Source organism: Streptomyces sp. NPDC029836 (assembly GCF_055574495.1).
On the sequence record NZ_JBVHZI010000009.1, the window covers coordinates 232,208 to 285,619 of the forward strand.

The following is a 53,412-nucleotide window of genomic DNA, read 5'->3' on the forward strand; positions in this document are numbered from 1 at the left end:
GCGTCCTGGCCCGCTGCTTGCAGGGCGGCGCCACCACCGAGCGAATGACCGGTCACCGCGGCCCGATCGACGTCCAGCCGTCCGGTCAGGGGGCCCGCGATCTCACCCCGGTCCACACGTCCCAGCTGGGTGAGGACGAAACTGAGGTCGGCGGCCCGAACTGCCGTCGTCGCGACGGCCCTTCTGTTGTCCTCGTCGTCGTCGCCGGTGGCGGAGATCCTGGTACGGATCGTGCGGCCGTCGGCGAGGACGACGGCAGCGGAGTCGTACGGGTGGTCGAGGGCGACGACCGCATAGCCGTGGCCGGCCAGTTCCTCCGCCCATGCGGTGTTCTGGGTCCGCACTCCGCCAAGACCCGGTGAGAACAGCACGACCGGGAACCGTTCGCCCCCATCGGCCGGCGGGGCGTTGAAGACCGCGTGGGAATGGGCGCGCGGCACACCGTCGAGGAGGAAACCCGGGAGCCCGACGTAGTCCGCGAGGGCGTCCGAAACGGTACGCGCCTCCTGCTGCGTGCGGCCGAGGTAGGGGGCCCGCCGCGCGCCTGCGGGACTCTTCGCGGCGGGGTACCAGAGCTGAACCACCACCGTGCGCCGGTCGTCGGGTTCGGCAGTGGCGGCCTCGGCTCGGTTCGGGTCGGTCCACTGCATCACGCGGGTGCCGACGGCGAACCGGCCCGTCGGCTCGGGGAACACGGGTACGGGGCAAGCCCAAGCGGCCAGCGGGCCCGCCCCGATCAGGCCTGTGCAGAACGCCGTTCCGGGCAACGCCAACCACCAGCGGGCCCGCCGCACCGGCCGCCCGGGACGGCGTCGCACCACAGGAGGCACGGCGAACGCCGCGGCGAGGACGGCCCCCGCCAACACCGGCAACATCTGCCAGCGGAGGCCCACCACGCCCAACACGCCTACGGACAGCACGAAACCCGTGCCTGCCGCGATGGCGACGGGGCGACGCGTGGCGGGGGCGAGCCAACGCACCGCCACCAGCGCGACGGCGCTGAGCGAGGCCAGGATTTCCAGGGGGGACATGTGCAGTCCCGTGATGAGTTCGGTCACCCGGCCATCCTGGCCACGGAGTTGGTGCGAACGCATCGGTCCCGGGTCGTCGTCGCGTACCACCGAAGTCGCAGTCCGGGCCGTCCCCTGTGCGACCGAAGTCGCAAGGTGGTAGACGGTCAAGCCCTGGGTCGTGCGCTACGCCCTCGCCCCCACGGTCCTTGTCAGCGGCCGGGAGCGCGCGCTGCGGGGGCCGTCGTGTTCGTGTCGCCGGATCGGCCCTGCGCGGCCAGGACCTGGCCGAAGGCATCGGGCTCCATGAAGTGCAGCGGGTCGTTCGGGGAGTGCTTCCGCTGCCCTTCGGGGACCGGGGCTCCGTCGGCCTGAGCGGGAGTCGCGCCCACGAGGGCGGCGACGGTGAGGGCGGTGAGTGCGAGGAGTTGCTTCATGACGTGGTCAACGCGCCGGGGCGCCGATCGACACTGTCCGCGGATTGCGGCCCCGCCCATCTCCTCGACGGCATCGGCTCCGCGCGTACTCGGCGGCATGTTCTGGCCCGTCTCCCCGGCCCGGTCCGTCTATCTCCGCCGCCCGCCGGGTAGCCACCAGGGCGCGGCCGGCCCCACCACGTCGCGCCTCATCCACCGCAGGGAGATGCCATGACCTTGTCCGACCGCTACCGCACCGCCTGGGACGGCTTCTGGGAGCAGAGTTCCGGCGAGCCGGGCGAAGCCTTCTGGGACGCGGATCCGGCCCTGACGGCGCGGCGCGACCTCGACCACCTCGCCCCGTACGCCGACCACTCGCTCCCGATCGCGGACCTCGGGTGCGGCAACGGCACCCAGACCCGTTTCCTCGCCACCCGCTTCGCCCGCGCCGTCGGCGTCGACCTGTCCGCCGCCGCCGTCGCCCACGCCCGCCGCGCCGACCCGGACGGTTCCGCCGCGTACGAACAGCTCGACCTCGCCGACGCGGCCCAGGCCGACGCCCTGTACGGACGCCTCGGCGATACGAACGTCTACATGCGGGCGGTCCTGCACCAGAGCGACCCCGAGGACCGCCCCGCGGTGACCGCCGCGGTCGCGCGGCTGGTCGGCGCGCACGGCCGCGCCCTCGTCCTGGAGCCGACCGGCGAAGCCAAACAAGTGATCGCCGCCATCGCCGAGCAGCCCGGCGGGCCCTCCCCCAAACTGCGCCGCGTCAAGGAGCACGACCTGCGGCCCGGCGAGGTCGCCGAGGGTGAGGTCGCCGCCCTGCTGCGCGCGGCCGGTCTCACCGTCCTCGACGAAGGCACGACGGCCCTGGCCATGAGCGAGACCCGCCCCGACGGATCCCCGGTGGAACTACCGGCCCGCTGGTTCGTCGCCGGCCGCCCCTGACGGGACGCCCTCCGGTGGCCGTGCCCGGTACGTCCGGCACCTTGGCGCGGCCACCGGTCGTATCCGGCGCCGCCCGGCGGGTGGTCGCGCGCGCCGAGGCGTTAGACGCCGGCTCAGCCGCCCTGGCCCGCGGGCGCCGCGGCCAATTCGGCCCTCCGCGTGGCGCGCAGGCACGCACTCCTCGACGGCTGCCTGCACGGCGTACCGGCCGCCCGCGCGGAGGAACGGCCGGTACGGAACGGTGCGATGGTGACGGGCAGGCGTGATGTCGCGGGGGCAAAGCGGCGTCGGGGCTCCCGTACGGCTCAGCCGAGGACCGCGGTCACTTCCCGGCGGGTCGCCTCCGACAGGAGCGGGGTCCAGCGCGTGAAGAGGGCGAGCAGGTCCGCCCCGTTCCGCTCACGGAAGGACGCGTTCACCTTGGCCAGGTCCAGTTCGTTGGCCACCGTGAGCTCGGCGAAGTCGCGGCGCCGCTGCAGGGACGGGGTGAACTCGTCACCGGTGAAACGGTCCCTGAACCTCACCGACGCCTCGTCGAGAGCGGCGAGGGTGGGGTAGGAGGCCTTGCGGTCACAGCTGGCGTAGAAGTAGACGAGCTCTTCCGCCTCCGTACCGATCGCCTCGGCGAGACGGGCGCGCTCGGAGAGTTCCAGGAGGGCCAGGGGCAGCCCGTCCGTGCCGTAGAAGGCGTGGCAGAGGGCCGCGGTCCGCAGTACGGGGCGTCCGCCCCACGCGGCGAGCAGCGCCTCGACGCGCAGCAGGTGGGTCAGGAGCGTGCCGCCGGAGTGCTTGGTGGTCTCGGCTCCCAACTCCTTGAGCAGGGCTATCGCCGGCGAGTCGGTGGGCGTGTCGTCGCTGTGCATCATGGTCCCATCATGGCGAGCCCGCGCACGTACGCCGGGACCGGCATGCGGACGCCGGGCCCCTTTTCGCCCGGCCGGGGTGACGATCAACGGGCGAACTCGCACGGGCCGGGCAGCGTGACCGTCACGGGCCCGTGCTCGAAGGTGTCCATCACCAGCCACTCGTCCAGCTCGGGGTCGTAGAGGTTCTGGACACCGAACTGCAGCACCTGCCAGAAGGTGCCCCGGTTGTGCTCGTCGACGTGGATGTCGCCCAGTGCGAGCGGCAGGCGCGGGTAATTGACGGGGGGCAGTTGCGGGAGGACCACGCCCACCCGCCAGTGGTTGACGTGCCGTTGGGGGGTGCGCCGCAGGGTCTCCCGGCCGACGAAACGGGAGTTCTCGAATCCCCGGTTCAGGTCCTCCAGGTCGGAGTGCGGGATACGGGAGCAGGCGTGTTCGTTCAGGCCGGGCCATGTGCAGGTCAGCGTGTGGAGCGATTCCGAAACCGAGGGCCTGCTCACCCTGGAGCCGAACGGCCGACCCGCGGCAGGGACACGTCGGAGGTCCCTGTTCACGTGCCATCACGGCATCCTGATGTAATAATCACTGCACCTGTTCATCTATTACCATCTCGGGGGAACCTTGCCTTTCGCTCATCCGATCGAGGCCGCACGAGCATGGGTCCATGGTTGGACCGCTTCGCGCGGCGCGGCCGAACCCGTGTCCCATGCCTGGGGTTACACCGTCGACGTCGGCCTCACCGGGCACGTCATGCGCCATGTCCTGCACTCCGCGGACGAGGCGACCGTCCGCGGCCTCACCGAGCACGCCACCGTGCCGGGCATCTGGTTGAAGGCCCTCGTTCCGCCGGACACCCTCGAATCCTGGCTCGCCCCCGGCTGGCACCTCGCCGGCGGCCTCGGCTACCTGATGGCCGCCCCGTTCACCGGCCCCCACACCCGGTCCCCGGATGGACCGCCCGCCGGGTACCGGCTGACGACCTGGACCCGTGACGGCGTGACCCGCGTTCTGGTGCGCACCGCCGAGGGCGCTTTCGCCGCGCGCGGTCAGGTCGCCGTCACCGCTCTCGGCGCCGTCGTCGACCAGGTGGAAACCGATCCGGCCCACCAACGCCGCGGCCTGGGTCGCCTGGTGATGCGCGAACTCACCGCGACGGCCGCCGAGCAGGGCGCCACCGCCGGTGTGTTGGGCGCGACTCCGGACGGCCGAGCCCTCTACGAGACGATGGGCTGGCGTTCACTGGCCCCGCTGACCGGCGCCGTACGGGATCCGGGCCGGTCGGCGGATGCGACCGTCGGGGCGCCGGGTGGTCACGAGGCCGCGCCCGTGGAAGGGACCGCGCTCCGCCTCCGGCCGGTGCGGTGAGGGTCTGCGTGCCGACGACGGACAGCAGTCGCAGCCGCTCGTGGCTCTCGGTGCCGGGGACGGACCCGGGCGGCCCTCCGGCCGAACAGGAGCTCTACGGTCGGCTGCGCAGCGTCGACGAGGCGCGGCGCATGTGGCGGATCTCGGCGGAACTGACCGGAGTTGGCATCCCGGAGTAGCGGCGGGCCGGGTCCAGAACGGTGGCGCGTGGCCATCCGACGGGCAGGGCCTCGGGCCACGCCCGTCGGTACGGTCACGGCACGGCGGGGGTGTTACCTGCCGGTCGTACCGGGGCTCCCGCCAAGGGATTGCTGGTGGAGGTCCGAGTAGGTGGGGGTGTCCTTGATCAGGTCGTCGCAGAAGGCGGCGACGTCACGGCCGATGAGTTCCAGGACTCCCTTGCCGGCGACGACGCCCTCTTCGAAGAACTCGACGATCCCGGGCAGCAAGGGCCCGTCGGCCAGGTCGACCGGCCCGACCTTGAACAGGTACCGCTGCAGTTCCTTGTACACGATCCGGTAGTCCGGCGGGAGCGCCCTGACCCGTGCCGTGTGCGCCCGCCACTGCTTCTTGCCCTCGATGATGTCCTGGATGCTCACGTCAGCCTCCCAGCCGGCTCAGTTTCCGCGCGACGTTCCGGTTCAACTGCTCCCGCCACCGGTCGCGATGGGTGCGGGCCCCCTCACCTCCGGCCAGCGCCGCGCAGAAGCCCCGGACATCGTCGCCGAGCACCTCCTGCACGTTCTGCCCGTCCGCCGCCGTTTCCTCCAGCAGCCCCAGGGCCGCGTCGAGGATCGGCATCAGGTTGCGGCCGGTGAAGTCCGCGTGGGGCAACAGGTGGACCTTGATCTGCTCCCATGCGGCCCGGTGATCGTCCGGCAGGGTCTGCGCCCGGGCTTCGAGCGCCTTCCATTCCCTGCTGAGATCGCTCCCCGTGATGGTCTCCCAGAAGTTCATCTCCCGCCCTCCTTCAGCTTGTTGATGCGTGATGAGACGTACTGCCACTTCGCCCAGAACCTCGCGAGTTCCTCGCGTCCGGCCTCGTTGAGCGCGTAGAACTTGCGCGGCGGACCCACCCCGGACGGCCGCCTCGCCACCTGGACCAGCCCGTTCTTCTCGAGCCGCAGCAGGATCGTGTACACCGTCCCCTCGACGACGTCGGCGAAGCCGAGCTCGTTCAGCCGGCGGGTGATGGCATATCCGTAGGTTTCCTCGCCGCCGATGATCTCCAGCACGCACCCTTCGAGCGTGCCCTTCAACATCTCCGTCAGGTCGTCCATCGCGGTCCCTCCTCAACCCCCTTAGTACTCCGTGCCACCGAGTACCACTACACGGTATCACCGAGTAGTGGAGTGCGGCAGTACCTCCGGCCGACGGAAACCGGGTCCGCTTGGCAGGGGGCATCGGGGGTAGGCGGAACTGACGTCAATCACGAGAGCCGGCGTCCGCGCCGGCGCGATCGATCGGGGTGAGCCATGGTGGGCTTCACACGTACGGCGGTTCCCGCTCTGTTGTCCGTGGTCGTCGGGGCCACGGTCGTGTGCGCCGGCCCGGCCGCCGCGGCCGGGCAGCCGGCACGCGCGAGCACGTGCGCCGCCGGGGACCTGGACCTGTCCGTCGGAGCACCGGATGCCGGCGCGGGCCAGTTGTACGTACCGCTCGGCTTCACCAACATCGGCGACCGCTCGTGCACCCTGCTCGGATACCCCGGGGTGAGCGTCCTGGGCGCCGACCGGCAGCGGATCGGCGACCCCGCCGACCGCGAAGGCGCGACGCCCGGGCCCGTCACCCTGGCTCCCGGTGGCAGGGCGACGGCCGTCCTGCACACCACGAACGGGCCCATCGGCGGCCCGTGTCTGCCCAAGGGCACGTTCCTGAAGGTCTATCCGCCCGCCTCGAAGGACGCGGTCCTCGTCAAGGCCGCCTTCCAGATCTGCTCGGGCCGCTTCACGGTGGGCCCGCTCACGGCCTGAGCCCCAACTCCGCGACCAGCACGGGGACAGCACTCGCTCACCTCGAACCGGGCCGTCACCCACGTCGGGTCACCTACGTCGGGCGACGGCCCGGAGCGCGCCCCGCCACCGGTACGCGCCGGAGAGGAAGCCCGCCCACCGCATCCGGCCGAAACCGACCCGTCACTGAACCGGCTGTTGACCGTGTCGGCCGCCGTCGCTGCCTTGCTGCCGGCTGAGCGCAACACCCCGGGCGCGCCCGCGGCCCCGTTCGGATGAACCGTCCGGGGCCCCTCGCGCCGGATCGGGCGCTGCGCGGCGGGGTCCGGCAGCGGCTCCGGAGGGGGGCCTCTCGCCTAGCGGAACCGGATCGGGAAGGATGGGGCGGTTGACGCGATCGAGGCCGCGACGCGAAGGAACGCGCCGCGCCGGCTCGTGAGCGCCTCCCGGCCCGCGCCTGCGGGCGTACTTGCTGAGCCCCGTCGGTCGGGGCCGGACCGGACGAGTGGGTGAGCATGGAACGGACGCTGTTTCGCAGCGGGAGCCTGGAGCAGACGGAGGCTTTCCTGTCGTCCTCGTACACGCCCATGACGATCGGCGGCGTCCCCGAGCGCAGCGGTGCGCGCATCGAGCGGCGTGCCGCCGGCGGGCTGCACGTGGACCGTCTCGCCTTCGACTTCACGATGTCGTACGACGCCGGGCCGCTCGAGAGGCTCTGCCTGATCACGGTCGACCGCGGGGTGCACACGAGCGGGGGTGACGTCTGCGGACCGGGCGGAACGTTTCTCGTCGCCCTACCGGGCCGCTCCTATGCCGGGGAGGTCCGCGCCGCCCACTACACGATCACGATGTTCGACGCCGGCCTGCTGGACCGGACCGCCGAGGGCGGGGAGGAGGTCCGGCTCACCGGGCAGACACCGCTCGGCGAGGCGGCGAACCGGATGCTCTGCCGGACCGTCGCGCACGTCCGCGACACGATCCTTCAGCCGGGTTTCGCCGACGAGCCCCTCCTCACCGGCGCGGCGGCCCGTCTCCTGGCGGCCACCACCCTCAGCTGCCTGCCGCACACCCGCACCGGCGCCCTGCCCGACCGGGTCGACTCGCGCGACGGCACCAGCGACACCCTGCGCCGAGCCGTCGTGTTCATCGAGGAGAACGCCCACCGTGACATCGGGCTCGCCGAGATCGCGGCGTCGGTCCCGGTCACCCCGCGCGCCGTGCAGTACGCCTTCTCCCGGCACGCCGCGACCACCCCGCTGGGGTACCTGCGCCGGGTACGACTCGCCCGCGCCCACGAGGAGTTGACCGCCGCGGAACCCCGGCGGACCACCGTGACGGCCGTCGCCCTTCGATGGGGCTTCGCCCACCAGGGACGCTTCGCGGCGGCGTACCGAGAGGCGTACGGCACCGCCCCCGGTACGACCCTGCACGGGTGAGGGCCCGGTGACGCGCCCCGCCCGGTGAAGCGCCCCTCGACCCTCACGCCCCGTGCGGCGCGCCGGACCGGCGGGAGGGGGCGTGGCGGTGTTCGACCGGGACAGTGCCGAAGACGCTGTGGGTGCCGGTCAGGGTCAGCAGGACCCGCAGGGGGCGACTGGCCTCGGTCACCGTCAGGGCGATGCCGCGGTCCTTCGCGTCCAGTCGCGTGAGCAGGAGTTCGTTGAGGCACGCCGAGGAGCAGAACGTCAGCCCCGCGCAGTCGACTTCGACACGGTACGGCGCCGGCTCGGCCGCGAGCGCTTCGCGGAGCACCGCACGCAGGACCGGGCAGGTGTCGTTGTCCACCTCACCGGCCACCTCCACCCTCAGCACGCCCGGCTCGACCTCCGTCAGGCTCGCCCTCAGTGGTGTCTCCTGCACAACCCGTCCTCCGTCCGCGAGGCGGCGGCGTCCACCTCCCTTCGACCATGCACCATGTACCGGGCGCTCAGCAGCCCGCAGAACGAAACACCTCGCCGCGGACGTCCACGAAGCGAACCCTCCCCCCACGCGGTACGCCGGCTCGGACCGTTGGGAGGGCGGGCGACCCGCGTCCGCCGCTCGGGCGGGCCGGCGCGCCCCTCCCGGCCGACGGATCAGGGGCGGCCCAACAGCCCCACGCCCGCGGCCGTGTCCGCACGGGCGGTGAAGAAGTCGGTGAACGCGGCGACGAACTCCGCCTCGCTGATCCGACCGTCTCCGTCGACGTCCAACTGGCGGAAGGCATCGTTCAGTTCGGCGGGGTGCACGCGCGGCCCGCCGAACAGGACGCGGTATTCGTCGGCGCACAGGTACCCGCTCCCGTCGGTGTCGACGGCGCGGAAAAGAGCCCGCACGGCCGGTCCGAGTCCGTGGTCGAGGTAGCCCGCGTCACCATCGACACCCGCGAGCATCGCGCTCACGAACTCGGCGCAGTCCACCGCGCCGTCCCCGTCCGCGTCCATGCCCGCGCGCAGGTGCTGCCACCACGTCTCGAAGGCGGCGTAGAGCACGTCCTCCCGTTCCACGGGCAGCTCCAGCTGCCAGCACACGTTGTGGACCATCGCCTGGAGGTCCGCGCTGTCCACCCGCCCGTCACCGGTCTGGTCGAGCACCTGGTGGAAGAACGCCGCCAGGCGTGCCGGGCGGGAGTCGACGGTCCGGGGTCGGGGCAGGGGCGTGACGGTCGTGGTGCGCCGGGGCGCGGCCGGCGCGGCGTCGCCGTGCCCGCGGTAGCGCAGCCGGTCCGGCAGGCGGGTCATCACCTGCCGCATGCCGCGGTGAACCGTCCAGGAGAGGGCGGCGGCCGTACGGGTGCGGGGCGTGGCGAACCGCTCGTGCCAGGCGGGCGGCAGGTCGGCGATGGTCAGAGTGGTCAGTACGTTCGCGGCGACGGCGCGCAGCAGCGGCCAGGCGGGTCGCAGTCGGCCGAGGCGGCGGGGGGCGGGGGCCTCGCGCAACATGTCGAAGAGCAGGTACCGGACTTGGTCGCCGCATTCCAGGGTCTCGCGGACGGTCCGGTCGACGTACGCGGCCACGTCGGCGGCCGTCGCGGGGAGCGCGTCGTCGGGAACGCCGAGGTCTGTGCAGACTTCCTTGAACTCCGCGTACAGGACGTCGAGTTCACCGGCTGTCAGGGGGTCGCCGGACAGCTCACGCATGGCCGTCATGGCCTCGTACAGGGTCACCATCACCCAGGCGCGGACCGCCGGGTCCTCGGCCTCGTAGGGGCGGCCGGTGTCGTCGGTGCCACGGATGCGGCGGTGCGCGCGCTCCAGCCGGGCCGCCTCCCGCGCTCGTTCCTCGGAGGTGGCGAAGAACAGTCGGCTCCCGCTCTCCATGGTGTGTTCGATCCGCCGCCAGGGGTGGGCCCGGTACGTGGAGTAGCGGGCGGTACCGGCGGCGACGGCGGGATGTGCGGTCTGCAGGACGAGGAGCCGCCATGCCACCAAACCGATGCGCCACTCGCCGAGGGTCAGGCGCAGCAGGCCGGCGGCGGAGGGTGCAGGGGTGTGCGTCACGCGGTGCTCCTTGGGGTGGTGGCCGACAGGAGCACAACGCCGTGCTGGTGGAGGAGGTTTCGGTGATGCGGAGGAGGCTTCGGTGGCGCGGGGGGACTTCGGGAGCGCCGCCCGCCCGGAACCGTCCGTCGCGGGTCAGGCGGCGGCCTGCAGGCGGCTCCGTTCCCTCGCGGTCAGACCGCCCCAGACCCCGTAGCGCTCCTGAGCGGACAGGGCATGGCGCAGGCAGGCCTGGGCGACGGGGCAGCCGGCGCATATCCGCTTGGCCCGCTCGTCACGTTCCTGGCGTTGTTCGAGCGGCTCCTGCGTCGGGCCGAAGAACTGCTCGGACGCCGTTTCCCGGCATGCCGCGTCCGCTTGCCAGGCCCAGTGCTGGAGCAGGGGAAGGGGCAGGCGGGAGGTGTTCGGCATCGGGTGCTCCTTCGGTGTCGGTGTCCTGCGGTCCGTCTGTTCCCGTTCGTACGGATCAAACCTCTCCCGACCGCCTCCACCGATTCACCCGGTTGCCGCCTGGTCCACGGGGATCAGCTGCCCGTCCACGGGCAGACGGGCAGGGCAACGACCCCCCCCCTGCCGAGAAGGATGCTGTGGAGCCCGTTCTCCCCTCCGGCGCCGCACGCTGCGACGCCCGCTGGTCCACCCGCGCCCACCAGTACCTGCCCCACACCCGCACGCCGCGCACCGTCCCGGTGACGTTCCACTACCGGCGGACCGACCCGCTGGCCGTGGAGGCCGTCTTCCGCTGCCCGTCCCACGGCGACGACGTCGTGTGGACCCTCGGACGTGACCTGCTGTCCTGCGGCATCTCCAGCCTCACCGGCACCGGCGATGTCGTCCTGTGGCCGGGCCGCGGCCGCAGCCGGGTGTGGCTCCGACTCGGACCCGACACCGGGCACGCGCTCCTCAGCATCAGCCGCCCGGAGTTGGCGGCGTGGCTCCGCACCACCTACGCCCTCGTCCCGCCCGGCACGGAGGAGGAGCACCTCGACTGGACCCCCATCCATCGACTGCTGAGCAGTCCTCGGCCTCCGCATCGCACCTGATCCCCCGCCCGCTCCCGCCCCCGCACCGGCCGACGTGGGTGTCCTGCCGGTCGGGCGGCCCGCCGAAAGGCGGTCCCCGGCTCAGGTCGGCCTGCGTGCCAGGGCGGACCGGACGGTGTGTCGCCGAGGTTCTCGCACCCGAAGCCGTAGAAGTGCCGGTTGCCGTCCGTGGTCGCCTCGGCGACCGTAGTGGTGCACCATCACGCCGTCCGCCGGACCCCAAAGGCCCTTGTGGTTGCGGTTGTGGGTGCGCCGGCCGGGACACTCGACGATCCTCACGCCCTCGTTCGTGAGCGCGGCCGGGAAGGCGTCGGGGCTGAGCGGTGCGGCCAAGGTGACCCTCCTGCGCCGGTTGGTCCGCGCGTCGGGCCGACGGCTCCGGCACCGTCGCCCGGAGCGGGTGGGCGCGAAGGCGGCCGGCCCGTCCTCACCGAGCCGGACGGGCGTACGGCCGTACGGTCGTCCTGACCGTCCCGGAACCGGGTACCGCGCCCCGGCGGCCCGAGCACACGGCAGACCGGTTCTTGAGGGAACGCGTACGTGAGGTGCCGCTCGACCGGGGCAACGGACCGAGCCGGTACCGGCCCCGCCGGGCGTCGGGTTGTCCGGGGGAAGCGGTTCCCACCACTCCCCCGGCACCCGTCTTCCGGTGTTCGAGGCGACCGGATCGCCGCGAGCACGCCTTCGCCTTCTTCCAGGCCCACTTCCGTGCCGTACACCCCCGTGGTTCGGCACTGCGCGATTGCTCGTGCCGTGGGTGTCCGGAATGCGGGTCGGGCTGTGCTCGCCTCGGCAACGCTACGCATACGGGGAATGCCGCGCCATTGCACGGATGCACCAACCGAGCGGTATGACCTGTGGGTTCTGCACCACGGTTCGCAGGCACACCCCCGAGGTGCACATTGTGCAGCTCCGATCCTGCGGAGCTGCACATCGGACTTTGCCGCGAGCGGCGAAAGGATTCACCTCTCGCTTTTTTCGGCCAACGGGCCTAATTTAAGGTTCACCCAATCAGGCAGGACGAAAATGATGACCACCCTCGAAATTCAGCCAATTATTACGGCCTGATTTCGGCCACATCGAAGCGCGGCCCACGCCGGTTTCACCCGGTCCATGACACCGCACCCCACCTGCGGTTTCATCAGGTTCCGACCCCGGCCGCGCCCCCGGAATCACAGCAATGACGACCACCCAAGCCGCTCCCGTCGGGCTCGATCCACCGACCGTTCGGGTCACCTCAACGCATCGAGCCGATCTTCGCGATCCTGCCGGCCGAAAACAAAAGTCGCGGAGCCGCTCACACGGCAGCCCATGCGAATCGTCCGGACGATTCGGGCAACGATTTCCCGTATCGGATGTCCATCGGACCAGGAAGCCCGCTGGCGTCAATCGAATTTCGTTCAGCCCGCGAAACGGCCCGCCGAACCGCGGCCCGGACGCGCCCTGTTCCCCCACCGGCAACGCAGGCCGCGCGACCCGCGCCCGGTATCGCGGCTACCGACGACCCGGTGCCCGCGTGGCTCTCGGGTCAGGCCGCCGCGCACAGTTCGCGGGTGGAGTCCGGAAGGTGGGGCACACCCGTCATGAGGTGCAGTGCGAACAGCAGGTCGCGCATGCCGCTCAGTGAGGACAGGTCGCGGGACAAGTGACCTTCCAGCGCCCTGATGTGCGAGCGGACGGTGGCCTCCGACAGGCCCAGTTCGCGCGCGGTCGACTCCAAGTGCGCGTCGAACGTGAGCCAGGCCGTGGCCGTGGTGAGGAGGTCGCGTCTGTCCGCGCAGGCGGGCCGGAGCAGCATTTCGGCCCAGGCGCGGGTCTGCGGGCCTTCGAGCAGACCCCGGAGCGTGGGCTCCCCGGCCGCGAGGCACCCGTCGGGCGGCTCGGGCAGTTCCCGCTGCGTGACGATTTCCAGGGCCAGGCCCACGGTGACCCGGTCCGTCAGGGCCCCGAAGTCCTTGTTGAGGAGTTCGGCGGCGCGCGCCACCCGCCGGGTCACGGTGTTGCGGTGCAGATCCAGGCGGCGCGCGGCCACCGTGTAGGGGTAGGCCAGGGCCGTGGGGAGCGTCCCGCGGAGCAGCTCCCACTGGCTGTCGATCCGCATGAGCGGGTCGAGCAGTCGGCGGGCCCACACCTGGGCTTCGTGCGCCGGAAGCAGGCTGACCAGGTCGGTGTCCTGGGCGGAGAGGGCCACGGAGTCGGGCTGGTGGACGGCGAACCGTTGGGCGGTGGTCGCTTCGTGGAGGGCGCGGGCGAGGAGGGACAGGGAGTACACCCCGCTGCCGCCGAGCGAAGCCTCCGCGCCGAGCACGGACACGAGTCGGGTCAGTTCGACGGCCACCTTCTCGTCCGCCTCGTCGGCCCGGACCGGGTGGATCACCAGGATCCGGTCGGGCCGGCGGCCGTCGGCGACGACCAGGGCTCGGCCGGCCGTGACGGCCTCGCAGCGGCGCACGGCGGCGTCCCGACGGGTGGGCGAGGTCTCCACGACGAAGACGCGGGCGGTCTCGGGGTCGAGCAACCCGGGCGCGAGGTTCCTCATGACCCGGCGCGCCTTGGACACCTCTCCGTCCAGCAGGAGTTCCACCGCGGCCGCGCGCGCGGCCCGGACGGCGTCGGAGGCCGCCCGGTACTCGCGGCGCGCCTGGTCCACCAGCCCCAGGAGCTTGGCGGCCTGGCGCAGCAGCTCCAGATCGGCGTCTTCGAACTGCGTACGCCGGGCCACGGCGAGGACCGTGTCCGCCGCGGAGGACGGGCCGAGCGAGATGAGCCGGGTGTGCGGTCCCGACCGGGACTCGGATGTGTTGGCCGCGACGGATTGGCGGATGATCGCCTGCGCGAGTTCCTCGGCCGCCGTGGCCGGCGAGGCGACGAGAACGCGGTCGGGTTCGCTGACCATCACCTGGACGTCGAGAGCGCGGGCGAGCCAGTCGGCGATGCGCTGCATGGCCCGCGGGTCGGCGAGCCGCGCCGGCAGTTCCTGTACGAGCGAGGCGAGTTGGGCGGCCCGATGCTCGGCGGACACGATCCGGGACTGCTGGATGGCTTCGTGCACTCCCTGCCACCGCTCCACCGGCGCGGCGGTGACCAGGAGGGGCGTGCCCAGCCGATCCGCCAGGTCCACGAGGGACTGGGGGTACGGCTGGCGGGATCCGGGAGCGGCGCCGACGACCAGGCCGACGCTGCCGTCTCGGCTCATGCGCCGGAGCAGTACCTCCAGCACGCCGGTGATGCGACCGCGCAGCCGGAAGGGGACCGCGTCGGCGATCAGTACGAGGAAGCCGTCGGGCAGCGTGGCGGGCACGCCTTCTTCCAGGAGCGTCTCCGGGGTCACGGAGAGGACGCCCGTCACCTCGACCGCCCGCGCGGGAGCGGAGCACTGGCCGAAGAAGGTGAGTTCGAGCTCGGGGTTTCGGGTGGGCAGCGTGCCCAGAGTTGGCATCGAGCACTCCTCGAAGCTGTCCGGAAGGTGTCGCGTGGGTGCCCTGTGCCGCCCGGGGAACTGCGTGGGCACCTCGGTCACGACCTCATTCCCGCTCTCCCGCGCGCGCCGCGCGCCCACCTGGGTGCGGCAGGACGGACGACTCGAAACGCACCGCGTGCGACAGGCGTTCGGGCATCCTGGGAAGCGGACGTACGGTCACGGTCGGAGGGGCCGAACGGGGCGGGACGTGCGGGTTCCGGCGATCGCGGGACCCAGCGTCGAGGACGGGGGCGGAGCCGTTGTCGTGTCGCCGGGTGCGACCGGGCGAGGAAAGCAGGTGCCGCGCGGTCCGTTCCGACGCCCGGTCACTGTCCTTGTATCCCAACTCCGGACTCAACTGTCCCCCTGTATGGTGCGGCGCCACGTGCGTGGGCACGAGCCGCACGGCGTGCGGCCGACGTGCGGCCGCTCCCTCCTCCGCCCCGTGTCCGACCTGCGGGGACGTCTCGAACAAGCGGGCGTCCCGGCGGTTCGACGTCCCCTTGCCCGCAGGCCCGACAACTTGCGCACACGCCGGTGCGCAAGGTTGCGTTGCCTATCGGGATACTGCCTTCCGCACCCAAGCGTGTCAACTAAAGTACACAGACCTGGGCCCAGACAGAGCGAGAGACCGGTAAGTGGTTGTGTGCATCCATCAGCAGGGCGTCCTTCGGGCCGTGAGCGGCACCTCCTGCCTGAGGTGAGCGACGACCGTCCGTCGATCGCGGGCAAACTCAAGGACCTCATGGCGGGACGGCGGGGTCGCAGTCACACGTCCCGGTCGCTCTCCGAGTCCGTCGAAGCCCTGCCCGACGGTCATCCGTCCCTGTCGCACGCCGCCATCGCCAAGATCGCCAACGGTTCGCAGAGCAACCCGACCGTCGGCACGCTGCTGGCCCTGTGCGAAGCTCTGGGCGTCCCACCCGCCCATCTCCTCCCGCACGAGCCCTACGACGACCTTGAGGCGCTGGAGGCGTTCGAGAACCCGCTCGCGCGACACGTCCTGGCCCTGCTGAACGGTCTCCCCGAGAGCGAACTGGCGGGAGTCATCAAAGATTTGGAACGGCGAAGGGCCCACGTCGGCCTGGAACCGGTTCCGCCCCGTGCGGCCGTCATGCCGCCGAGCAAGCGCCGACGACGGCGGAAACCGGACGATGCCGCGCGCTACGCGGCTGAATCACTGGAAGGGCTGTAGTAGTGGACGGCATAGTCTTCGGGACGTGCACACTGGCCGGCTTGTTGGTCACCGTGCTCTGCACCCGCAGGGCCCTGGGCAATCCCCGGGTCTCCACATGGGCCATCGCCATCGCCTTCGGCGTGTGCACGCTGGGCGTCCTGTTCGCCGTCCCCGTCGTGGCCCGAGCGGCGGAGGACCTCACCGGCGTCGTCAACATCGGCAAGCTCATCGCGCACGTCTGCGCGATCCTGTGGTGCGCGGCGCTGCAGATCACCATGGTGGATCTGGCCTATCGCCCCGAATACGTGAAGTCCGCCATCTTCCACCGGGGGTTCGCCGCGACGGTCGAACTCGCGATCATGGTGCCGCTCTTCCTGGCGACGAACGCGCCCGACATCGCGTTCACGACCGCCCACGCCGACAATCCCAAGATCGCCGCGTACCTCCTGCTCTACCTCTCCTACGTCATGGTCACCTGCGGGGAGTTGGCGTTCATGTGCGGCAGGACGGCGCGCCGCAACTGGGGCATCCGGCCCTGGAGCGGCGCCGGGTTCTCCCTGTCAGCGATGGCGGCCGTCTTCGGGCTGGCCTACGCCCTGACCAAGGGGAGCTACATCATCTTCCACACCCTCGACAGGCCGTGGTCGCTGAAGACCGAGGAGTTCATCAGCCCGACCCTGAGCGGCCTCGCGGTGATCTTCCTGTTCGCCGGCCTGACGCTCCCCATGGTGGGCACCTTCCGGCAGCGACTGCGTCAGAAGAGGGCCCTGGCCACGCCTTGAGGGCCGTCCCTCGCGGATCCCGCCTCCCGAAGCCCCCGGCGCGAGCCCCGGCGCCTCAGGGTGATGCGCTCACCGCCTCGTAGCGGACCCTCAGCTCCTTCAGGCCGCGGGAGCGCAGCGACCGGCGCCACTGGGGGGCCGGGTCCAGCAACTCCAGGGTGGGGTAACGCTCCAGGAGGGCGACGAGGGCGATCTCCACCTCGGCGCGGGCCAGGGGGCCGCCGAGGCAGTAGTGGATGCCGTGGCCGAGTGCCAGGTGGCCGGCGGTGTCACGGTCGAGGTCCAGGGCGTCGGGCTGCGGGAAGCGGGCGGGGTCCCGGTTGGCCGCCGCCAGGGAGACGAGCACCGTCTCCCCCGCCGCCACCGCCACCCCGGCGATGGTCATGTCCTCGGTCGCGAACCTACGGATCGCGAGCAGGGCGGGGCCCTCCAGCCGGGCGAACTCGGCCACGGCGGCCGGGAGTCGGGAGGGATCCTGGCGGAGCAGGGCCAGCTGGTCCGGATGCCGCAGCAGGGTGTGGATCGCGTTGCCGATCAGCTGGGCCGTGTTCTCGTAGCCGGCGAACAGGACGAGGAACGCCACCGACATCAGCTCGTCCTCGCTGAGCCGGTCGCCGTCGGCGTCCCGAACCGCGATCAGGTCGGACAGCAGGTCGTCGCCCGGCCGGCCGCGCTTGTGCTCCATGAGCCCGGTGAGGAAGCCGAGCATCGCCACGAGCGCTTCCTTCATCGCCTGCGGCCGAGCCGGGTCCGGCGCCACCAGCGCTTCCGTCCAGCCGCGGAAGTCCACCCGCCGGTCCTCGGGGATCCCCAGCAGGTCGCAGATCACGATGATCGGCAGCGAGAAGGCGTAGGCGCCCAGCAGGTCGGCGCCACCGGCCGGCCCGAGCCGGTCCAGGAGCCGGTCGGCGGTCTCGCGGATCGGCGCGCGCAGTTGGTCCACCCGCCGCGGGGTGAAGGCGCGACCCACCAGGCCACGGATGCGGGTGTGATCGGGCGCGTCCATGTTGAGGAGGTTGGCGTCCAACGCGGGCGGGAGGGCGAAGCCCCGGTAGGTCCCCTCCGCGGCGTTGGCCTTGTCCAGGGACAGCCGCGGGTCGGCGAGCGCCTCGCGGACATCGTCGTAGCGCGTGACGAGCCACGCGGGCGTCCCGTCGGTACCCGTGATGCGGCACACCGGCGCGGTGTCCCGGAGCCTGTCGTAGACGGAGTACGGGTGCTCGATCAGTTCGGCCTGAAGATCCATGGGCCCACCCTAGAACGTGAGCGCGTCACTCCCGGGGCCGGGCCCGCACGATCCGGGAGGTACCAACCCCGTAGCCTTGTCAGTCCGGTTGTCTGGGGCGAGGGGAGAATCCTGTGGGGGTTCGGGGCGGGGCGTGGCCGGCGGTGGAAGGGCGTGCGGACATCCTGAGGATCAGCGCGAGTGACGCTCAGGACAGGCTGGACGGCTGTGGCGCGTACGGCGCGCTCAAGATACGGCCGAACCTCAAGGCCGCCGCCTGGGCGCGCCGTTTCGACAACAGTCAGCCGTTCCTCCTCGGAATGATCCGCGAGATCTGCACCCGGCTCCACTCGAACCCCCGGGTCGACACCTGGGAGGGGTTGGATCATGAGATCGACGCGGAATTGAAGGCCTACGCCCTCCACCCCGGCTCCCGCGCCTACGCGCGCCACGCCATCGAGAATTACCTGGACGCGCACGAAGTCGGCGGGGCCGACATCGATCCCCTCACCTTTCGCCTCTTCGACCCACAGGTGGCTGTCGGCCCCGGCCGCACCCTGACCGTCTGGAGCCCCGTCTACGAAAGCGGGACGGGAATCAGGGAGGTGCGGCGGCTGAGGTTCGGCGGCGTACGCCCACCGGGGGAAACCCCGGACCGGTGGACGGCCGTCGCTGCCCGCGTCGCAGCGCTCACCAGCCCTGTCGGGGACATCGGCCGCATACGGGTGACCGAAATCGGCCTGGGCGACGGGTCGTTCCAGGTGCTCTTCGACGGAACGCCCGAGTCGACACTGCCCCTGTACGAGGGGATCGCCCTCGCGTCGCTCCGAACCATCGACACCGCCCGCACCATGACGCCCGGGTACTCGTGCCAGGACTGCAAAATAGCGGGGTGCTGCGGAGCGATCGAGGAGTTCGACGGGTTCCTCGGGCAGGAATCCCCTGGTGAGGGCACCAGATCGGTCAGTGCGCGGGACATCGAGGCGTACGGAACCTGCGCCGCCCGGTGGCATTTGGACATGGCGTGCCACCTCCCGAAGGAACGCTTCACCGGGGCCGGGTCCCGCCGCGGGAGCCTGATCCACCACTGGATCGCCACCGCGCACGTCCGGTCGCGACGGTGCGTCCCCTCCGACGTGGGGGATTTCAGTGATCCCAACACCTTCACGTCGACCCTCACCGCGGACGAATACGCGGAAGTGAGTCCCTATCTCCGGCAACACCTCGCGACCTGTCCGCTCGGGGAGGGCATCCGGCTCATCGCGACCGAATCCCCGCTCTACGGATACGACAGGTCCGCCGATGTCGTCATCGCGAGCGAGCCCGACGCCCTGTACACGGATGCCGACGGCTGCTTCGTCATCAGGGAAACGAAGACGACGAACCAACGGTTGCCCCGGGACGACAGGGAGGCTTTCGAGCGCTTCCTCGCGGTTCCGTGGCTCCTCAATCTGCTGGGGACCGGCTACCGGGGCCCCCACCGGGCCGAGTCCGCCCGCCTCGAACTGGAAGTGCTGTCCCGGGACGAAAGCCGCCTCTTCACCTGGCATTTGCGCGACGGCGCGGCTCTGAGCGCGGCACGGGCCGCCGTCCACCTGCGCTCCGCCGCCTGGCACCGCGACACCACGTGGGCGGCCTCTCCGGGCGAACAGTGCGCTTGGTGCCCGGTCCGCAGGTGGTGCCCTGAGGCGCGAGCCGGTGCGGACGAGGACTGACCCCGCTCATCGGGCTCGGTGCGCAGGTCACGGAAGAACAGCCGTGCCCCCAGGCCGGTGACCAGCGCCATCAGGGCGATGACCCATCACTTGTCGAACCGGCGTCCTTGTGACCTGAGATCCGTTTCCCGATCCGTCACCACGGCCCCTCCCCCCGCGGAGCGCGCCGTTCGCACTCACGACGGCCGGGTACCCGCCAGGGCCGGGCTGACGCGGGTCAGGGGCGCGCGGCGCTCTCGGACGGGTGGAGCCGGGTGGCGAAGACGATGATGTCGTCCTCGGGTTCGACACCGAAGGTCTCCACCAACAGGGTGCACAGCGCTTCGGGTTCCTCCGGTCCGGCCGCGGCGGTGTCGGCCAGGAGGTCCAACCGGTCGTGCAGGTCGCTGTCGCGGGTTTCGATGAGCCCGTCGGTGACCATCAGCAGCCGACCCCCGGGCCCGACCGGGTGGCTGGTCGCCTCGGGGTGCGGCAGGCCCAGGCCGAGCAGCGGTCCGTGCTCGGTGAGGTAGCGCGGCGCGGCTCCCGGGTTGAGGAGCAGGGGTGGGAGATGGCCCGCGTTGGCGACCTGGATGCGCCGATTGCCCGGCTCCACCAGCACGATGCACACCGTGGCGGTCCAGCCGCGGTGGTGCAGGCCCAGGAGGTGGTCCAGGTGGTGGAGCAGGAGGTGCGGGGGGTGGCCCTGGGCGGCGTAGGCACGCAGCGCGTGACGTATTCCGCCCATGACCATGGCGGCTTGCAGGGAGTGGCCGACCACGTCGCCGACCGCGAGCAGCAGGCCGTGGGGGGTGGTGACGGCTTCGTAGAAGTCGCCGCCGATCTCGGTCATCGAGGTGGCCGGCAGGTAGCGCACCGCGAGTTCCGTGTTCGGGGAGGACGGCAGGTCGGCGGGCAGGAAGGTGCGCTGCAGGGCCAGGGCCAGCTCGTGTTCCTGGTCGAAGCGCTCCACGACGTCCTTGTGCTCGACGGTGAGGTCCGCGTACAGGGCCATGACACCGGCGTTGGTCTCCACCAGTTCCTCGTTGAGCCGCTCCAGCTCGTCCCGTTGGGCGTGGGCCTCGTGCAGGGCGGCCAGCAGGTCCCGGGTCTGTGCCTGCAGGTCGTCGATCGCGCTGGCCGGAGTGTCGGCCTCCACCATGGCCAGGACGCGGCGGACGTCCAGGTCCCGGGCGGCGAGTTCGGGAATGGGGCAGCTGATCTCGATCCGGCCGACCCGGGAGCCGACCGGCAGTGCGCCGGCGCGGTCCGGGACGGCGAGGGAGGGATCGTAGCGGGTCTGGGGCAGCAGTCGGGTGACGGCGGTCAGGGATTCGGTGCTGGGGGCGCGGTCGTCCGTCCATCGCATCACGGTGTGCAGCGTGGGCGGATGCTGTTGGACGGTGAACACGGTCGTCATCGTGTTGGGGCGCAGCAGGTCGCGTCCCAGTTCGCTCAGTGCGGTCGCGAGGCGGACCTGGTCCCGGTTGTCGAGTCCGACCGCGTCGGCGATGGTCTTGGCGTGGCGGCGCAGGGCGAAGACGTCGCGTTCGGTGGCGATCGGGGCGAGCAGAACGGTGGCGCGGTCGCTGTCGCGTGGACGGATGACGGTCCGCTTCACCTGGTGACCTTGGCGATCACCGCGCTGGCGTCGTCGCGGCGGGTGCCGGCCAAGCGCAGCAGGGCAGCGGCGATGAGGGCGGGCGGATGGTGCAGGAAGCCGGCGAGGTCCTCGGATTTCCAGCGCTCGCTGAGACCGTCGGAGTGCATCACCAGGACGCCGTGGCCGGGCAGATGGTGTTCGTAGGTGCGCAGTTGGTGCATCTGATGGCCGACGATGCCGGGGTGGGACAGCAGGTTGGACCGGCTGTCCGCGGTGACCAGGGCGGCGGTGATGTTTCCCGTGCCGCAGAAGAGGACGCGGCCGTCCGGCTCCAGGCGGGCGACGGCCACCGCGGCGCCGCGGGTGCCGCGCAGGGCGCGGTGGATCTGTTCCATCGCCTGTTCCGGGGTGCGGGCCGTGCCGGTGCGGAAGGCCTGGACGGCTGCCTTGGCGGCGAGGGAGGCCATCGGGCCGTGTCCCAGGCCGTCGCAGGACATCACCAGGGTTCCCCGTCCGGGTCCCGGTGCGGCTGCCCGTACCGGGACGGAGCGTGAGGTACGGGCGGTGACGGCCAACGGGGGGATGCGGGGCGGGAGCCCGGGTGTCGTCGGGGCCCGTCGCAGGGGTGGCCGGGTGGCGGTCAGGGCCGACCAGTCCAGGGAGGACTCTTCGGGTCGGGGCCGGCGGTCGGTCCGTTCGTCGTGGTGTTGCGTGACGTGCTCTGCGATATCGGGGCGCCCGGCCCAGGCGTCGCCGCAGACCTGTTCCCCGCCGATCGGCCGGGTGATGCCGCCCACGGTCGGCTCCCCCGTCACCGTGTGGTGCGGGGGGCGGGGCCAGAAGCGGGCCACCTGGACGGTGCCGAGTCCGCGCCGGGAGTGGATGTGGAAGGCGTCGGCCAGCCGCTGGACCGCTCCGAGGCCGATGCCGAGGGTGCCCGCCGTCGACATCCCGTCGCGCAGGGCCGCCGGTACGTCGGTGATCCCGGGGCCGCCGTCCACGACCACGACTTCGACTCCGGCCACGTGCGCGGTGCGCAGCACCCGTAGCAGCAGAGACCCTTCGACGGCGTGTTTGGTGATGTTGGTGGCCAACTCGGCGACGGCGAGCACCAGTTCGGCGGTGCGGTGCTCGGTGAGCCCGATGCGTCGCCCCAGAGCGGCGGCGGCGCCGCGAGCGGCTTCGGGCTCGTCCCGGAACCAGGCGACGTCCTCACAGTCCGTCAGGTGAAGTGTCACCGGGCCCACTTGGTGACCGTGATGGTGGTGCCGTGTCCCGGGGTGGTGTCCAGGACGAAGTCGTCGACGAGGCGTTTGGAGCCGGAGAGGCCGAGGCCCATGCCGCTGCCGGAGGTCCAGCCGTCGGTCAGCGCCAGGTCGATGTCGGGGATGCCGGGACCCTGGTCGGCGAAGACCAGGCGTACTCCCCGACGGCCGTGTTGCTCGATGAGGGAGGCGGTCATGGTTCCGCCACCGCCGTGGATCAGGGTGTTGCGGGCCAGTTCACTGGCCGCGGTGATCAGCTTGGTCTGCTCCACGAGGGAGAGCCTGCACGCCTGGGCCAGGGCGCGAACCGTCTGGCGTGCGTGCACGACTCCCGCGTTGGCGGTGATCTCCAGCAACTCCGGGCCGCTTTGGCCAGGAGCGTTCACCGGCCGGCCGCGGCATCCGGCGCGCTGACCTCGTCACCGGCTCCCGCTGGAGCGTCGTAGCCGGCTTCGGCGTGTGCCTGGGCGCGGGCACGCTCCAGTACGCGCAGCCCCTTGTCGAGGGTCAGCGCTGTTCGTACTCCGCCCAGCGACAGGCCGAGCTCGACCAGGGTGATGGCCACGGCGGGCCGCATGCCGACGACGACGGTCTGCGCGTCCAGCATCCGGGAGATCGAGGCGATCGTGGCGAGCATGCGACCCACGAAGGAATCGACGATCTCCACGGCGGTGATGTCGATGATCACACCGTGGGCCCCGGAGTCCACCACCTTGGCGGCCAGGTCGTCCTGGAGCAGCATGACGGCCTGGTCGTCCAGATCCGTCTGGATCGAGACCAGCAGGACCTGCCCGATCTGCAGTACGGGTACCTGCTCGCTCACCGGTTGCCCGCCTGCGGCACCGTACGGGAGAAGGTGACGCCGGAGCGGCGCAGGGCGTGGCGCAGGGCGTCGGCGAGGGTCGCCTTGGTGACGATGTCACCGAAGTCGATCCCGAGCGCGACGATGGTCTGGGCGATCTGGGGGCGGATGCCGGAGATGGTGCATTCGGCGCCCATCAGACGGGCGGCCACGACGGTCTTGAGCAGGTGCTGGGCGACCTCGGTGTCGACCGCGGGAACGCCGGTGATGTCGATGATGGCCTGCTCGGAGCCGGTGTCGATCAGCGCCTGCAGCATCTTCTCCATGACGACCATCGTGCGCGCCGAGTCCAGGGTGCCGACCAGCGGCACCCCGATCACGCCGTCCCACAGCTTGACCACCGGGGTCGACAGCTCCAGGAGTTGCTCGGCCTGTGCGGAGATCAGGGCCTCGCGGGTGCGGGTGAACACCTCGATGGTGAACAGGCCCAGCGCGTCCAGCAGGGTCGCGAACTTCAGGTAGGCCTGGACGTCCTCCACGTCGCCGGACAGCGACGGCTCCAGGACCTCCTTGAGCGCGTACACGCTGAGCGCGGTTTCGGTGGGGGTGAAGCCCTGCTGGGCCCGGCTGCGCGAAAGCTCCGTCAGGAGTGCCCGCACCTCGCCGAACTCGTCGCCGTGCGCGTCGAGGCTGTCCCGCCCGAGGGCCGCCACCAGCGTGTCGTACAGCTCCTGCAGTTCACGCTGGACCTCCGCACGGCTCACCCTGCCGCCGAGGGAACCGGCGACCGTGTCCGCCCAGGCCGAAGCGAGGTCTTCACCCCGTACGGAAAGCAGGCCTACCAAACGCTTTGCAACGTCCCCACCAGCCACAACGCACATCCCTCATCACGGAAGCCCTGCGGCCTCTCCGTGGAAACCTTAGGCCATTGGGCCGAACCCCCGAGCGCCGCACGGAAATGCCGGGGCCACCGCCGATGCCGGAGCGGAGCGGCGTGCGCCCGCCTCGGCGGCCGGGTGTCGGACGTGCCCCGACCCCCGGGGGGCGGCGCCCCGTCCGGCGCGGTGCGCGGGGCGGCGTACCGGGGGTCACGGACGGCGACGGCACGTCCGATGCCCCGCGCTGCTCGGTGGCGTGCCCTCCCCGTGGCCGTACGAGGCGGGGGTGTGCGAGGATCGCGGGGTCGATTCGGCACGGGACAGATACGGAGACATGGGACGGTCACGAGGGAACGATGAGTCGGGTGCGCCGTCGGGCCGCCCTGAAACCACCCCTATGAACCCGCGTACCTCGCTTCCCGCCACGGCTGCCGACGCCCGCGACCAGGTCTCGGACCTGCTGCTGCACTCCGGACTCCGCTGCGATCCGGGTGCCGTGACGGACGCCTTGATGGTCACCACCGAACTCGTCACCAATGCCATCCGGCACGGCGGCGGTCTCGCCGGCTTCCACGCCGAGGTCCGGGACGGCGTCCTGCGGGTGTCCGTGGCCGACCACCGTCGCGAGGCACCCGTGACGCAGACCAGTCCGCCCGCCGGAATCCGGATCGGCGGCTACGGCTGGCCGCTGGTCCAGAGCATCGTCGATGAGCTGGCCGTGATTCCGCACGCCGACGGCAAGCGGATCACCGCGCACCTGAAGCTCGGCTGAGCCGCGGGCCCCGCCCCGGCCGCGGCTCTTCATCGGGTGACCGCCCGCGTGTCCGTCCGGATCGGGTGGGCGCGCGTCAGGGGCGCGGGAGGCGCGTGACGGTGTCGAGGTAGAAGGCGTCGATGCTCTGGACGGCCCGCTCGAACTCGTCCAGGTTGACCGGCTTGGTCACGTACGCGTTGGCGTGGCTGCTGTAGGCCCCGCTCACGTCTTCCGGAGCGGCGGAGGTAGTGAGGACGACGACGGGGATCGTCTGGAAGCCCTCGTCGTTCTTGAGGATCTGCAGGAGGTCACGGCCGTTCATCCGGGGCATGTTGAGGTCCAGCACGATGAGGTCGGGCCGTGCGCTGTCGGGGTCGCGCAGGTATTCGAGGGCGGCGACGCCGTCGGTGACCTGGACGAGGTTGCGGGTACCGCGCTCGGAGAGGGCCTCCTCGATGAGCATGGCATCGGCCATGTCGTCCTCGACGAGCAGGACGTCGTAAGGGCGTGCGGGCGCGGTCATCATCGAATGCTCCGTGGGAGTGGGGTGGGGTTTGCCGTCGGGCACGTGGTCGTAGAGGCCGGGCCAGCGACGGCGGGCGCCCTGTCGGCTGATGCCGCAGGCGTTTCCGAGCTGGGGGTAACCGGCGCCCGCGCGGGCGGCGTCGGCAGCCGCGTCACGTTGGAGCCCTTCGGCGGTCTGCCGTACCTGTTCCAGTACGTGCAGCAGGACGAGGGCCGGGTTGGGGTCCTCGACCTCGGGTGACGCGGGACCGTCCGTCAGCCGGTGGGCAAGCCGGCGCGCGAGGTCGGCGACCGCCGCCCGTGTCACGGCTGCCGCGTCCTGGGACGCGGTCGACGAGGAGGAATCTCTACCCGGCATACCGGCACTGTAGGCGGCCCCACCCACCCTCGACAACATCTGTTGTCACGGAAGCCTCTACAGTGTGCAGGCCGACCGCATCCCGGGACGGCCCGTGACGGTGGAGGGGCGCAGGAAATGACCGGAGTTGAAGGGCTGCCCGATGCCCGGGGCCTGTCCTCGTGGACCACGCGCCGCTGGCTGCGCGTGGGGGTCTCCGCGACCTTGGCCGTCCTCGCCCTGCTCGGGCTGACCGGGGCGTGGGTGCTGGGGCGGACGGCCTCCATCAGTGACGAGCTGGTGGACGTGCGGTCGCCGGCCCTGATGATGGCGATCCGGCTGGAAGCGGCGCTGTTGAACCAGGAGACGGGCATCCGCGGCTACGGTGCGACCGGCAGCCCTGACTTCCTGGCCCCCTACCAGCAGGGGTTGAAGGACGAGAAGGCCTCCGCCGACGGGCTCGCCCGACTGCTGGCCGGCAACGAGCCGGGGCTGCGGGACCTCCGGGCCGTCGAGGGGGCCGCTCGGACGTGGCAGGACAGGATCGCCGGTCCGGTCGCCGCCACCGCGCCCGGGGCGCCCCCGCGGTTGGACGCCGGGCGCGCCGAGGAGGGCAAGGCCTCCTTCGACGCCTTGCGGACGGCTATGGCCGGTCAGCAGGAGCAACTCCGGGCCGACCGGGCGAAGGTGCGCGATGACCTCGCGGGCGTCGTGGTCCTGCGCAACTGGGTCTTCAGCGCCATCGCCCTGGTGATCCTCCTCGTCGCCGGACTGGTCTTCGAAGGGTTGCGGCGCGGCATCACGGCGCCCCTCGGGCTGCTCGGAACCGATGCCCGTCGGGTCACCGGCGGCGATTTCGAGCACCCCATCACACCGACGGGTCCGGCCGATCTGCGCCGCCTCGGCGCGGAGATCGACTCCATGCGCCTGCGCCTCGTACAGGAGCTCGCCTTCACCGAGGAGGCCCGCCGGGCTCTCGACGCGCAGGCCGCCGACCTCAAGCGGTCCAACGCCGAGCTGGAGCAGTTCGCGTACGTGGCCTCGCACGACCTGCAGGAGCCGCTCCGGAAGATCTCCAGCTTCACCCAGCTCCTGCGGCGGCGCTACGGCGGGCAGTTGGACGCGAAGGCGGACCAGTACATCGACTACGCGGTCGACGGCGCGAACCGCATGCAGACGCTGATCAACGACCTGTTGGGGTTCTCCCGCGTCGGCCGCGTCGGTCACACCCACCAGAGCCTCGACCTGGACGCGGTCCTCACCCGGACGCTTTCCTCCCTCAGCGTCGGCATCGAGGAAACCGGGGCCGTGATCACCCACGATCCCCTTCCCACGCTGGTCGCGGACCCCACGCAGATGGGGATGCTCTGGCAGAACCTGATCGGCAACGCCATCAAGTTCCACCGGCCGGGAACACCTCCGGAGATCCACGTGTCCGCGGCCCTCGACGGAGCGCTGTGGCGGTTCTCGGTGACCGACAACGGCATCGGCATCGCTCCGGAGTACGCCGAGAAGGTCTTCGTCATCTTCCAACGGCTGCACACGAAGGACGCCTACTCCGGCAGCGGGATCGGCTTGGCGATGTGCAAGAAGATCGTCGAGTTCCACGGCGGCACCATCGCGGTCGACCCGGACCACCGCGACGGCACCCGCATCGAGTTCACGCTCGCGCAGGAACCGCCCACGGTTCACGACCCGTTCGCACCGACCGGAGCGGCCGACGGGCAGGCCTGAGGGGACGTTGCCCCGTCGGGGGCGCCGGCTCCGCGACCGCGGGGCGGGGTCAGTCGGCGAGCATGCCTTCGCGGAGCCGGTTCAGGGTGCGGGTGAGGATGCGGGAGATCTGCATCTGGGAGATGCCCAGGCGCTCCCCGATCTGTGCCTGCGTCATCTCGTCGCCGAAGCGCATCTGCAGGATGAGCCGGTCGCGGCCTTCGAGTTGGCTCAGCAGCGGGGCGAGGGTGCGGAAGTCCTCGAAGAGCTCCATCGCGGGATCCTCGCTGCCGAGCATCTCGGCGAGCGGCCGTGCGGCGGCCGCGGTGGAATCGTCCGCCTCCTGCTCCAGGGGCTGGCTGGAGTGGCCGTTGGCGGCGACCATGCCCTCGATCACCTCTTCGTCGGTGATCTCCAGGTGCTCCGCCAGTTCCCGGACGGTCGGCGCGCGGTCGAGGACGGCATGCAGGTCCTCCTTGCCGCGCGCCAGTGCGATGCGCAGCTCCTGCAGGCGGCGCGGCACGCGCACGGCCCAGGTGGTGTCGCGGAAGTGCCGCTTGATCTCCCCGGTGATGTAGGGAAGGGCGAGCGTCGCGAACTCGTTGCCGAGGGTGGGGTCGAACCGGTCGATGGCCTTGATCAGACCGATGGTCCCGACCTGGATGATGTCCTCGATGTCCGTACCGTCGGTGCGGTTGCGGAACCGGCGGGCCGCGAACTGGACCAGGGACAGGTTCATCTCGATCAGCGTGTTGCGGACGTACTGACGCTCGTGAGTGCCCTCGTCGAGAGTACGGAGCCGCTCGAAGAAGGTCTTGGAAAGGGCCCGGGCGTCTTCGGGAGCGACCTCACGGGGGTCCGCGACGCGGGGCAACGCTTCGAGGAGATGCGTGGTCTCCGTCACCGCTTCGCCCGTTCCGGCCGGCGCGTGGGTGGTGAGGGTGTCCATTTCATCTCCCCGAGTGAGTTGTATCCGTCGCCGAGGTCACCCCCCGGGACGCTGCTGTCCGTGCTGACGCACCCAGAGTTTTACGCCTGACACCCACACCAGTCAAGAAATACGCGAAACGAGTTTCATGAGTTCGGTTGCCGTGTACGCGGCGAGGGCTCGGCCGGGTCCTTCGGCCCCTACTCCCGGTGCGAACGTCCCGTTTCCGCGCGGCGCCCGTTTCAAAGCGCGTGGCGGGTGCAGAAGCAGCCTGACACCGGCTTCATTCGCAACGTAGGAGAAACATCGTGGGCATCATCGCTTGGATCCTCATCGGCCTGCTCGCCGGCTTCATCGCGAAGGCTCTGATGCCGGGCAAGGACCCGGGCGGCGTCATCATCACGATGTTCATCGGCATCGCCGGCGGTCTGCTCGGCGGCTGGCTCGGCAAGGTCATATTCGGCGTCGACTCCATCGACGGCTTCTTCCACCTCTCCACCTGGATCGCCGCCATCATCGGCTCCGTCATCCTCCTGATCGTCTACCGCCTGGTCACCGGCAACCGACGCGGGCACCGCCACGGCTGACCGGGTCCTCCGTCGACTTCTCTGCCCGGCCCCCTCACCGAGGGGGCCGGGCAGATGCCGTCGGCGGGAGGCTTCTCACCCGTGAAGATCTTGAACCGCGGAAAACGGGGAACAGGGACAGCAGACGCCCGTTCACGTACGCCGCCGCCGCACAAGGAGCCGCACCTCCATGAGCCCCATCCCGGCCCCGTTCCCCCGTCAGTCGCCGAGGGCAGCCGTCCGCACGCCCGCCCCGCCGGCCTACCCGGTAGGACTCGACGCGATGCTGGACGCCGTGTACGAGACGCACCGCCGCTTCCGGCACGGCGTGTACGCGGTACCGTGCACGACCTGTCACGTACCGGCCGGCGAACTGTGCAGGGCGCGGCGGAGCGTGCACGCCGCACGCAGGCAGGCCCACCGGGACCGCCTGGCCCAGCACGAGCGGACCCCGTTCCTGGCACCGCTGGCCGCCTAGTGCGGTCACAGCACTGGCGCGCGCGGGAACCGCACCTCGCCCCGGATCAGGAGTCGGACGGCGTCGCGGTGTGGTGCGGGTGCCCCTGAGTGCGGCGGATCGTCTTGAGCCGGGCCTCCAGGAGATGGTCGCGGCCGCCGACGACCTCCTCCACGATGTCGCGCTCCACCTCCGCGAAGGGCCGGTAGTAGGTGGAGTTGTACGCCTCGACGATCTGGAACGTCCAGTGGCCCGGGATCACGTTGCGGCCCACGATCTCCCGTTCCACCCGCCGGGCGTGCTCCTCGTGGCCCGCCTCGCGCAGCAGCCGGACCGCGTCGCCGAGTTCGAAGTCCGCCGTCCCGGTCAACTGGTGGAAACCGTAGAGGTGGCCGCGGGCCCGCTCCGTCGTCTCCAGCGCCTTCGAGAGCGCGCCCAGGGCGCGCACCGTCTTCTCGTCGACGCCCTCGGGCGTCCGGTGTGCCGGGTCCATCTCGCGATTGCTGTCCATGGGAGGAGTCCTGCCCGGGGAGCGGCGGGCCGAGCGGTCGGTTGGACCGAGCGGCGTACGACGGCCCCACCGAACGGGTGGGCGAGGGACGGACGGTCGGGGACGGACCGCTTTCGCGCCTGCCGGGGTCCGGTTTCGGACTGTACCGGTACGTAACCGGGGCGACCCGTACTGACCGTTGTTCAATACCCCCGTACGGGCGGAGATCGAGACGGGAAACGGCCGATGGCCTTATGGGTGCAGCAGCGCCACCAGGACCTCCACGAACACGCACTGGACCACCTCCACGCACTGCACCGCTTCGACGGGCTCGACGACGCGGCCACCCGCTTCTGCTGGCACCCCGAGCAGGCCGACCGGGCCGTCACGCACGGGCTGGTCTACCGCATCGACGGCCTGGACCACACGATCGCCGTCCACTCCGGCGCACCGCCTGCCGAAGTGATCCGCGTCGCCCACCGCCCCTGGACCCTCCTGCTCCACCACCACGGCCGCACCGCCCACCACGCCTTCAACGCCCCCGCGACACCGGAGGCGTTCTCACGGATCGTCACCGCCCTCGACCGCGCCGTCCAGGACCAGCGGGCCGCCGACCCGTCCCGGACACCGGCTCCGTAGGGACTCCCGAGCGGTCCCGAAGGGGTGGCGCGGGGCTCACCGGTTCGCGCGCAGCGTGCGCATGCGGCCGTACGCGTACACGCAGCCGGCGAGCGCGAGGTCGGACAGCAGCATGAAGCCGATCGAGTACGAGCCCTTGGCGCTGTGGATGGCGCCCATCAGCAGCGGTGGTACGAATCCACCGAGGCCGCCGACGGCACCCACGATGCCGGTGACGCTGCCCACCTGCGCTTGTGGGGTGACCTGGGAGACGAGGGCGAAGACGCTGCCGCCGGCCGTGCCGAGTCCGGCCGCCATCAACAACAGGGCGCAGGTGCCGACGGGGGCGAGGGGCGGGTCGAAGGCCTGCACCACGGCGAACAGGGCGACGACCGCCAGGGCCGCGGCCGTGACGAGGGCCGGGTGGAAGCGGTCCGACAGCCGACCTCCGATGGGTCGGAAGATCACGGTGACCAGGGCGAAGCCGGCCGCCTTGGTGCCGGCGTCGGTCGGGGTGAGCTCGTACCAGGTTTTCAGGTACGTCGGCAGGTAGACGCCGAACGCCACCACTCCCCCGAACCCGATGGCGTACAGGGCCGACAACTCCCACGTCACCCTCAGCCCGCCCGCCTGCCGGAGCCGGGAGATCAGCGGGGCGCCGGGCACCGGGCGCCCGGGGCGGTCGGTGATCAGGATCGCGGCGAGCACCGCGTACACCGCGAGGGCGCCGGCGACCACGACGAAGGGCAGGTTCTCGCCGTGCGCGGCGATGCGCGGGGTGAAGTAGCCCGAGAGGGCGACGCCTCCGGTGCCCATGCCGAAGACGCCCAGCGCGAAGCCGCGCCGCCCGGGCGGGAACCAGGAATTGACCAGCGGGACACCGATCGCGAACGTGGTCCCGCCCAGGCCGAGCAGGAGGGCGACCACCAGGAGCAGGACGAAGTCGTCCTTGACCGGGATCAGCAGGAGCACCGGCACGATGGTGAGCGCGGACACCAGCGGAAACATCAGCCGGGCGCCGTAGCGGTCGGTCAGGGCGCCCGCCGGGATGCGTCCCACGGAGCCGACCAGGACCGGGATCGCGACGAGCAAGGACTGCTGGAACGAGCTGAGGCCGAGCCGGTCCTTGTACCCGGCGGCCAGCGGAGCGATCAGGTCCCACGCCCAGAAGGTGAGCCCGAACCCCACCGTCGCCATGATCAGATTCCGGTACGCCACGGCGGAAGGCTGCTGTTCGCTGTCCACGCCCCAAGTCAAGCCGGCGCGGCCCCGAGCGGCACGTAGAACTGCGCCGTACAGGTCTACCGCGCGGCAGACCTGCCGCGACCGGGGGACGTGGCCGAACGTGGGCGCTCGTCCGTCGGCGCGGCGAGCCACCACACCGCGACCTACTATGAAAATCCACGATCAACCATGTCATTTCCGGCAGCTCCGGGGTTCCCCCGCGAGCAGCCGGCCCGCCCGGGAGGCGTGATGACCGGATCCCCCGACACGGCCCCGCAGTACACGCACGGCGACCCCGAGGACTTCCTGAAACAGCTCGGCGGCTCCTGGCACTGGGCCCTCGGATTCGCACTGGCGACCCTGATCCCCGGCATCCTGGTCCTCGTCTGGCCCGACGAGACGCTGCACATCCTGGCCGTGATCATCGGGCTCCAGTTGCTGGTCGCGGGCGGCTTCCGGTTCGTGACCGCGTTCTCCCACAGCGACGACCGCGGCAACAGCCGGTTGGCCGGCGTCCTCATCGCCCTGCTGGCGTTCCTGGCGGGCGTCCTGGTCCTGCGGCACCCCATGCAGACCATCGGCGCGCTGTCGCTGATCGTCGGGGTCTTCTGGTTGCTGACGGGAGTCCTCACCGCGTACGTCGCGATCGCCGATCGCGCGCTGGTCCACCGCGGCATGCTCCTCGGCGTGGGCCTGCTCGGAGCCGTCGCCGGCATCGTCGTGCTCTGCTTCCCGGTGAACTCCGCGATCGCTCTGACGCGACTCCTCGGGCTGTGGCTCGTCCTGCTCGGCGTGTTCGAAGTGGTGATGGCGCTCGCGCTGCGTTCCACCACCCGCCGGAACGCGGATGCGGCCGGCGGTGGGGATGTCGTCCCGTAGCCCTCGGTCCCGCCGCGTCCGCCGCCCCGGTGCGGCCGTGTCGGCCGCCGTCGGACCGCGACCGGTTGGTTGGATGAGGGCATGAGCCATGTGCACTGGCTGTTCGGCGACCAACTCGGCCCGCACTTCACCGCCACGGCCACCGGCGGGCCGCCGAGGAACACCCGGTGGCTGCTGATCGAGTCCCGGGCCGTGTTCCGACGTCGGCGCTTCCACCGGGCCAAGGCCCACCTGATCCTCAGCGCCATGCGGCACCGGGCGGCCGATCTCGGCGCGAGCGCGCGGTACGTCGCCGCGGAGACCTACCGGGAGGGTCTGGCGCGGGCCGCCGGCACCGATCCCGTCTCCGTTCACCATCCGACCTCGCGCGCGGCCCTCGCCCTGGTCACCTCACTGCCACAGGTCACCGTCCACCCCGCCCGCGGGTACCTGGTCGGTCACCGCGAGTTCGCCGACTGGGCGGCGCGGCAGACGGGCCGACGGCGGCTCCAGGAGAACTTCTACGAGAACACCCGGCGCGCCCACGACATCCTGATGGACGGGGACCGGCCGGCGGGCGGCCGCTGGAACCTGGACCACGAGAACCGCGAGCCCCCGCCCCGGGGCCGGGAGACGCTCGGCGCGCCGGCCCCGTACCGGCCCCGGGAGGACGGGATCGACGAGGAGGTCCGGCGGGATCTGGACCGTTGGGAACGGGAGGAGGGCATCACCTTCGTGGGCCGCGACGGTCCCCGGCTCTTCCCCGCGAGCCGTCGCGAGGCGCTGGCCGCCCTCGATCACTTCATCACGCACCGCCTCGCCGGTTTCGGCGCCCACGAGGACGCGATGCTGGCCGGCGACCCCGTGATGAGCCACAGCCTGTTGTCCTCCTCCCTCAACCTCGGTCTCCTCGACCCGTGGGAGTGCGTGACCCGGGCCGAGGACGCGTGGCGGGCCGGGCACGTGCCGCTCAACAGCGCCGAGGGGTTCATCAGGCAGGTGTGCGGCTGGCGCGAGTACGTGTGGCACCTCTACTGGCACCTGGGCGAGGACTACCGGCACCGCAACGCCCTGCGGCACACCGCACCGGTACCCGCGTGGTTCCGGGAGTTGGACGCGGACGCCGTGCGGGCCCGCTGCCTGTCGAGCGTGCTGACACAGGTCCGGGACACGGGCTGGACACACCACATCCCCCGCCTGATGGTCCTCGGCAGCTTCGCCCTCCAGCGGGGCTGGGACCCGGTCGAGGTGACGGACTGGTTCCACCGGTCGTTCGTGGACGGCTACGACTGGGTGATGCTGCCGAACGTGGTGGGCATGTCCCAGTACGGGGACGGCGGACTGATGACCACCAAGCCCTACACCTCGGGCGGGGCCTACATCCACCGGATGAGCGACCTGTGCGGCGGCTGCCGGTACCGGCCCACCGACCGTACCGGCGAACGTGCCTGCCCCTACACCATCGGCTACTGGAGCTTCCTCGACCGGCACCGCGCCCGGCTGGAGGGGAACCCCCGCATGGCCCGGGCCGTGAGCGGTCTGGACCGACTCGGTGATCTGGACCAGCTCGTCCGCGCCCATCGCGAAGCGGGCGCCTCCCCGCCCTGAGGACGCGGCAGGGCCTCTCCCGTACCACCGGGGCGCCCCCGGGGTCGCCCGGTGTGGGCCACGGCGTCCTTCTGCGGTTCCGTCGCCGCCGGCAGGCTCAGCTTCGGCTCAGCCCGGCGTTCGTCCCGGGCCGCTCCGGCGGACGTTTACTTGGCGGAGGCCCTTTTGGCGGAGGCTTCTTTGGCAGACGCCTCCAGCCTCGCCCGGTACTCCTCGTACCAGGCCGCGTCACCACCGTCCATGTTGTCGTTGGTCTCCCGCATGCCGACCTTGCCGTCGATCAGTTCGCGGACGATGTCGGCGTGGCCGGCGTGGCGGTGCGTCTCGGCCGTCATGTGCAGCATGACGCGCTGGAGCGTCGCGTCGGCGTTCTGGTCCCACCACGCGACGTGGCCCATCGCGTCGAGCGGCAGTGCCTCGATCGTCGCGTCCGCGTGCGCCCGGGCCCGGCGGTAGAGGTCGACGATGTCCTCGCGCGATTCGTCGGCGGTGGCCCACATGTCCGAGTTGGGCTCGGAGTCCTCCTCTTCCCAGGGGTTGGATTCGGTGTGGGGGCGGCCGAAGGTCGGGCCGAAGTAGCCGAGTTCGCCACAGGCGAGGTGTTTGACGAGGCCGAGGAGGTTGGTGCCGGTCGGCGTCAGGGGGCGTCGGATGTCGTACTCGGACAATCCGTCCAGCTTCCAGATGAGGGCATCGCGTGCCGCGTCGAGGTAGCGGTGCAGGTCGTCCTTGGGATCGTTGGGCTTCATGGGGTGAGTCTCGCACCACCGGCCGCCGGCGGTCGCTCGGTTTCACGGACACCTGGTAGGCGCCCGCGCGCTGCGGGGGAGCACGCACGTGTCGATTTCCCGCGTCCGCCCGGCGCCACGGGAGACCATGGGGCCGGGCGGCCGGGTCGTGCCGCCCGGCCCCTTCACGTTCGGAGTGCCCAACGTCCGGTCCGAAGCCGAGCCGGCGAGCCGGCGAGCCGGGGGCGTGCGGCGGTTCTTCGTCCGCGATCCCAACGGCCGGGTGATCAACGTGTTGGGTCAGCGCTGACCGGCCCCGTACGGATCCGGTGGCTCGGCCGCTACGGCTTCGCCGCGTCCGCCCCCGCTGTCTTGGCGTGCCCGTCCCGGGCGAGGGAGCTGGGCCACCAGCTCTTCGGCCCGATGTCGATCACGAGGGCGGGCACGAGGAGGGAACGGACGACGAGGGTGTCGAGGAGGACTCCGAAGGCGACGATGAAGGCGATCTGGAAGAGGAAGGCGAGCGGGATGACCATGAGGGCGGCGAAGGTGGCGGCCAGCACCACGCCGGCCGAGGTGATGACGCCGCCGGTGGTGGTCAGGCCGCGCAGCACCCCCTGCCGGACGCCGTGGGTGAGGGTTTCCTCGCGGACCCGGGACATGAGGAAGATGTTGTAGTCGACGCCGAGGGCGACGAGGAACACGAATCCGTACAGGGGCACGGAGGCGTCCGTGCCACTGAACCCGAGCAGGTGCTGGAAGACCAGCGCGGAAACGCCGAGGGTGGCCAGGAAGTTGAGGGCCACGGTGGCCACGAGCAGGACGGGGACCAGGAGGGAGCGCAGGAGCAGGACGAGGATCAGCAGGATGATGGCGAGGACGATCGGGACGATGAGGGTCCGGTCGCGGGCCGCCGTCTGCTCGGTGTCGTACTTCTGGGCGGTGTAGCCACCCACCAGCGCTTCCGCTCCGGGCACCGCGTGGACGCGGCTCCGGAGTTCGGCGACGGTGTTCTTCGCGGCGTCGCTGTCGGCGGCCGCGGTGAGGGTGGCGTCGATGCGGATCCTGCCGTCGACGACCAGCGGCTCGCCGCCGCCGGGGCGACCAGCGGCGGTGACGGGCGCGGCGGAGGCGACTCCGTCGGTCCCCCGGACCGCCGCTTCCACCTCCTTGGCCTTGGCCGCGTCCACGATGATCACCGCGGGCTGTCCCGACCCGCCGGGGAAGTGCCGGCCGAGAGTCTCCTGCGCGGCGACGGAGGGTGCGTCCTTCACGAAGATCTCGTCGAGGGGGACGCCCCGAGAGTTGAGCGTCGGCGCGAAGGCGGCGAGGACGACCAGGAGCAGGGTCGTCGACACCCAGACGCGGCGCGGCGCCCGGTCGATGAGGCCGGCGACGCGGCGCCAGAGCCGGTGGCCCTCCGCGGTGGCGTCGGCCGGCTTCGGCGTGGCGGGCCAGAACGCGGCGCGGCCGAGGAGGACGAGGACGGCGGGCAGGAACGTCAGGGTGGACAGGACCGCGCAGACGATGCCGATGGCGCCGACCGGCCCCAGGGCCCGGTTGTTCGTCAGGTCGCTGGCCAGCAGGGCGAGCAGGCCGAGGGCCACGGTGGCGGCGCTGGCGGTGATCGCGCCCGCCGAGCGGCGGAGCGACGCCACGGCGGCGGCCGTCCGGTCGTCGCGGGCGGCGAGTTCCTCCCGGAAGCGGGCGGCCAGCAACAGTGCGTAGTCGGTGGCGGCGCCGATGACCAGGATCGACAGGATGCCCTGGACCTGGCCGTCGACCCGCACGACGCCGTGGTCCGCCAGAGCGTAGACGACCGCGCAGGCGAGGCCGAGGGCGAACACGGCGCTGATGATGATCACGAGCGGCAGCAGGAGGCTGCGGTAGACGAGCAGCAGGATCAGCAGGACGGCGCCGAGCGCGACGCCCAGCAGGAGCCCGTCGATGCCGGCGAAGGCGTCGGCGAGGTCGGCCTGGGTGGCGGCCGGTCCGGCGACGCTCGCGCTCAGTCCGGGTACGGTCCGCGCGGCGGCGCGCACGTCGTCCAGGACGGCGGGCAGTTCCTCGCCGAGGTCGGGGGCCAGGGGCACCACGGCCTGCAGGGCCGAGCCGTCGTCGGAGCGCAGGGCCGGGGACGGCGCGGAGGTGACGCCCTCGCGCCCCGCGAGGGCGGCCACGGCACGCCCCGCCGCCTGCTGCTGTCCGTCGGTGACGGCGCCGCCCCCGGGAGCCTGCCAGACGACGATCGCCGGGACCGACTCGGAGCGCTCGAAGTCCTTGCGCGCTTCGACCACCTGCGTGGATTCGGCGCTCTGCGGCAGGAAGGCGGCCTGGTCGTTCGTGGCCACTTCGCCGAGCTTGCCCGCGTAGGGACCGAGCGTTCCGCCGATGCCGAGCCAGATCACCAGCAATACGACTGGTACCAGCCAGCGGGCCCATCGCGGTGTGTGCGTCATCAAGGTCTCCCCAAGTTACTCAATGATGAAGTATCTCAATCATCGAGAGATCATATGCTGGTGCCATGCCAAGCGCCGACACGCCCCTGCCCGTACTTCCGTGCGATGACCCGATCGGATTGCAGTCCTTCGCCGTACTGCTGCGCGCGCTGAACGCGGAGTTCAACCGGATCTCCCAGGAGTTCGCGCAGGCGCAGGGGCTGCACCTGACCGACGTGCAGGCGCTCATCGCGGTGCTCGACGCGGAGCACGAGGAGGACGCCGGACCGATGACGCCCGGGCGGCTGGGCACGCGGATGAACCTGACGTCCGGCGCGGTGACCGCCTGTCTCGACCGGCTGGAGAAGGCGGGTCACATCAGCAGGGTGCGTTCGGCCGACGATCGACGCGTGGTGCACGTGCACTACGCGCAGGCGGGCCGGGTCGCGGCGCGCGAGTACTTCCGTCCGCTGGCCACGTCCACCGATGCCGTCCGGGCCCAGTTCGACGCCGATGAACTGCACGTCGTGGTGCGGTTCCTGGCCGAGCTGAACCGCCGGCTCGCCCTCGTACGGCGCTGAGGGCGAGCCGGCGGCGGGATGCCGCAGGGGTGGTCACCAACTCCAGATGCGGGCGATGAAGAACCCGGCGACCATCAGGGCCCCGATCACGATGAGCAATACGAACACCCCCGGGTGCTCCCACAGGCCCCCGTCCGCCCGCTCGGGGTGCGCGGACGCGGTCGAACCCTCTGCCGGCGGGGTCTCGCCCGGCGGTACTCCGGATATGGACATGCGCTTCTCCGTCCCTCGGCTGGTAGTACGAGTCACCTCGGTCGCGCGCCCGACGCGGCCCTCCGTCACCGACCGGGCAGGTGGGCGTCGAGGGTGGTGAGCGCCGTCCGGGGCTCTTGACCGACGCCGGCGGCCCGGCCGGGATGGCGCTTCTGCCAGTAGGGGTTGTCGTGCGCCAGGCCGCCGCTGACCCGGCCGTACATGCCGAACGTCATGATCAGCAGCCCCATCAGGAAGCTGAAGATCACGTTCGACATGCCGAAGTCGAGGATGTTGCCCGGCCGCCCCAGGAGGAACAGGTGGACGAATCCGCTCAGTACGAACAGCGCCCCGACGCCGATGTTGACGTTGGACGCGACGTTTCCCCCGATCAGCGCGGCGACGAACAGCAACAGCCCGACGACCACGGAGATCGCGCTGAGCAACCCGTTGGTGGACAGCCCGGCGACGCTGCGCCCGGCGGTGTCGAAGGAGGACAGGCTGTCGGCGAATCCGAGGCAGCCGAACACGAGGAGGAGGACTCCGCACAGCGCGGCGCCGATCCGGTAGACCCGGCTGAGGGGATGGTCGACGGGGAGTTCGTCTCGCAGGTTCATCGGCACTCCCACTGATCATGACTCCGGTCCCGAGAGAACCAGAATGACGACGTGGCTGGATGCCGACAAGTTGCACTGCTTGTGCAGCGGATCGACCTCGCCGCGACCCGGCGATGCCCGGATCTGCGACCACGAAGGGGTGCGGCGGAGGTCTCTAGCCACAAGGAACCGTTGCTGGGATTTCAGCGACTGTCAGTGGCTGTATGTTCACTCGTTGATGATCGATGAACTTGGGGCGGAAGCCGGTTCGTTGGCGCGGTGGCAGGTGCATTGGCGCAACCCGCGGCGGGAGGTTTCATGGTGCGCGGCTGATCCGGTGCCGGCGGGTCTGCCGACGCCGGCGGAGTGGGCGCATGCGCACGGTACGCAGCTGGGACAGCCGGTGCTGCTGCGGGCCGATGGCTGGTCGGTACCGGAGGTCAACGGGTTCTTCGCCTCGGCTCGGATGCGTAACGCGAGCACGGGCACGCGGAGGAAGTACGCCTTCGCGGTAGCCGTCTGACCGGGATTCCTTGATGCGGCGGGCCGGGCCTGAAGGGCGAGGCGACATGGCTGTTGAGCGCGTCCTGTGAACGAGTCTTGTAGTCGACCCGTCCTGCCGGCTCCACGCTCAGCTTCAGTCTCCTCGCCGTCACGCAGGCAGTTTCAGCTCAGGAGAGGATTGCCCCTGAGGTTCGCTTCCCCGCACGGCCAGGGGCCCTCGGCCAGGGAGCCCAGCGGTGTACGGAAGACCAGGACCTCGTTGTCCAGGGAGACAACGACACTGCCTTCGCTCGCCAGTAGCGCACGACCGATAACCGCTCGGCTGTCATCCATGGCGAACAGCTCGTGTCCGGCGAGATCCGTGTCCACAGCGAGCAGCTTGCCGTCTCGCCAGAACACCGCGGTTCCCTCGCAGTCCATCGCGGGGTAGGACGTGTAGTAACCCGTCAGCGGCGGCCCGTCCACAAGGCTGTTGTCCGGTGCGAGCCGCCGAAAGCGTGATCGCGAAGGCAGGCTGTTTTCGAGCTCCGGGCCGCGGACGCCGCCGTTCTTGTCGACGAGCATTGCCCCATGGCTGGCCCAACGCGCGGTTTCGACGCCGTCCCGGCCGAAGCGGCCGGTCGTGAAGGCACCGTAACCCTGGGATCCGAGCAGGAACTGGCCAGGGCCAGCTATCGCCTTCCGGCCTGTGGGAGCGGGAGCGGTGACCGAGACGGTCTCGCCACTGTCGAGGTCGAGGAAGAACGTCCTTCCGATGCCACCCCGTGTGTCGGTGAAGCTGGCTGCGATCCGGTCGGCCGATACGAGCAGTGGCTCCCAGTGATCAATGCCGATCTCCTCCGGGACCCAAGGCCTACGCGGCCGGACCTCCCATCCGGTCCGGTCTCCCATCTCCACCACGCCCGGGAACGACACCGCACCGAGCGCAATGGGCGTGGACCAGAGACACTCCCCCTCTCTCGTGTACCGGGCCACGCGAGGCTCCGGTACAGAGGTGGGTCGGCTTCGTTCCCTACGGACCATGCGGGAGCCGCTGACCCAGGAAATGACGAACCCGTCGTCGAGGAGGACGAATGCGCCGATCTCCTCATCGGCGCGGCACTCCGGGCGGACGGTGGGCCCAGTGGAGCCGTCCGGCAGAACACCTTCCAGGAGCTGACCGTCGCGGTCTGGGTAGGCGAGCCACAGCGCGCCGTCCGCGGCCAGCCGGGATTGCGGCTTGCCTGTCCCAGGGTATGTCCGCTGCCACGCCACCTTGCCTGAAAGGTCGACCCTCGTGATGACGGTCGCCAGCGGATTCGGGCCGTAGCCGGTCACGGTCAGTGGCCCGGAGGGGTCGGATGTGGCCACAGCCCGGATCTGGCCCGGCATGGTGAAACGTGATGAGAGGGTCATGCGTCCGCATCTTGCCGCATGTCTCCGTCCGCTGCGGTTGGGCCCTCTGCAGCGCTCGTCTGGAACGCTCAGGGGCCAACTGCAGTGCTCAGTCACACACCGGCTTGGCGTGGGGAGCTACAGACGAGCCGTGATCGATTGATGCTCGGCAACAGCTCGGAATAGGCGAGAGAAGCGGCGGACGGCACCGCTCTCCAGTTGTGCGTCGCCGCCACCCCTGAGGGTGGCGGCGACGTCCCCCGTTGCGCAACAAACGTATCGATACGAAACGAACCGTTGCGGTTCCGCCACGATGCCGGCGCGCGCCACCCTTTGTCAACACGAGACGTAGCGTTGCGTGGCGTTAGGATCGACTCGTGCCACCTGCCATCCGCAACGAAGACGCGCGTCAGGCCATCCTCGACGCGACCGTCGCCCTCTGTGTCGAACGGGGTTTCGCCACGACCACCATCGAGGGCATCGCCGGACGGGCCGGCGTGGGCAAGACGACGATCTACCGCTGGTGGCCGTCCAAGGCCGCCATCCTCATCGAGGCGATCGAGGCGGCGCGGGACGCGTCCGCCGGCTTCCCCGACACCGGCGACATCCAGGCCGATCTGGTCACCCAGACCACCAACGTGATGAGCCTCTTCCAGTCGGACTTCGGCACGCTCTGGCGCGGCCTGATCGCCGCCGCGCAGAGTGAGGAGGCCGCCGCGGAAGGGGTCACGCGCATCCTGCGCGTCGCCATCGACGGGTGCGTGGCCCGCCTCGCCACGGCCCGCGCGGCCGGCCAGATCCGGGGCGACCTCGACCTCGAACTCGTCGTCGAACTCGTCTACGGCCCGGTCTACCACACGTGGCTGCTGCGTACGCGCCCCATCCCGGAGGGGTACATGGCGTCGGTACTGGCCACGCTCATGCCCGCGTTCGCGCCGACCCCCGAGGGGGCCTGACGCGAACGAACGGGCCGGGCGACTTGCGACTCCGGGACGTCAGAACGCGTAGACCGGGTTGCCGTTGAGGGTCGCGGACATCACGCAGGCGTTGGAGAAGGTGTGCTTCCACGCGACGTGATGGCCGCGCAGCACTCCGTTCGCGGTGACGGTGACCGGGTCGTGGATCATCGGGCAGGCCCGGTCCGGATCCGGGGCGGCCAGCAGGTGGTTGAGCTCGCCGTCGGTGGCGTTGAGGGCGTCGCACGCGGCCCGGGGGGCGGGGTGCGTGCCCTCGGCGGTGTAGGCGCAGCTGAGGGTGGTCGCGCGCAGGACGGTGCCGGTGGTGTCGCTCGCGCCCTGGGTCACGGTGAAGACCATGGCCGAGGGGGCGTACAGGCTCGCGGGCTGGGCCTGCGCCGCGCCGGTGGCGCCTGCGAGGCAAAGGAGCGCGGCTGCGGAGACGGTCGCTAGGCGGTGACGCACGACGGAACTCGCTTTCGATTCGAAGGTTGATTGCGGCGCTGCATCTCTTATGCAGTGCTCAACTAGGTTTGAGGCTGCCAGACTTGAAGGAAGGTCACCAACCGAGGATCGCTTTACGGACAGGTCATCCGCATATCGGATCGCCACCGGCCATCCCCGCAGCTCGTGGCGTGCGCCCCGCCCCTCCGGACCGCACGCGGACACGGCCCACCTCGGGCCAGGACCTGCGCCCGAACACCACCCGCCCTGGTGACGGCCGCGCGCGATTCACCGGGCCGCCATGCAGGGTGACGCGATTGATGCGGTGACGAAGCGGGCCGACGGGGGTCATAGCGGTCGTCCGGCTCGCCCACCAACCGCTGCCGCGTCCCCGAAAGCGCGTACGAGCGGTGACGTTCAGCGAGATTCGGGCGGCTCCGGGGTGAGCCGTCCCACAGGACCCACGTCACATACGAGCCCGGATAGTAGGCCGCGAAGGTCCGCGGCGGCGCTCCGCGCCGGCCCGCGCCCGCCCTCCTGCCCGCGGACCGGCCGACGGGCTGTCGGTCCCCGGCTGCGAGGGCGGGTAGTAGAAGGGCTCGTTGCCAGGCAGGTGGGGCGTCGGTAGAACTGGATGAGTCGCCGGGCGGCACGGGTGCTCCACCCGCCGCTGACGAGCCCCTCTCCACCGCGTGAAGGGATCACGCATGCCCTCGGCATGCCGCGACCGTCCTCGTCCCCTGTGGAAGGTTCCCCGTGTCGAACACCGTCATCCGCCGCATCGCCGCCTCGAAGAAGGCCCTCGCGGGCACCGTCGTCGCCCTCGGCGTCGCAGGCTCGATGCTCGCCACGGTCCCCGCCCAGGCGGCCCCCACGAGCGCCAAGGCGATCGCCCAGCAGATGATCAAGGACCCGGCGCAGTTCGCGGCATTCAACAACATCATTTCGCGTGAGAGCGGCTGGAACCACACCGCGACGAACGCCTCCTCGGGCGCCTACGGCCTGGTCCAGGCCCTCCCGGCCTCGAAGATGTCCTCCGCCGGCTCCGACTGGAAGACCAACCCCGCCACCCAGATCAAGTGGGGCCTGGACTACATGAACTCCCGCTACGGCAGCCCCGTCGGCGCCTGGAACTTCTGGCAGACCCACCACTGGTACTGAGCCGGCGGTAACGCCCCCACACCCGCGCGTGCACGCCCGTCCGGAATCCCGGCCGGGCGTTTTCGCGTACCCACCCACCAGTGTGCGGTAACCCGTCACCGTGCCGAGCTGTTCGAGCAGCCGCTGTACGACGGCCCCGACGCCAAGGCGGCCGCGCTCGTCCACACCCTCGGGCGTTGCCGCGCCGGCTGGAGCGCTCCCACTTGGCCGTCGCCGCGGCCACCGGTGTCATGCACCTCGAAGCCGCCGGGATTCACGCCGCACCCACCCGTGACGATGCCGTCGCCCTCCGGGACCTGCTGCTCGACCCCGCTTGCACGGCGTCGGGCCTCGCCGCCCTGCTGCGGAGCCGGCCCACCACCACCTGACGCCCACCGGCACGGGCCGGTCAGCTCAGGCGCACCTCGATGGTGATGGTCTTGCCGTCGGCGAACGGGCTGACCTCGACGCGTTCGGCGAGGCGCTGGATCAGCGGCCAGCCGAAGCCGCCCGGGTAATCGGGCGCGGCCGGGCGCGCGAAGGGGACCTGGGAGTTCGCGTCGGTGACGGACAGCTGAAGGGCGCCGTCCACGATGCGGGTGCGAAGGCGGGTGATGCCCCCGCCGTGGCGGATCGCGTTGGTGATGAGTTCCGAGGTGACGAGGAGGGCGTCCGCGGCCGTGACGCTGTCGAGGTCGATGCCCGCCTGCCGGAGCAGCTCGGTGACCTGCCGGCGTGCGGTCGCGGGAGTGACCGCGGCTTGCGCGTGGTCACCCCTTCGGTCCGTGGGGTCGGACAGGTCATCGGTCGTTGTGGGCAGGTTCATCCCGACATCGCCAGCCCTTGGTCGTGACGAACACGCCGCTTTGACGTGCTTCGGTGGAGCGGAGCGCTCAGCATGTCATCGCGGTCTCCAGGCTGTCCGTCATACGGAAGGCGAGCACGGATCCGGTGACCTCGAACAGGCGGCGGACGGCCGGCTGGAAGGGGCCGGCGAGGACCAGTGCCGAGCCCGCCGCGGCATGGTTCCTCTGGGCTTCGAGCAGGACGTGCAGGATGGAGGAGTCCGCGAAGGAGGTTCCGGACAAATCGACCACCGTGCGATCGGCGCCACTTGTCACGGCCTCACCGAGAGCCCGGGCTGCCGCGGGCGCGCTCTCGTCGTCGAGGTCGCCGTGAAAGTGGACCACGGGAATGCCTTCGCGGCCGGCCACGGTGACCACGGGTGAGTCTCCAGTCATTCCGGCATTCTCCTACACGCCCGGACGGCCCCCGGCACCGGTATGGTCGCCGACGCGTTCGGCCCCCCGCACACCACCATGATCGGCGTAACACGCACGGATGACCGGAGGTACCGGCGTTCGCGACCGGGGGCACAACGACCTTGCCCGGCGGCGCAGTCGACCGTCGGATCAATACGACTGTCGCCGTTGGAAGCCCCCTTGTGGGGGCCGGAACGGCCCATTCGATGCACATGCGGTGCGAGCCCGCGTGGCAGGGGGGCGCGGTTGCCAAGGGAGTGGTTCATGAAGGATGGTTGCCTGGGGGCAAGGATCTCTTCTTCTAGGCAATTGAGGTGAGGGGTTCGCGCAGCGGACCTTCAACGTTTGGTGAATCTCGCCCAGGTAGTCCCTCCGACCGCGCCCGGCTCTCCGTGGAGCAAGGCTCCCTACCCCGTGCTCATCGCGGACGCCCGGTCAGTCGTGGTGTTCGTCAACGAGGCGGCCGGGCTGGTCTTCCCGGACGTGCGCGCGGGATCGGCGTTGATCGGCGCCGTGCCGAACTGGCTGTCCGACGCGCACGCGCGTCACCTGCTCACCGTTCCCGCACCTCGCCCGCCGGACTCCGTCGCGGACCGCGTCGTCCAGGGCCGGGTGGGGGATCGCGTCTACGAAGCACATCCCACCACGGGCAGCGACGAAACGGTGGCGTGGTGGCTCGTCGATGACACCGACCACCGGCTGGCGCGCGAGGCCCTGCGGATGGAGCGTGAGCGCACCGCCTTCCTCACCGAGTCGTCGAACCTGTTCCTCTCCTCCCTGAACCTGGAGCGGTGCATGGACGTCACGGCTCAGATGGCCTCCGAGCACCTCGCCGACGCCGCGCTGGTGATCGTCCCGTCCAACGGTCCCGAGCTGCCGGTGGTGACCTGCCTGCGCGGCGGAACGCCGACCTCGTCCCGGGTGGCCGGCGCCCCGGAGGACGTGCCGGGGCTGGGCGAGGCCCTTCAGGGCTTCCCTCCCGTGCCCTCCCGCTGGATCGATCCTGACGCCGCTCCGACCTGGTTGATCCCGGAAGGCTTCGGTGAGGTCGGGTCGATCGTGATCACCCCGCTGCCCGGCCACGGCGTGCCCGCGGGCGCGCTGATCCTGCTGCGCGGGCCCCGGAGCGCCGCGTTCACGGAGGCCGAGGAGGTATTCGCCCGACTGTTCGCCGCCCGCGCCGGGGCCGCGATGTCGGCGGCCCGGTTGTACTCGGAGCAGGCGTCCATCACCGAGACGCTGATGCGGGAGCTGCTGCCCCCGTCGCTGCACCACGTCTGCGGCGTCGAGTACGCGGGCGGCTACCGGGCCGCCAAGGACCACGAGCGCGTCGGCGGTGACTTCTACGACGTCCACCCGTCCGGCGTGGAGGGCGAGGCGTCCCTCGTCGTCCTCGGGGACGTGTGCGGCAAAGGACTCGAAGCCGCCGTGATGACGGGGAAGATCCGCAACACCCTGCACGCCCTGCTGCCGATGGCGGACGACCACCAGCGGGTGTTGAGCCTGCTGAACACCTCGCTGCTGAACACGCACAACGCCCGCTTCGCGACCATGGTGCTGGCCTCCGCCGCCCGCGAGGGCAACGTCGTGAAGCTGCGGCTGACCAGCGCCGGCCACCCCGCTCCGCTGATCGTGCGGACCGACGGCAGTGTCGAGGAGGCGCCCACCCGGGGCACGCTGGTCGGCGCGCTGCCCGAGGTCACCGCCGCGACGGTGCCGATGACCCTGGCGCCCGGTGAGACGTGCGTGCTGTACACCGACGGGATCACCGAGGCCCGCGGCGGACCGTTGGGCGGCACCATGTTCGGTGAGGCCCGGCTGCGCCGGGCGCTCACCGAGTGCTCGGGCATGCCCGCCGAGGCCGTCGTCGAGCGGGTCCAGATGCTCGCCTCCCAGTGGGTGGGGGCCGGCCGGCACGACGACATGGCCGTCGTCGTCATCTCGGCTCCCCGCACCAACCACCTGAGCGCGGTGAACGGTCACACGCGGGGCAGGTTCACCGCATGACGACGGATCCGGCGAACCCGCCGACGCTCGAGAACTTGACGGAACGGCTGTGGGAGGCCGTCCACCCGGGCAACGCACCAGACGCGGCAACGACGGTCCGTCGGGCGCTCGACGACGGCGCGGATCCGGAAGGCGTCCTGCTCGATGTGATAGCCGTCGTCCAGGGCCGCGTCGGGGAGGAGTGGGCCGCCAACAGGAGCAGCGTCGCCCAGGAGCACGCCGCCACGGCCATCAACGACCGGGCGGTGGCCCTCGTCGCGCTGCACCCCCGCGCGCGCACCGAGCCGACCCGGGGCGGGATCACGGGGGCGTGCGTCGACGGCGAATGGCCCGGCCTCCCGGCCCGGCTGCTGACCGAGGTGCTGCGCCTGCGCGCCGGCAGGTCGACCACCTCGGCGGCCAGGTCCCCACACCCCACCTCGTCACGCACATCCACCGGACGGGACCCGACGTCGTCGCCCTCTCCGGTTCCCTCGCCCGGGAGCACACCGCCGAGGACTTGGCCCACATCGTGGAGTGCCTCGCGACGACCCTCTACACCGATGACGTGGACCTCTTCGGCGAGTTCCTGGTGTGGACCGCGGGCGTCCTCGCCGCCCGCGGCGTCCCCGCGAACAGCCTCCTGCCCACGTTGGAACTCCTCGGCCGCGAGCTGAAGGACTTCCCCCGCGCCGCCGGCATCATCCGATCCGGCTCCGCGCGCCTGACCCGTACACCTCTCACCGCCGCCGGGACCCACTCATGACCAGCACCCCTTCCAGCCGACTCCACCTGACGTGCGTCAGCACCCACGACACCGTGTCCCTCGAACTGCGCGGCGCCCTGGACCGCCACTGCGGCGACCTCCTCCTGGACGCCGTCGGCCGCGTGTTGGCCGAGTCCGTCGGTCTGCGCCGGCTGCGGCTGGACTGCACGGACCTCGCCACGGTCGACACGACCGGGCTGTCGGTGCTACTGATGATCCGGCGCCGGACCGACGCGGCGGGCGTACGCCTCCACCTCGACCACCGCTCCGCGCAGCTGGACCGCATGCTGCAGGTGACCGGTACCCTGGACCACCTCGACGCACCGGAGGCAGGAGGCCACTCCGGATCCGCCGCGGGGCAGAGACCGTCCACCGCTTCGGAGGAATCCATACCGGCCCGATCCGGCCGCCCGGAACCCAGCAGCTGAAGCACTCACGCGCTGACCCACCGCCGGGCGAACCGCTCGTGTGAGGAACCACAGATGCCCGTACCGGCTCCGCTCCCCCGGCCGTACCGAAGCGACCGTGACGCGGCCCGCTCTGTCAGCGACATCGTCGAACTCCTCGACGTCATGTGGGAAGCCGCCCGCCAAGGCGCCTCGGCCGGCCCGGCCTCCGCCTCGCAACTGCGCCTCATGTACGTGGTCGGCCGGCAACCCGGCATCCGGATGCGCGCCTTGGCCCACCTGCTCGACGCGGCCGCCCCCTCCATCACCCGGCTCTGCGACCGGCTGGAGGTCATCGGGTTCCTCGAACGCCACCCCTGTCCGGGCAACGGCCGCGAGCTCACGCTGAAGTTGACCCCCGCCGGGGAGGAGCACCTGACGCGGATACGGGAACGCCGCGAACACATGCTCGCCCACGCCCTCGACGCCATGCCCGCCGACCACCGACAAGCCCTCGCCACCGGCCTCGGCGCCCTGCGCCTGGGCATCGACGCGACAGCGGCCTTCCCCAGGCAGCAAACCCCCCTCGAACTGACCGGCACCCCACCACGGCAGCGAGCGGCGCTCCCCCGTCCCGACGACCCCGTCACCTCCTGACCAGGCCGGCGTGCCCGGCGGGTCGAGGACGTGGCCCTCGACGTCGAGCGTGGTGGCCGTCGGGCCGGGGCGCTACGACGGCGGCTACTCCTTCCAGGGGGAGTTGCTGCTGATCATCTCGGCGCCGGCCACGTCGTGTCGGCGTTGCGGTACCCGTGGGAGGTGCGCGACCTGGAATGGCGCAGGGGGACGGATCTTCGGCTGGTCCTCGCGCCGTGGGAGGACGGCTGCGCTCCTCGGGCGTCGCGAGGGGTGACCCGGGAGGGGGTCGCCTGGAACCGCGAGCCGCGGGTTCTCCTCCACCCCGGTCAGGGGGCGGTGCACGACTCCCCCATGCCGGCTTGCGGACCGGTATGCCGAAGCCGGACGGCTCGACGGCGCCCACGTCGTGCCCCGACAGCGCCGTCCGCTCAGACCGCGCCGATGGACTTCAGGTGCGGGGCCGCCTCGTCGGCGGTGTACGGGGAGGCGAAGGTGAAGGCACGCGGGGAGGGACCGTGGGCGCGCAGGTCCGCCAGCCGTTCCAGTGCCTCCTCGACGGTCGGACGGTGGCCGGCGGGAACCCACCAGAGGACCAGGTGTGCCTCGACGTGCCGTACGAACCATTCGCGGCGACGCCTCATCGCCTCCAGGTGCCCGCTCCGGTAGGCGAAGTCCCACAGGTCCTCCTGGGTCTCCCACACGGACATGTTGACGATGACGTCCTCTCCGGCCGGGCGCAGCTCGGTGGCGTCGGCCGCCCCTTCCTCCACGAGCCGCCACACGAACCCGGGGGTGCCGTCGGCGGCGGAGTTGACCGGGTCGAGCAGCTCGACGAACGGCGCCATGCGCGGGTCGTCGAGCGGGTGGCGGAGCGTGGCGACGTTGAGCTGGGCGAGGTGGGCGGCGCGGCCGTGTCGGGATGCGGTCATGACCTCATCCCAGCACGGCGGGCATTTCTATGTCAATCAATGTTGTTTTTAGATTCCTCGATCACCACGCAACACTCTCCCGGCCGGGCCTCCATCCGGGCGCGGACGGCGCCGTCCGTACCGAGCAGCCCCTCCAGCAACGCCAGGTTCATACCGCAGACGAGGGGCGGGAAGCTTTCGGCGACGGCGTGGAAGGGGCAGTTGCGCATGCGGACGACGGGTTCGATCACCTCCCCGGCGTGCCCGTCGGCGCCCTCGGCGCCCTCCAGGCGCGGTTCGTAGCCGCGGGCGGCGAGCGCCTCCATCGCCGCTTCGAGGTCGGCGCAGGGCGCCATCGCGCCCCGCAGGGCCTCACCCCGTCGGCGCGCGGCCCGACGGAGCGCGTCATCCAGGCCCGCCTCCTCGGCGGCCTCGGCCAGCAACTCGGCGGCGGTGCGGTAGTCGCGGGCGGGCAGCGACACCGACCGTTCGGCCCGCGCCCGGGTGTACACCTTGGCGGGACGACCCGCGCCTGGTCCCGAGCGGCCCGTCAGTCGGCGGCTGCCGGTGTCGAGCAGGCCGACGTCGGCCAGCTTGTCCAAGTGGTGCGCGGCGAGCGTACGCGCCACCCCGGCCGCCTCGGCGGCCTCGTTGCGGCCTACTTCCCGGCCCTGCCCCACCACGTACTCGTACAGGCGGCGCCGCACCGGGTCCTGCAACACTGCGATCGCATCGATGTCCTCCACCTGCCCATTCTAAGAACGACGCGGGTTGGACATAGACCGACGGTAGCGGCGCGAGAACTGCCGGGGCGGTTGCGCGGCGGGCCGATCGCGCGGCGAGCGTACGGATGCGGCGCGGCGACGCGTACGGATTCCGTACTGCGCCGACACCTCCGGAGAACCGTGTACCCCGCACCGCCCGCGCCCTCCGATCGGCGCCCCGGGACGCACGCCCGGCGCCGCCCGGGACGCCCCGGAGCGGGTGGCGTACCACCGGCCGGACAGGTGACTTCGGCCCGGCGGGCCCGGCCCGACCAGTTGATCTTCGACAGAGTGAGGGATCGCACACCCCACACGATCGGAGCCCGACCCATGTCCCTGCGCCCGCGCCGCACCGCCGTGGCCCTCACCCTGTCCGCACTGGCACTCACCCTGCTGCCCGCCGGCGCCCGGGCAGCCGCCTTCCCCGTGACCCCGGCTCCCCTCGCCTCCGCCACCCTCACGAAGGCCACTCCCACGAAGGCCACTCCCACGACGGCGCAGGTGGACACCTTCCTCACCAAGTACCGGAGCGCGGTCCAGGGGTCCGGCCCCGAGGCCCCCGCCGAGGTGCGCGAGGGCTACCTGACGCCGGCGGTCAACGCCGCGCTCGACCAGTGGGCCGCGGCCCACGACGCCGACCCGGTCTTCCGCGCCCAGAACGTCCCCGACTCGTGGACGGTGTCCGACGGCGGCAGTTCCCCCACCGCCGCGACCGTGATCGTGACCCAGAACTGGGGCGACGGCACCACCTCGGACGTTCGGTACGAGGTCCGGCTCCCCGACCTCCGGATCACCGACCTGACCGGCCCGCCGGCATAGCTCCGCGCGCCGCGACCCGACCCTGCCCTGACCCGCCCCGGGGAGAGTGGGAATGAGGTGCATCCACCCGGCCACCCACCGCAGAAGACCTCGCGGGACCGACAGCAGCAGTCCTCGTCCCGACGGCCCCGGCTCACCTCCCGGTCCGCTGCGGCAAGGCCCGCGGGGACCGCTTCGACACGGCGAGGAGACCCTCGCGCGTGGAGGGGGCGGAGGGGAAGGAACCGGCGGAAGCGAAACCGGCGGCGACCACCGAGGGCGACCCTGTCGTCGTAGTCTTGCCGGGCGGCGCCGGTCGACGATCGCTGCCCGGGGTGGATGGACAGTTCGATGGCAGAGGTCATGGCAGAGGTCACAGTGAAGCGCACGGACCAGACGGCGTTCCCCGGCACGGTGCGTTCGGTACGTGCGGACGGGCTGCCGTCGGCGCTGTCGCACCCCAGGCGCCTGAAGGCGGTCGCGGCGACCGGTCTGCTCGACACCGGCCCCGAAGAGGCCTTCGACGACCTGGCGCAGATGGCCGCGACCCTCACCCGGACCGCCCGGGCGTTCATCACCCTCGTCGACGACCGGCGCTCCTTCTGGAAGTCCTGCGTCGGCGTGGACGCCACCACCATCGAGGAGCGGCAGAACCCCGTCCGGGAAAGCTTCTGCTACTTCCTGGTCGATCTGGTGGGCGAACCCTTCATCGTGGAGGACGCCGCCACCGACCCGCGTACCCGCGAACACCCCTCGGTCGCGCCCATGCGGATCGGCGCGTGGGCCGGGTACCCGATCCTCGGCCCGGCGGGCGAGGTCTTGGGCAGCATGTGCGTCGTCGACGAACAGCCCCGGCGCTGGGAGCCCGCCGAGCTCGTCTCCCTGTCCACGATGGCCCGCGCGGTCGGCAACGAGATCAACCTCCGCACCTCCCTCGACGAGGCACAGGCAGCCCTGACGGCGACCCGCGATCTGGCCCGCAGTCTCCAGGACAGCCTCCTGCCGCCGTCCCTGCGCCCCGTACCCGGACTGGACACCGCCGCGCACTACGCCCCCGCCAGCGGGGACGCGAGCGTGGTCGGCGACTTCTACGACCTCTTCCAGGCCCGGGGCATCTGGTGGACGGCCGTGATGGGGGACGTGTGCGGCAAGGGCACCGAAGCCGCCAAGATCACCGCCCTGGCCCGCTACACCCTGCGCGCCGACGCCGGTGAGCACCTATCGCCGGCCGAGGTCCTGCGCCGACTGAACGCCGCGATGCTCGCCCAACGCGCCCCGCGCTTCCTGACGGCGGTCCACGCGACGTTCCGCCGGACCGAAGCCGGCGCCGCGGGCCGCCTGTGCCTGGCCGGCCATCCCCCGGCCCTCATCCGTCGGGCCGACGGTCGCATACAGCAGCTCGGCCGGGCGGGTTCCCTGCTCGGGGTCTTCCCCGAGATCGAGATCAGCGACGTCCGTTTCCGCCTCGCCCCCGGCGACCTGCTGCTCCTCTATACGGACGGCGCCTGCGAGGCCCGCCCCGATCCCGACGCCCCCGGCAGAACGCGGGAGATGTTCGGTGAGGAGCACCTGGCCCGTACGTTGGCCCGCACCACCGGCCTGGACGCCGCCGATACCGTCGCGAAGATCGCCGACGTGCTGGCCGGCCACCACGACGGCTGGGCCAGCGACGACACCGCCCTCCTCGCCCTGCGCGTCCCGCCGAAGCCCTGACCGGGCCGGCCGACGCGCGGTCACCGAAGCGGGTCGACGCGCGGTCACCGAAGCCGGTCGACACCCGATCCCCGAAGCCGAGCCACGCCGGACGACCGCCCCTGCCGGACGCACCGGCGGCCGGCGTGACACGCCCGGGCCGGCCGGGTAATCCGCCCCGCCGACGCCCGGCGACTCCCCCGGCCCGGCGGCCCGCGTTCGGCCCGCCCGTACCCGATAGCTGACACCCTGTTCGCGACCGTGCGCGGGCCGGCATGCTGTGGCCATGGAAGACACGCACAAAGGGCACGACGCCGTGGCAATCGTCACCGCCGTGGGCGAGTACGACGCGGACACCGTGGGACCGATCGCCGAACAGTTGACGGCGGCCGCCGCGACCCACCGCACCGTCGTACTGGACGCCTCGGCCCTGACCTTCGCCGACTCCTCCTTCCTGAACCTCCTGATCAAGGTCCACCGCACCACGGCGCTGCGCATCGCGGCCCCGCAGAGCCAGCTCCTGCGCCTCTTGGAGATCACCGGCGCGGACCAGGTGCTCGACCTCCGCCCCACCCTGAACGCGGCGGCCCGGATGTGACCGATCACGAGCGGTACGCGAGGCACGCCAGGTACGCGAGGCACCCAAGGCACGCGTGAACCCCGTGATCCGGCGGAGAGCCCTCCACGTGACCGTACGGGCGACGTGTGCGAGGATCGCGTGGTCGATTCGGTACCGGGCAGACGCGGAGACATGGGACGGTCACGAGGGAACGACGAGCCGGGCGGACCGACGACCCGCACGAGGACTTCGCCCGCAACCCCGGCGGCGCCGCCCCCGGAGAGCGCGGCCGACGCCCGCCGGCAGGTCGCGGCGCTGCTGCAACGAACCGGCCTCCCCTGGAACGCGCGCGCCGTTACGGACGCCCTGATGGTCACGACCGAACTCGTCACCAACGCCATCCGTCACGGCGGCGGCCTGGCCGCCTTCCACGCCGACGTCCACGAGGGCGCGCTACGGGTCTCGGTGGCCGACCACAACCCCCAACCCCCGATCACCCGCGCCGCCCCGCCCGCGGGCAGCCGGATCGGCGGCTACGGCTGGCCGCTCGTCCAGAGCCTCGCCGCCCACCTGACCGTCACACCGCGCGGCGGCGGCAAGCTGATCACCGCAGACCTCAAGCTCGGCTGACCCCTCGGTTCGGCCCACCCGCC

At 71.4% G+C, this 53,412-nt stretch carries 58 protein-coding genes and 3 pseudogenes (1 of these 61 running past the window's edge); 30 read left to right on the plus strand and 31 right to left on the minus strand.

Going from position 1 to position 53,412, the window contains the following annotated elements; all coding sequences use genetic code 11:
• Both ACZ4XJ_RS25510 and ACZ4XJ_RS25515 read right to left on the minus strand, forming a co-directional pair.
• Positions 1-1,058, minus strand: the 5' portion of a protein-coding gene (locus tag ACZ4XJ_RS25510) for an alpha/beta hydrolase family protein (RefSeq protein ID WP_468497487.1). 397 nt of this gene lie to the left of the window's left edge; 1,058 of the gene's 1,455 nt are visible here — the first part of the coding sequence; its start codon is at positions 1,056-1,058; the stop codon falls past the left edge of the window.
• Positions 1,059-1,222: 164 nt separating this feature from the next.
• A complete protein-coding gene (locus ACZ4XJ_RS25515) occupies positions 1,223-1,447 on the minus strand; it encodes a hypothetical protein (protein ID WP_468497488.1) in 225 nt (74 codons plus the stop codon).
• Between the two features lie 210 nt (positions 1,448-1,657).
• On the opposite strand from ACZ4XJ_RS25515, the gene ACZ4XJ_RS25520 reads away from it, so the two are divergent.
• Entirely contained in the window at positions 1,658-2,377 is a 720-nt protein-coding gene (locus ACZ4XJ_RS25520) for a class I SAM-dependent methyltransferase (RefSeq protein ID WP_362876111.1), read from the plus strand.
• Between the two features lie 305 nt (positions 2,378-2,682).
• On the opposite strand, the gene ACZ4XJ_RS25525 is transcribed toward ACZ4XJ_RS25520, so the two are convergent.
• Both ACZ4XJ_RS25525 and ACZ4XJ_RS25530 read right to left on the minus strand, forming a co-directional pair.
• Positions 2,683-3,243 (minus strand): DUF6817 domain-containing protein, encoded by a 561-nt coding sequence (locus ACZ4XJ_RS25525; RefSeq protein ID WP_468497489.1) that lies wholly within the window; start codon positions 3,241-3,243, stop codon positions 2,683-2,685.
• 83 nt (positions 3,244-3,326) lie between these two features.
• The gene (locus tag ACZ4XJ_RS25530; RefSeq protein ID WP_468497490.1) at positions 3,327-3,743 is read right to left on the minus strand and encodes a hypothetical protein; all 417 of its coding nucleotides are present in this window, start codon (positions 3,741-3,743) and stop codon (positions 3,327-3,329) included.
• A gap of 199 nt (positions 3,744-3,942) precedes the next feature.
• Here ACZ4XJ_RS25530 and ACZ4XJ_RS25535 point away from each other — a divergent pair, with 199 nt between their 5' ends.
• Positions 3,943-4,608, plus strand: a complete 666-nt coding sequence (locus tag ACZ4XJ_RS25535) for a GNAT family N-acetyltransferase (RefSeq protein ID WP_468497491.1) — start codon at positions 3,943-3,945, stop codon at positions 4,606-4,608.
• Between the two features lie 8 nt (positions 4,609-4,616).
• Positions 4,617-4,787 carry a hypothetical protein gene (locus ACZ4XJ_RS25540; RefSeq protein WP_468497492.1) on the plus strand — a complete coding sequence of 57 codons (171 nt, stop codon included), beginning with the start codon at positions 4,617-4,619 and terminating at the stop codon, positions 4,785-4,787.
• 93 nt (positions 4,788-4,880) lie between these two features.
• On the opposite strand, the gene ACZ4XJ_RS25545 is transcribed toward ACZ4XJ_RS25540, so the two are convergent.
• The 3 genes from ACZ4XJ_RS25545 to ACZ4XJ_RS25555 are packed head-to-tail and all read right to left on the minus strand — an operon-like array spanning position 4,881 to position 5,888.
• Positions 4,881-5,207 (minus strand): DUF1048 domain-containing protein, encoded by a 327-nt coding sequence (locus ACZ4XJ_RS25545; protein WP_362876114.1) that lies wholly within the window; start codon positions 5,205-5,207, stop codon positions 4,881-4,883.
• Position 5,208: 1 nt separating this feature from the next.
• Entirely contained in the window at positions 5,209-5,565 is a 357-nt protein-coding gene (locus ACZ4XJ_RS25550; RefSeq protein ID WP_362876115.1) for a DUF1048 domain-containing protein, read from the minus strand.
• Positions 5,562-5,888: a PadR family transcriptional regulator gene (locus ACZ4XJ_RS25555; protein ID WP_362876116.1), complete on the minus strand. Its 327-nt coding sequence runs from the start codon at positions 5,886-5,888 to the stop codon at positions 5,562-5,564. Before ACZ4XJ_RS25555 ends, ACZ4XJ_RS25550 begins: the two co-directional genes overlap by 4 nt.
• Positions 5,889-6,083: 195 nt before the next feature.
• Here ACZ4XJ_RS25555 and ACZ4XJ_RS25560 point away from each other — a divergent pair, with 195 nt between their 5' ends.
• Positions 6,084-6,581, plus strand: coding sequence for a DUF4232 domain-containing protein (locus ACZ4XJ_RS25560; RefSeq protein ID WP_468497493.1), 498 nt, complete (start codon positions 6,084-6,086; stop codon positions 6,579-6,581).
• A 494-nt stretch (positions 6,582-7,075) separates the two neighbouring features.
• Positions 7,076-7,996, plus strand: a complete 921-nt coding sequence (locus tag ACZ4XJ_RS25565) for a helix-turn-helix transcriptional regulator (protein WP_468497494.1) — start codon at positions 7,076-7,078, stop codon at positions 7,994-7,996.
• 43 nt (positions 7,997-8,039) lie between these two features.
• On the opposite strand, the gene ACZ4XJ_RS25570 is transcribed toward ACZ4XJ_RS25565, so the two are convergent.
• The 3 genes from ACZ4XJ_RS25570 to ACZ4XJ_RS25580 form a co-directional block, all read right to left on the minus strand.
• The gene (locus tag ACZ4XJ_RS25570) at positions 8,040-8,420 is read right to left on the minus strand and encodes an STAS domain-containing protein (RefSeq protein WP_362876119.1); all 381 of its coding nucleotides are present in this window, start codon (positions 8,418-8,420) and stop codon (positions 8,040-8,042) included.
• Positions 8,421-8,635: 215 nt separating this feature from the next.
• Positions 8,636-10,039 carry an oxygenase MpaB family protein gene (locus ACZ4XJ_RS25575; RefSeq protein ID WP_468497495.1) on the minus strand — a complete coding sequence of 468 codons (1,404 nt, stop codon included), beginning with the start codon at positions 10,037-10,039 and terminating at the stop codon, positions 8,636-8,638.
• A 135-nt stretch (positions 10,040-10,174) separates the two neighbouring features.
• The gene (locus tag ACZ4XJ_RS25580; RefSeq protein WP_362876121.1) at positions 10,175-10,450 is read right to left on the minus strand and encodes a WhiB family transcriptional regulator; all 276 of its coding nucleotides are present in this window, start codon (positions 10,448-10,450) and stop codon (positions 10,175-10,177) included.
• Between the two features lie 176 nt (positions 10,451-10,626).
• On the opposite strand from ACZ4XJ_RS25580, the gene ACZ4XJ_RS25585 reads away from it, so the two are divergent.
• Positions 10,627-11,082, plus strand: coding sequence for an SsgA family sporulation/cell division regulator (locus tag ACZ4XJ_RS25585; RefSeq protein WP_468497496.1), 456 nt, complete (start codon positions 10,627-10,629; stop codon positions 11,080-11,082).
• A 1,528-nt stretch (positions 11,083-12,610) separates the two neighbouring features.
• Here ACZ4XJ_RS25585 and ACZ4XJ_RS25590 read toward each other — a convergent pair.
• Positions 12,611-14,521, minus strand: a complete 1,911-nt coding sequence (locus ACZ4XJ_RS25590; protein WP_468497497.1) for a PucR family transcriptional regulator — start codon at positions 14,519-14,521, stop codon at positions 12,611-12,613.
• A gap of 721 nt (positions 14,522-15,242) precedes the next feature.
• Between ACZ4XJ_RS25590 and ACZ4XJ_RS25595 the strand changes: the two genes are divergently transcribed.
• Both ACZ4XJ_RS25595 and ACZ4XJ_RS25600 read left to right on the plus strand, forming a co-directional pair.
• Positions 15,243-15,737, plus strand: a complete 495-nt coding sequence (locus tag ACZ4XJ_RS25595) for a helix-turn-helix domain-containing protein (RefSeq protein WP_468497498.1) — start codon at positions 15,243-15,245, stop codon at positions 15,735-15,737.
• Between the two features lie 41 nt (positions 15,738-15,778).
• On the plus strand, positions 15,779-16,501 hold the full coding sequence (locus tag ACZ4XJ_RS25600; protein ID WP_468497499.1) for a hypothetical protein: 723 nt from the start codon (positions 15,779-15,781) through the stop codon (positions 16,499-16,501).
• 55 nt (positions 16,502-16,556) lie between these two features.
• Here ACZ4XJ_RS25600 and ACZ4XJ_RS25605 read toward each other — a convergent pair whose 3' ends face one another.
• Positions 16,557-17,747, minus strand: coding sequence for a cytochrome P450 family protein (locus ACZ4XJ_RS25605; protein WP_468497500.1), 1,191 nt, complete (start codon positions 17,745-17,747; stop codon positions 16,557-16,559).
• A 143-nt stretch (positions 17,748-17,890) separates the two neighbouring features.
• Here ACZ4XJ_RS25605 and ACZ4XJ_RS25610 point away from each other — a divergent pair, with 143 nt between their 5' ends.
• Positions 17,891-19,441, plus strand: coding sequence for a PD-(D/E)XK nuclease family protein (locus ACZ4XJ_RS25610; RefSeq protein ID WP_468497501.1), 1,551 nt, complete (start codon positions 17,891-17,893; stop codon positions 19,439-19,441).
• A 217-nt stretch (positions 19,442-19,658) separates the two neighbouring features.
• On the opposite strand, the gene ACZ4XJ_RS25615 is transcribed toward ACZ4XJ_RS25610, so the two are convergent.
• The 5 genes and pseudogenes from ACZ4XJ_RS25615 to ACZ4XJ_RS25635 form a co-directional block, all read right to left on the minus strand.
• Entirely contained in the window at positions 19,659-21,041 is a 1,383-nt protein-coding gene (locus ACZ4XJ_RS25615) for a PP2C family protein-serine/threonine phosphatase (protein WP_468497502.1), read from the minus strand.
• On the minus strand, positions 21,038-22,270 hold the full coding sequence (locus tag ACZ4XJ_RS25620; protein ID WP_362876129.1) for an ATP-binding protein: 1,233 nt from the start codon (positions 22,268-22,270) through the stop codon (positions 21,038-21,040). Before ACZ4XJ_RS25620 ends, ACZ4XJ_RS25615 begins: the two co-directional genes overlap by 4 nt.
• Positions 22,258-22,674, minus strand: a complete 417-nt coding sequence (locus tag ACZ4XJ_RS25625; RefSeq protein ID WP_362876130.1) for an anti-sigma regulatory factor — start codon at positions 22,672-22,674, stop codon at positions 22,258-22,260. The genes ACZ4XJ_RS25620 and ACZ4XJ_RS25625 overlap by 13 nt, the downstream gene beginning before the upstream one ends.
• Positions 22,675-22,760: 86 nt before the next feature.
• Positions 22,761-23,111 (minus strand): annotated as a pseudogene (locus ACZ4XJ_RS25630) (STAS domain-containing protein); the annotation flags it as partial.
• Positions 23,108-23,971, minus strand: coding sequence for an STAS domain-containing protein (locus tag ACZ4XJ_RS25635; protein ID WP_362876131.1), 864 nt, complete (start codon positions 23,969-23,971; stop codon positions 23,108-23,110). The pseudogene ACZ4XJ_RS25630 and the gene ACZ4XJ_RS25635, both read right to left, overlap by 4 nt.
• Positions 23,972-24,365: 394 nt before the next feature.
• Here ACZ4XJ_RS25635 and ACZ4XJ_RS25640 point away from each other — a divergent pair, with 394 nt between their 5' ends.
• On the plus strand, positions 24,366-24,740 hold the full coding sequence (locus ACZ4XJ_RS25640; protein ID WP_362876132.1) for an ATP-binding protein: 375 nt from the start codon (positions 24,366-24,368) through the stop codon (positions 24,738-24,740).
• A gap of 76 nt (positions 24,741-24,816) precedes the next feature.
• Here ACZ4XJ_RS25640 and ACZ4XJ_RS25645 read toward each other — a convergent pair whose 3' ends face one another.
• Entirely contained in the window at positions 24,817-25,605 is a 789-nt protein-coding gene (locus ACZ4XJ_RS25645) for a response regulator (RefSeq protein ID WP_468497503.1), read from the minus strand.
• Positions 25,606-25,722: 117 nt separating this feature from the next.
• Between ACZ4XJ_RS25645 and ACZ4XJ_RS25650 the strand changes: the two genes are divergently transcribed.
• Complete coding sequence (locus ACZ4XJ_RS25650; protein ID WP_362876134.1) at positions 25,723-27,318, plus strand: sensor histidine kinase; 1,596 nt, start codon at positions 25,723-25,725, stop codon at positions 27,316-27,318.
• Positions 27,319-27,367: 49 nt separating this feature from the next.
• Here ACZ4XJ_RS25650 and ACZ4XJ_RS25655 read toward each other — a convergent pair whose 3' ends face one another.
• Positions 27,368-28,246, minus strand: coding sequence for a SigB/SigF/SigG family RNA polymerase sigma factor (locus tag ACZ4XJ_RS25655; RefSeq protein ID WP_362876135.1), 879 nt, complete (start codon positions 28,244-28,246; stop codon positions 27,368-27,370).
• 287 nt (positions 28,247-28,533) lie between these two features.
• Here ACZ4XJ_RS25655 and ACZ4XJ_RS25660 point away from each other — a divergent pair, with 287 nt between their 5' ends.
• Together ACZ4XJ_RS25660 and ACZ4XJ_RS25665 are read left to right on the plus strand one after the other, a co-directional pair.
• Positions 28,534-28,812 carry a GlsB/YeaQ/YmgE family stress response membrane protein gene (locus ACZ4XJ_RS25660; protein ID WP_362876136.1) on the plus strand — a complete coding sequence of 93 codons (279 nt, stop codon included), beginning with the start codon at positions 28,534-28,536 and terminating at the stop codon, positions 28,810-28,812.
• Positions 28,813-28,981: 169 nt separating this feature from the next.
• Entirely contained in the window at positions 28,982-29,269 is a 288-nt protein-coding gene (locus ACZ4XJ_RS25665) for a hypothetical protein (RefSeq protein WP_362876137.1), read from the plus strand.
• Positions 29,270-29,315: 46 nt separating this feature from the next.
• Here ACZ4XJ_RS25665 and ACZ4XJ_RS25670 read toward each other — a convergent pair whose 3' ends face one another.
• Complete coding sequence (locus ACZ4XJ_RS25670) at positions 29,316-29,759, minus strand: hypothetical protein (protein ID WP_362876138.1); 444 nt, start codon at positions 29,757-29,759, stop codon at positions 29,316-29,318.
• Positions 29,760-29,984: 225 nt separating this feature from the next.
• Here ACZ4XJ_RS25670 and ACZ4XJ_RS25675 point away from each other — a divergent pair, with 225 nt between their 5' ends.
• Positions 29,985-30,377, plus strand: a complete 393-nt coding sequence (locus tag ACZ4XJ_RS25675; protein ID WP_468497504.1) for a hypothetical protein — start codon at positions 29,985-29,987, stop codon at positions 30,375-30,377.
• Between the two features lie 36 nt (positions 30,378-30,413).
• On the opposite strand, the gene ACZ4XJ_RS25680 is transcribed toward ACZ4XJ_RS25675, so the two are convergent.
• Positions 30,414-31,553, minus strand: coding sequence for an MFS transporter (locus tag ACZ4XJ_RS25680; protein WP_362876159.1), 1,140 nt, complete (start codon positions 31,551-31,553; stop codon positions 30,414-30,416).
• A gap of 276 nt (positions 31,554-31,829) precedes the next feature.
• Here ACZ4XJ_RS25680 and ACZ4XJ_RS25685 point away from each other — a divergent pair, with 276 nt between their 5' ends.
• Together ACZ4XJ_RS25685 and ACZ4XJ_RS25690 are read left to right on the plus strand one after the other, a co-directional pair.
• A complete protein-coding gene (locus ACZ4XJ_RS25685; protein ID WP_468497505.1) occupies positions 31,830-32,459 on the plus strand; it encodes an HdeD family acid-resistance protein in 630 nt (209 codons plus the stop codon).
• 81 nt (positions 32,460-32,540) lie between these two features.
• Positions 32,541-34,046: a cryptochrome/photolyase family protein gene (locus ACZ4XJ_RS25690; RefSeq protein WP_468497506.1), complete on the plus strand. Its 1,506-nt coding sequence runs from the start codon at positions 32,541-32,543 to the stop codon at positions 34,044-34,046.
• A 146-nt stretch (positions 34,047-34,192) separates the two neighbouring features.
• On the opposite strand, the gene ACZ4XJ_RS25695 is transcribed toward ACZ4XJ_RS25690, so the two are convergent.
• Positions 34,193-34,795: a DinB family protein gene (locus tag ACZ4XJ_RS25695; RefSeq protein WP_362876142.1), complete on the minus strand. Its 603-nt coding sequence runs from the start codon at positions 34,793-34,795 to the stop codon at positions 34,193-34,195.
• Between the two features lie 88 nt (positions 34,796-34,883).
• On the opposite strand from ACZ4XJ_RS25695, the gene ACZ4XJ_RS25700 reads away from it, so the two are divergent.
• A complete protein-coding gene (locus ACZ4XJ_RS25700; protein ID WP_362876143.1) occupies positions 34,884-35,084 on the plus strand; it encodes a VOC family protein in 201 nt (66 codons plus the stop codon).
• 31 nt (positions 35,085-35,115) lie between these two features.
• Here the strand turns inward: ACZ4XJ_RS25700 and ACZ4XJ_RS25705 are convergent, their stop codons facing one another.
• On the minus strand, positions 35,116-37,233 hold the full coding sequence (locus ACZ4XJ_RS25705; protein WP_468497507.1) for an MMPL family transporter: 2,118 nt from the start codon (positions 37,231-37,233) through the stop codon (positions 35,116-35,118).
• Between the two features lie 65 nt (positions 37,234-37,298).
• On the opposite strand from ACZ4XJ_RS25705, the gene ACZ4XJ_RS25710 reads away from it, so the two are divergent.
• The gene (locus tag ACZ4XJ_RS25710; protein ID WP_468497508.1) at positions 37,299-37,793 is read left to right on the plus strand and encodes a MarR family winged helix-turn-helix transcriptional regulator; all 495 of its coding nucleotides are present in this window, start codon (positions 37,299-37,301) and stop codon (positions 37,791-37,793) included.
• Between the two features lie 33 nt (positions 37,794-37,826).
• Here ACZ4XJ_RS25710 and ACZ4XJ_RS25715 read toward each other — a convergent pair whose 3' ends face one another.
• Positions 37,827-38,006, minus strand: coding sequence for a DUF6480 family protein (locus ACZ4XJ_RS25715; RefSeq protein WP_468497509.1), 180 nt, complete (start codon positions 38,004-38,006; stop codon positions 37,827-37,829).
• Between the two features lie 65 nt (positions 38,007-38,071).
• Entirely contained in the window at positions 38,072-38,602 is a 531-nt protein-coding gene (locus ACZ4XJ_RS25720) for a DUF4383 domain-containing protein (protein WP_362876147.1), read from the minus strand.
• A 217-nt stretch (positions 38,603-38,819) separates the two neighbouring features.
• On the opposite strand from ACZ4XJ_RS25720, the gene ACZ4XJ_RS25725 reads away from it, so the two are divergent.
• Positions 38,820-39,104, plus strand: coding sequence for a hypothetical protein (locus ACZ4XJ_RS25725; protein ID WP_468497510.1), 285 nt, complete (start codon positions 38,820-38,822; stop codon positions 39,102-39,104).
• Between the two features lie 143 nt (positions 39,105-39,247).
• Here the strand turns inward: ACZ4XJ_RS25725 and ACZ4XJ_RS25730 are convergent, their stop codons facing one another.
• Positions 39,248-40,480 (minus strand): hypothetical protein, encoded by a 1,233-nt coding sequence (locus ACZ4XJ_RS25730; RefSeq protein WP_468497511.1) that lies wholly within the window; start codon positions 40,478-40,480, stop codon positions 39,248-39,250.
• 356 nt (positions 40,481-40,836) lie between these two features.
• Between ACZ4XJ_RS25730 and ACZ4XJ_RS25735 the strand changes: the two genes are divergently transcribed.
• Positions 40,837-41,415, plus strand: coding sequence for a TetR/AcrR family transcriptional regulator (locus ACZ4XJ_RS25735; RefSeq protein ID WP_468497512.1), 579 nt, complete (start codon positions 40,837-40,839; stop codon positions 41,413-41,415).
• A 39-nt stretch (positions 41,416-41,454) separates the two neighbouring features.
• On the opposite strand, the gene ACZ4XJ_RS25740 is transcribed toward ACZ4XJ_RS25735, so the two are convergent.
• Entirely contained in the window at positions 41,455-41,880 is a 426-nt protein-coding gene (locus ACZ4XJ_RS25740; protein WP_362876151.1) for a subtilase-type protease inhibitor, read from the minus strand.
• Positions 41,881-42,615: 735 nt separating this feature from the next.
• Here ACZ4XJ_RS25740 and ACZ4XJ_RS25745 point away from each other — a divergent pair.
• Together ACZ4XJ_RS25745 and ACZ4XJ_RS25750 are read left to right on the plus strand one after the other, a co-directional pair.
• On the plus strand, positions 42,616-43,020 hold the full coding sequence (locus ACZ4XJ_RS25745; RefSeq protein WP_319191172.1) for an aggregation-promoting factor C-terminal-like domain-containing protein: 405 nt from the start codon (positions 42,616-42,618) through the stop codon (positions 43,018-43,020).
• 45 nt (positions 43,021-43,065) lie between these two features.
• Positions 43,066-43,388, plus strand: a pseudogene (locus ACZ4XJ_RS25750) (fic family toxin-antitoxin system, toxin component).
• A 20-nt stretch (positions 43,389-43,408) separates the two neighbouring features.
• On the opposite strand, the gene ACZ4XJ_RS25755 reads toward ACZ4XJ_RS25750, so the two are convergent.
• Both ACZ4XJ_RS25755 and ACZ4XJ_RS25760 read right to left on the minus strand, forming a co-directional pair.
• On the minus strand, positions 43,409-43,825 hold the full coding sequence (locus ACZ4XJ_RS25755; RefSeq protein ID WP_362884313.1) for an ATP-binding protein: 417 nt from the start codon (positions 43,823-43,825) through the stop codon (positions 43,409-43,411).
• A gap of 67 nt (positions 43,826-43,892) precedes the next feature.
• Positions 43,893-44,240 (minus strand): STAS domain-containing protein, encoded by a 348-nt coding sequence (locus ACZ4XJ_RS25760; RefSeq protein ID WP_468497513.1) that lies wholly within the window; start codon positions 44,238-44,240, stop codon positions 43,893-43,895.
• A gap of 435 nt (positions 44,241-44,675) precedes the next feature.
• Here ACZ4XJ_RS25760 and ACZ4XJ_RS25765 point away from each other — a divergent pair, with 435 nt between their 5' ends.
• From ACZ4XJ_RS25765 to ACZ4XJ_RS25780, 4 genes and pseudogenes are all read left to right on the plus strand, one after another.
• Positions 44,676-46,268 carry a PP2C family protein-serine/threonine phosphatase gene (locus tag ACZ4XJ_RS25765; RefSeq protein ID WP_468497514.1) on the plus strand — a complete coding sequence of 531 codons (1,593 nt, stop codon included), beginning with the start codon at positions 44,676-44,678 and terminating at the stop codon, positions 46,266-46,268.
• Positions 46,265-47,013 (plus strand): annotated as a pseudogene (locus ACZ4XJ_RS25770) (cobalamin B12-binding domain-containing protein). Before ACZ4XJ_RS25765 ends, ACZ4XJ_RS25770 begins: the two are co-directional and overlap by 4 nt.
• A complete protein-coding gene (locus ACZ4XJ_RS25775) occupies positions 47,010-47,441 on the plus strand; it encodes an STAS domain-containing protein (RefSeq protein ID WP_468497515.1) in 432 nt (143 codons plus the stop codon). The pseudogene ACZ4XJ_RS25770 and the gene ACZ4XJ_RS25775 overlap by 4 nt, the downstream one beginning before the upstream one ends.
• Positions 47,442-47,495: 54 nt before the next feature.
• Positions 47,496-48,056, plus strand: coding sequence for a MarR family winged helix-turn-helix transcriptional regulator (locus ACZ4XJ_RS25780; protein ID WP_362884320.1), 561 nt, complete (start codon positions 47,496-47,498; stop codon positions 48,054-48,056).
• 410 nt (positions 48,057-48,466) lie between these two features.
• Here ACZ4XJ_RS25780 and ACZ4XJ_RS25785 read toward each other — a convergent pair whose 3' ends face one another.
• Positions 48,467-48,967 carry a DUF3291 domain-containing protein gene (locus ACZ4XJ_RS25785; protein ID WP_468497516.1) on the minus strand — a complete coding sequence of 167 codons (501 nt, stop codon included), beginning with the start codon at positions 48,965-48,967 and terminating at the stop codon, positions 48,467-48,469.
• 32 nt (positions 48,968-48,999) lie between these two features.
• The gene (locus ACZ4XJ_RS25790) at positions 49,000-49,692 is read right to left on the minus strand and encodes a helix-turn-helix transcriptional regulator (protein WP_468497517.1); all 693 of its coding nucleotides are present in this window, start codon (positions 49,690-49,692) and stop codon (positions 49,000-49,002) included.
• A gap of 348 nt (positions 49,693-50,040) precedes the next feature.
• On the opposite strand from ACZ4XJ_RS25790, the gene ACZ4XJ_RS25795 reads away from it, so the two are divergent.
• From ACZ4XJ_RS25795 to ACZ4XJ_RS25810, 4 genes are all read left to right on the plus strand, one after another.
• Entirely contained in the window at positions 50,041-50,529 is a 489-nt protein-coding gene (locus ACZ4XJ_RS25795; protein WP_468497518.1) for a hypothetical protein, read from the plus strand.
• A 342-nt stretch (positions 50,530-50,871) separates the two neighbouring features.
• Positions 50,872-52,221, plus strand: coding sequence for a PP2C family protein-serine/threonine phosphatase (locus ACZ4XJ_RS25800; protein ID WP_468497519.1), 1,350 nt, complete (start codon positions 50,872-50,874; stop codon positions 52,219-52,221).
• Positions 52,222-52,486: 265 nt separating this feature from the next.
• On the plus strand, positions 52,487-52,798 hold the full coding sequence (locus ACZ4XJ_RS25805) for an STAS domain-containing protein (RefSeq protein ID WP_362884328.1): 312 nt from the start codon (positions 52,487-52,489) through the stop codon (positions 52,796-52,798).
• A gap of 153 nt (positions 52,799-52,951) precedes the next feature.
• Positions 52,952-53,389, plus strand: coding sequence for an ATP-binding protein (locus ACZ4XJ_RS25810; RefSeq protein ID WP_468497520.1), 438 nt, complete (start codon positions 52,952-52,954; stop codon positions 53,387-53,389).
• Positions 53,390-53,412 lie beyond the last annotated feature (23 nt).

Excerpts from the sequence above, each read along its gene's own strand:
- ACZ4XJ_RS25515 (WP_468497488.1), bottom strand. The coding sequence starts at position 1,447 with ATGAAGCAACTCCTCGCACTCACCGCCCTCACCGTCGCCGCCCTCGTG.
- ACZ4XJ_RS25520 (WP_362876111.1), top strand. The coding sequence starts at position 1,658 with ATGACCTTGTCCGACCGCTACCGCACCGCCTGGGACGGCTTCTGGGAG.
- ACZ4XJ_RS25525 (WP_468497489.1), bottom strand. The coding sequence starts at position 3,243 with ATGATGCACAGCGACGACACGCCCACCGACTCGCCGGCGATAGCCCTG.
- ACZ4XJ_RS25550 (WP_362876115.1), bottom strand. The coding sequence starts at position 5,565 with ATGAACTTCTGGGAGACCATCACGGGGAGCGATCTCAGCAGGGAATGG.
- ACZ4XJ_RS25555 (WP_362876116.1), bottom strand. The coding sequence starts at position 5,888 with ATGGACGACCTGACGGAGATGTTGAAGGGCACGCTCGAAGGGTGCGTG.
- ACZ4XJ_RS25560 (WP_468497493.1), top strand. The coding sequence starts at position 6,084 with ATGGTGGGCTTCACACGTACGGCGGTTCCCGCTCTGTTGTCCGTGGTC.
- ACZ4XJ_RS25565 (WP_468497494.1), top strand. The coding sequence starts at position 7,076 with ATGGAACGGACGCTGTTTCGCAGCGGGAGCCTGGAGCAGACGGAGGCT.
- ACZ4XJ_RS25580 (WP_362876121.1), bottom strand. The coding sequence starts at position 10,450 with ATGCCGAACACCTCCCGCCTGCCCCTTCCCCTGCTCCAGCACTGGGCC.
- ACZ4XJ_RS25590 (WP_468497497.1), bottom strand. The coding sequence starts at position 14,521 with ATGCCAACTCTGGGCACGCTGCCCACCCGAAACCCCGAGCTCGAACTC.
- ACZ4XJ_RS25605 (WP_468497500.1), bottom strand. The coding sequence starts at position 17,747 with ATGGATCTTCAGGCCGAACTGATCGAGCACCCGTACTCCGTCTACGAC.
- ACZ4XJ_RS25635 (WP_362876131.1), bottom strand. The coding sequence starts at position 23,971 with ATGTGCGTTGTGGCTGGTGGGGACGTTGCAAAGCGTTTGGTAGGCCTG.
- ACZ4XJ_RS25640 (WP_362876132.1), top strand. The coding sequence starts at position 24,366 with ATGAACCCGCGTACCTCGCTTCCCGCCACGGCTGCCGACGCCCGCGAC.
- ACZ4XJ_RS25645 (WP_468497503.1), bottom strand. The coding sequence starts at position 25,605 with ATGCCGGGTAGAGATTCCTCCTCGTCGACCGCGTCCCAGGACGCGGCA.
- ACZ4XJ_RS25650 (WP_362876134.1), top strand. The coding sequence starts at position 25,723 with ATGACCGGAGTTGAAGGGCTGCCCGATGCCCGGGGCCTGTCCTCGTGG.
- ACZ4XJ_RS25655 (WP_362876135.1), bottom strand. The coding sequence starts at position 28,246 with ATGGACACCCTCACCACCCACGCGCCGGCCGGAACGGGCGAAGCGGTG.
- ACZ4XJ_RS25665 (WP_362876137.1), top strand. The coding sequence starts at position 28,982 with ATGAGCCCCATCCCGGCCCCGTTCCCCCGTCAGTCGCCGAGGGCAGCC.
- ACZ4XJ_RS25670 (WP_362876138.1), bottom strand. The coding sequence starts at position 29,759 with ATGGACAGCAATCGCGAGATGGACCCGGCACACCGGACGCCCGAGGGC.
- ACZ4XJ_RS25675 (WP_468497504.1), top strand. The coding sequence starts at position 29,985 with ATGGCCTTATGGGTGCAGCAGCGCCACCAGGACCTCCACGAACACGCA.
- ACZ4XJ_RS25680 (WP_362876159.1), bottom strand. The coding sequence starts at position 31,553 with ATGGCGACGGTGGGGTTCGGGCTCACCTTCTGGGCGTGGGACCTGATC.
- ACZ4XJ_RS25685 (WP_468497505.1), top strand. The coding sequence starts at position 31,830 with ATGACCGGATCCCCCGACACGGCCCCGCAGTACACGCACGGCGACCCC.
- ACZ4XJ_RS25690 (WP_468497506.1), top strand. The coding sequence starts at position 32,541 with ATGAGCCATGTGCACTGGCTGTTCGGCGACCAACTCGGCCCGCACTTC.
- ACZ4XJ_RS25695 (WP_362876142.1), bottom strand. The coding sequence starts at position 34,795 with ATGAAGCCCAACGATCCCAAGGACGACCTGCACCGCTACCTCGACGCG.
- ACZ4XJ_RS25705 (WP_468497507.1), bottom strand. The coding sequence starts at position 37,233 with ATGACGCACACACCGCGATGGGCCCGCTGGCTGGTACCAGTCGTATTG.
- ACZ4XJ_RS25710 (WP_468497508.1), top strand. The coding sequence starts at position 37,299 with ATGCCAAGCGCCGACACGCCCCTGCCCGTACTTCCGTGCGATGACCCG.
- ACZ4XJ_RS25715 (WP_468497509.1), bottom strand. The coding sequence starts at position 38,006 with ATGTCCATATCCGGAGTACCGCCGGGCGAGACCCCGCCGGCAGAGGGT.
- ACZ4XJ_RS25720 (WP_362876147.1), bottom strand. The coding sequence starts at position 38,602 with ATGAACCTGCGAGACGAACTCCCCGTCGACCATCCCCTCAGCCGGGTC.
- ACZ4XJ_RS25725 (WP_468497510.1), top strand. The coding sequence starts at position 38,820 with ATGATCGATGAACTTGGGGCGGAAGCCGGTTCGTTGGCGCGGTGGCAG.
- ACZ4XJ_RS25730 (WP_468497511.1), bottom strand. The coding sequence starts at position 40,480 with ATGACCCTCTCATCACGTTTCACCATGCCGGGCCAGATCCGGGCTGTG.
- ACZ4XJ_RS25755 (WP_362884313.1), bottom strand. The coding sequence starts at position 43,825 with ATGAACCTGCCCACAACGACCGATGACCTGTCCGACCCCACGGACCGA.
- ACZ4XJ_RS25760 (WP_468497513.1), bottom strand. The coding sequence starts at position 44,240 with ATGACTGGAGACTCACCCGTGGTCACCGTGGCCGGCCGCGAAGGCATT.
- ACZ4XJ_RS25775 (WP_468497515.1), top strand. The coding sequence starts at position 47,010 with ATGACCAGCACCCCTTCCAGCCGACTCCACCTGACGTGCGTCAGCACC.
- ACZ4XJ_RS25780 (WP_362884320.1), top strand. The coding sequence starts at position 47,496 with ATGCCCGTACCGGCTCCGCTCCCCCGGCCGTACCGAAGCGACCGTGAC.
- ACZ4XJ_RS25785 (WP_468497516.1), bottom strand. The coding sequence starts at position 48,967 with ATGACCGCATCCCGACACGGCCGCGCCGCCCACCTCGCCCAGCTCAAC.
- ACZ4XJ_RS25795 (WP_468497518.1), top strand. The coding sequence starts at position 50,041 with ATGTCCCTGCGCCCGCGCCGCACCGCCGTGGCCCTCACCCTGTCCGCA.
- ACZ4XJ_RS25800 (WP_468497519.1), top strand. The coding sequence starts at position 50,872 with ATGGCAGAGGTCACAGTGAAGCGCACGGACCAGACGGCGTTCCCCGGC.
- ACZ4XJ_RS25805 (WP_362884328.1), top strand. The coding sequence starts at position 52,487 with ATGGAAGACACGCACAAAGGGCACGACGCCGTGGCAATCGTCACCGCC.
- ACZ4XJ_RS25810 (WP_468497520.1), top strand. The coding sequence starts at position 52,952 with ATGGGACGGTCACGAGGGAACGACGAGCCGGGCGGACCGACGACCCGC.